Source organism: Nonomuraea sp. NPDC048901, assembly GCF_040649695.1.
GTDB lineage: Bacteria > Actinomycetota > Actinomycetes > Streptosporangiales > Streptosporangiaceae > Nonomuraea.
Genome location: NZ_JBEZFW010000014.1, coordinates 1 through 57,671 on the forward strand (window position 1 = coordinate 1; position 57,671 = coordinate 57,671).

Annotated in this window: 54 protein-coding genes, 3 tRNA genes and 1 riboswitch (1 of these 58 running past the window's edge); of the genes, 35 read left to right on the forward strand and 22 right to left on the reverse strand. The window is 67.9% G+C overall.

Annotated elements, in window-relative coordinates:
- Positions 1-343: 343 nt before the first annotated feature.
- The 6 genes from AB0C30_RS38795 to AB0C30_RS38820 form a co-directional block, all read right to left on the reverse strand.
- A complete protein-coding gene (locus AB0C30_RS38795; RefSeq protein WP_357953432.1) occupies positions 344-2,908 on the reverse strand; it encodes a valine--tRNA ligase in 2,565 nt (854 codons plus the stop codon).
- A gap of 82 nt (positions 2,909-2,990) precedes the next feature.
- Positions 2,991-4,274, reverse strand: coding sequence for an ATP-dependent Clp protease ATP-binding subunit ClpX (gene clpX / locus AB0C30_RS38800; RefSeq protein WP_225292608.1), 1,284 nt, complete (start codon positions 4,272-4,274; stop codon positions 2,991-2,993).
- Positions 4,275-4,448: 174 nt separating this feature from the next.
- Positions 4,449-5,072: an ATP-dependent Clp protease proteolytic subunit gene (locus AB0C30_RS38805; protein WP_214637437.1), complete on the reverse strand. Its 624-nt coding sequence runs from the start codon at positions 5,070-5,072 to the stop codon at positions 4,449-4,451.
- Positions 5,073-5,082: 10 nt separating this feature from the next.
- A complete protein-coding gene (locus tag AB0C30_RS38810; RefSeq protein ID WP_357953434.1) occupies positions 5,083-5,715 on the reverse strand; it encodes an ATP-dependent Clp protease proteolytic subunit in 633 nt (210 codons plus the stop codon).
- A gap of 174 nt (positions 5,716-5,889) precedes the next feature.
- Positions 5,890-7,275, reverse strand: a complete 1,386-nt coding sequence (gene tig / locus AB0C30_RS38815; protein ID WP_357953436.1) for a trigger factor — start codon at positions 7,273-7,275, stop codon at positions 5,890-5,892.
- Between the two features lie 169 nt (positions 7,276-7,444).
- Positions 7,445-8,311, reverse strand: a complete 867-nt coding sequence (locus AB0C30_RS38820; RefSeq protein WP_225292604.1) for a helix-turn-helix transcriptional regulator — start codon at positions 8,309-8,311, stop codon at positions 7,445-7,447.
- Positions 8,312-8,559: 248 nt separating this feature from the next.
- Here AB0C30_RS38820 and AB0C30_RS38825 point away from each other — a divergent pair, with 248 nt between their 5' ends.
- Positions 8,560-9,021, forward strand: coding sequence for an ATP-binding protein (locus AB0C30_RS38825; protein ID WP_357953438.1), 462 nt, complete (start codon positions 8,560-8,562; stop codon positions 9,019-9,021).
- A 146-nt stretch (positions 9,022-9,167) separates the two neighbouring features.
- Positions 9,168-10,001: a M48 family metalloprotease gene (locus tag AB0C30_RS38830; protein WP_357953440.1), complete on the forward strand. Its 834-nt coding sequence runs from the start codon at positions 9,168-9,170 to the stop codon at positions 9,999-10,001.
- 6 nt (positions 10,002-10,007) lie between these two features.
- Here the strand turns inward: AB0C30_RS38830 and AB0C30_RS38835 are convergent, their stop codons facing one another.
- The 3 genes from AB0C30_RS38835 to AB0C30_RS38845 are packed head-to-tail and all read right to left on the reverse strand — an operon-like array spanning position 10,008 to position 12,645.
- Entirely contained in the window at positions 10,008-11,378 is a 1,371-nt protein-coding gene (locus tag AB0C30_RS38835; RefSeq protein ID WP_357953442.1) for a M1 family metallopeptidase, read from the reverse strand.
- Positions 11,379-11,419: 41 nt separating this feature from the next.
- On the reverse strand, positions 11,420-12,160 hold the full coding sequence (locus AB0C30_RS38840) for a hypothetical protein (protein WP_357953444.1): 741 nt from the start codon (positions 12,158-12,160) through the stop codon (positions 11,420-11,422).
- Positions 12,157-12,645 carry a SigE family RNA polymerase sigma factor gene (locus AB0C30_RS38845; RefSeq protein ID WP_357953446.1) on the reverse strand — a complete coding sequence of 163 codons (489 nt, stop codon included), beginning with the start codon at positions 12,643-12,645 and terminating at the stop codon, positions 12,157-12,159. The genes AB0C30_RS38840 and AB0C30_RS38845 overlap by 4 nt, the downstream gene beginning before the upstream one ends.
- Before the next feature lie 103 nt (positions 12,646-12,748).
- On the opposite strand from AB0C30_RS38845, the gene AB0C30_RS38850 reads away from it, so the two are divergent.
- A complete protein-coding gene (locus AB0C30_RS38850) occupies positions 12,749-13,348 on the forward strand; it encodes a hypothetical protein (protein WP_357953447.1) in 600 nt (199 codons plus the stop codon).
- Between the two features lie 28 nt (positions 13,349-13,376).
- On the opposite strand, the gene AB0C30_RS38855 is transcribed toward AB0C30_RS38850, so the two are convergent.
- Together AB0C30_RS38855 and AB0C30_RS38860 are read right to left on the reverse strand one after the other, a co-directional pair.
- A complete protein-coding gene (locus tag AB0C30_RS38855) occupies positions 13,377-14,297 on the reverse strand; it encodes a transglutaminase-like domain-containing protein (RefSeq protein ID WP_357953449.1) in 921 nt (306 codons plus the stop codon).
- A gap of 1,002 nt (positions 14,298-15,299) precedes the next feature.
- On the reverse strand, positions 15,300-15,899 hold the full coding sequence (locus AB0C30_RS38860; protein ID WP_357953450.1) for a hypothetical protein: 600 nt from the start codon (positions 15,897-15,899) through the stop codon (positions 15,300-15,302).
- Between the two features lie 73 nt (positions 15,900-15,972).
- Here AB0C30_RS38860 and AB0C30_RS38865 point away from each other — a divergent pair, with 73 nt between their 5' ends.
- Positions 15,973-16,533, forward strand: coding sequence for a hypothetical protein (locus AB0C30_RS38865; protein WP_357953452.1), 561 nt, complete (start codon positions 15,973-15,975; stop codon positions 16,531-16,533).
- 173 nt (positions 16,534-16,706) lie between these two features.
- Here AB0C30_RS38865 and AB0C30_RS38870 read toward each other — a convergent pair.
- Positions 16,707-16,844 (reverse strand) — tRNA-Pro (locus AB0C30_RS38870).
- 1,179 nt (positions 16,845-18,023) lie between these two features.
- Here AB0C30_RS38870 and AB0C30_RS38875 point away from each other — a divergent pair.
- Together AB0C30_RS38875 and AB0C30_RS38880 are read left to right on the forward strand one after the other, a co-directional pair.
- Positions 18,024-19,187 (forward strand): site-specific integrase, encoded by a 1,164-nt coding sequence (locus AB0C30_RS38875; RefSeq protein WP_357953454.1) that lies wholly within the window; start codon positions 18,024-18,026, stop codon positions 19,185-19,187.
- A gap of 90 nt (positions 19,188-19,277) precedes the next feature.
- Positions 19,278-19,868 (forward strand): hypothetical protein, encoded by a 591-nt coding sequence (locus AB0C30_RS38880; RefSeq protein ID WP_357953456.1) that lies wholly within the window; start codon positions 19,278-19,280, stop codon positions 19,866-19,868.
- A gap of 42 nt (positions 19,869-19,910) precedes the next feature.
- On the opposite strand, the gene AB0C30_RS38885 is transcribed toward AB0C30_RS38880, so the two are convergent.
- A tRNA-Pro gene (locus AB0C30_RS38885) sits at positions 19,911-19,987 on the reverse strand.
- Between the two features lie 89 nt (positions 19,988-20,076).
- On the opposite strand from AB0C30_RS38885, the gene AB0C30_RS38890 reads away from it, so the two are divergent.
- Positions 20,077-20,147: transfer RNA gene (locus AB0C30_RS38890), tRNA-Gly, on the forward strand.
- Here AB0C30_RS38890 and AB0C30_RS38895 read toward each other — a convergent pair.
- Entirely contained in the window at positions 20,102-20,602 is a 501-nt protein-coding gene (locus AB0C30_RS38895; RefSeq protein WP_357953935.1) for a tyrosine-type recombinase/integrase, read from the reverse strand. The genes AB0C30_RS38890 and AB0C30_RS38895 overlap by 46 nt on opposite strands.
- Before the next feature lie 704 nt (positions 20,603-21,306).
- Complete coding sequence (locus tag AB0C30_RS38900) at positions 21,307-21,915, reverse strand: hypothetical protein (protein WP_357953458.1); 609 nt, start codon at positions 21,913-21,915, stop codon at positions 21,307-21,309.
- 162 nt (positions 21,916-22,077) lie between these two features.
- Between AB0C30_RS38900 and AB0C30_RS38905 the strand changes: the two genes are divergently transcribed.
- The 15 genes from AB0C30_RS38905 (at position 22,078) to AB0C30_RS38975 (ending at position 33,750) form a co-directional block, all read left to right on the forward strand.
- Positions 22,078-22,326: a hypothetical protein gene (locus AB0C30_RS38905; RefSeq protein WP_357953459.1), complete on the forward strand. Its 249-nt coding sequence runs from the start codon at positions 22,078-22,080 to the stop codon at positions 22,324-22,326.
- Positions 22,327-22,555: 229 nt separating this feature from the next.
- Positions 22,556-23,191, forward strand: coding sequence for a uridine kinase (locus AB0C30_RS38910; RefSeq protein ID WP_357953461.1), 636 nt, complete (start codon positions 22,556-22,558; stop codon positions 23,189-23,191).
- A 136-nt stretch (positions 23,192-23,327) separates the two neighbouring features.
- Complete coding sequence (locus tag AB0C30_RS38915; RefSeq protein ID WP_357953937.1) at positions 23,328-23,600, forward strand: pyridoxal-phosphate dependent enzyme; 273 nt, start codon at positions 23,328-23,330, stop codon at positions 23,598-23,600.
- Entirely contained in the window at positions 23,498-24,379 is an 882-nt protein-coding gene (locus tag AB0C30_RS38920; protein ID WP_357953463.1) for a TrpB-like pyridoxal phosphate-dependent enzyme, read from the forward strand. Before AB0C30_RS38915 ends, AB0C30_RS38920 begins: the two co-directional genes overlap by 103 nt.
- 255 nt (positions 24,380-24,634) lie before the next feature.
- Positions 24,635-25,414: a DeoR/GlpR family DNA-binding transcription regulator gene (locus tag AB0C30_RS38925; protein WP_357644708.1), complete on the forward strand. Its 780-nt coding sequence runs from the start codon at positions 24,635-24,637 to the stop codon at positions 25,412-25,414.
- Positions 25,411-26,481, forward strand: coding sequence for a galactose-1-phosphate uridylyltransferase (gene galT / locus AB0C30_RS38930; protein ID WP_357953464.1), 1,071 nt, complete (start codon positions 25,411-25,413; stop codon positions 26,479-26,481). The genes AB0C30_RS38925 and galT overlap by 4 nt, the downstream gene beginning before the upstream one ends.
- Positions 26,482-26,550: 69 nt before the next feature.
- Positions 26,551-26,691, forward strand: a riboswitch (cyclic di-AMP (ydaO/yuaA leader).
- Positions 26,692-26,696: 5 nt separating this feature from the next.
- Entirely contained in the window at positions 26,697-27,659 is a 963-nt protein-coding gene (locus AB0C30_RS38935; protein WP_357953466.1) for a hypothetical protein, read from the forward strand.
- A gap of 218 nt (positions 27,660-27,877) precedes the next feature.
- Entirely contained in the window at positions 27,878-28,174 is a 297-nt protein-coding gene (locus AB0C30_RS38940; protein WP_357953468.1) for a hypothetical protein, read from the forward strand.
- 29 nt (positions 28,175-28,203) lie between these two features.
- Positions 28,204-28,767, forward strand: a complete 564-nt coding sequence (locus tag AB0C30_RS38945; protein WP_357953469.1) for a tyrosine-type recombinase/integrase — start codon at positions 28,204-28,206, stop codon at positions 28,765-28,767.
- Positions 28,767-29,105 carry a helix-turn-helix transcriptional regulator gene (locus tag AB0C30_RS38950; RefSeq protein WP_357953471.1) on the forward strand — a complete coding sequence of 113 codons (339 nt, stop codon included), beginning with the start codon at positions 28,767-28,769 and terminating at the stop codon, positions 29,103-29,105. The genes AB0C30_RS38945 and AB0C30_RS38950 overlap by 1 nt, the downstream gene beginning before the upstream one ends.
- A 1,190-nt stretch (positions 29,106-30,295) precedes the next feature.
- On the forward strand, positions 30,296-30,892 hold the full coding sequence (locus AB0C30_RS38955; protein WP_357953473.1) for a hypothetical protein: 597 nt from the start codon (positions 30,296-30,298) through the stop codon (positions 30,890-30,892).
- A gap of 149 nt (positions 30,893-31,041) precedes the next feature.
- Positions 31,042-31,407, forward strand: coding sequence for a hypothetical protein (locus AB0C30_RS38960; protein WP_357953475.1), 366 nt, complete (start codon positions 31,042-31,044; stop codon positions 31,405-31,407).
- Between the two features lie 69 nt (positions 31,408-31,476).
- Positions 31,477-32,784: a DUF2716 domain-containing protein gene (locus tag AB0C30_RS38965; RefSeq protein WP_357953476.1), complete on the forward strand. Its 1,308-nt coding sequence runs from the start codon at positions 31,477-31,479 to the stop codon at positions 32,782-32,784.
- Between the two features lie 205 nt (positions 32,785-32,989).
- On the forward strand, positions 32,990-33,466 hold the full coding sequence (locus AB0C30_RS38970; protein ID WP_357953478.1) for a hypothetical protein: 477 nt from the start codon (positions 32,990-32,992) through the stop codon (positions 33,464-33,466).
- A gap of 89 nt (positions 33,467-33,555) precedes the next feature.
- Positions 33,556-33,750, forward strand: coding sequence for a hypothetical protein (locus tag AB0C30_RS38975; RefSeq protein ID WP_357953479.1), 195 nt, complete (start codon positions 33,556-33,558; stop codon positions 33,748-33,750).
- A 120-nt stretch (positions 33,751-33,870) separates the two neighbouring features.
- On the opposite strand, the gene AB0C30_RS38980 is transcribed toward AB0C30_RS38975, so the two are convergent.
- From AB0C30_RS38980 to AB0C30_RS38990, 3 genes are all read right to left on the reverse strand, one after another.
- Complete coding sequence (locus AB0C30_RS38980) at positions 33,871-34,653, reverse strand: MerR family transcriptional regulator (protein ID WP_357953481.1); 783 nt, start codon at positions 34,651-34,653, stop codon at positions 33,871-33,873.
- 165 nt (positions 34,654-34,818) lie between these two features.
- The gene (locus AB0C30_RS38985; protein ID WP_357953483.1) at positions 34,819-36,372 is read right to left on the reverse strand and encodes a serine hydrolase domain-containing protein; all 1,554 of its coding nucleotides are present in this window, start codon (positions 36,370-36,372) and stop codon (positions 34,819-34,821) included.
- Between the two features lie 211 nt (positions 36,373-36,583).
- A complete protein-coding gene (locus tag AB0C30_RS38990) occupies positions 36,584-37,888 on the reverse strand; it encodes a site-2 protease family protein (RefSeq protein WP_357953485.1) in 1,305 nt (434 codons plus the stop codon).
- A gap of 147 nt (positions 37,889-38,035) precedes the next feature.
- Between AB0C30_RS38990 and AB0C30_RS38995 the strand changes: the two genes are divergently transcribed.
- Positions 38,036-38,644 (forward strand): response regulator transcription factor, encoded by a 609-nt coding sequence (locus AB0C30_RS38995; protein ID WP_357953486.1) that lies wholly within the window; start codon positions 38,036-38,038, stop codon positions 38,642-38,644.
- Positions 38,645-38,779: 135 nt separating this feature from the next.
- Here AB0C30_RS38995 and AB0C30_RS39000 read toward each other — a convergent pair whose 3' ends face one another.
- Positions 38,780-39,895: a PP2C family protein-serine/threonine phosphatase gene (locus tag AB0C30_RS39000; RefSeq protein WP_357953488.1), complete on the reverse strand. Its 1,116-nt coding sequence runs from the start codon at positions 39,893-39,895 to the stop codon at positions 38,780-38,782.
- A gap of 118 nt (positions 39,896-40,013) precedes the next feature.
- Here AB0C30_RS39000 and AB0C30_RS39005 point away from each other — a divergent pair, with 118 nt between their 5' ends.
- Both AB0C30_RS39005 and AB0C30_RS39010 read left to right on the forward strand, forming a co-directional pair.
- Positions 40,014-41,240 carry a GNAT family N-acetyltransferase gene (locus AB0C30_RS39005; protein ID WP_357953490.1) on the forward strand — a complete coding sequence of 409 codons (1,227 nt, stop codon included), beginning with the start codon at positions 40,014-40,016 and terminating at the stop codon, positions 41,238-41,240.
- Between the two features lie 45 nt (positions 41,241-41,285).
- The gene (locus AB0C30_RS39010) at positions 41,286-41,432 is read left to right on the forward strand and encodes a hypothetical protein (protein ID WP_357953492.1); all 147 of its coding nucleotides are present in this window, start codon (positions 41,286-41,288) and stop codon (positions 41,430-41,432) included.
- Here AB0C30_RS39010 and AB0C30_RS39015 read toward each other — a convergent pair.
- The gene (locus AB0C30_RS39015; protein WP_225292568.1) at positions 41,429-41,896 is read right to left on the reverse strand and encodes a ribose-5-phosphate isomerase; all 468 of its coding nucleotides are present in this window, start codon (positions 41,894-41,896) and stop codon (positions 41,429-41,431) included. The two genes, AB0C30_RS39010 and AB0C30_RS39015, sit on opposite strands and share 4 nt — an antisense overlap.
- 113 nt (positions 41,897-42,009) lie before the next feature.
- Between AB0C30_RS39015 and def the strand changes: the two genes are divergently transcribed.
- Positions 42,010-42,495, forward strand: coding sequence for a peptide deformylase (gene def, locus AB0C30_RS39020; RefSeq protein WP_357953494.1), 486 nt, complete (start codon positions 42,010-42,012; stop codon positions 42,493-42,495).
- Between the two features lie 51 nt (positions 42,496-42,546).
- Complete coding sequence (locus tag AB0C30_RS39025) at positions 42,547-43,248, forward strand: SDR family oxidoreductase (RefSeq protein WP_357953496.1); 702 nt, start codon at positions 42,547-42,549, stop codon at positions 43,246-43,248.
- A 46-nt stretch (positions 43,249-43,294) separates the two neighbouring features.
- Here AB0C30_RS39025 and AB0C30_RS39030 read toward each other — a convergent pair whose 3' ends face one another.
- Positions 43,295-44,698, reverse strand: a complete 1,404-nt coding sequence (locus tag AB0C30_RS39030) for an aldehyde dehydrogenase family protein (RefSeq protein ID WP_357953498.1) — start codon at positions 44,696-44,698, stop codon at positions 43,295-43,297.
- A 154-nt stretch (positions 44,699-44,852) separates the two neighbouring features.
- Positions 44,853-45,356, reverse strand: coding sequence for a disulfide bond formation protein DsbA (locus AB0C30_RS39035; RefSeq protein ID WP_357953500.1), 504 nt, complete (start codon positions 45,354-45,356; stop codon positions 44,853-44,855).
- A gap of 220 nt (positions 45,357-45,576) precedes the next feature.
- On the opposite strand from AB0C30_RS39035, the gene pepN reads away from it, so the two are divergent.
- From pepN to AB0C30_RS39075, 8 genes are all read left to right on the forward strand, one after another.
- Complete coding sequence (pepN, locus tag AB0C30_RS39040) at positions 45,577-48,135, forward strand: aminopeptidase N (protein ID WP_357953502.1); 2,559 nt, start codon at positions 45,577-45,579, stop codon at positions 48,133-48,135.
- A gap of 131 nt (positions 48,136-48,266) precedes the next feature.
- Positions 48,267-49,502 (forward strand): ROK family transcriptional regulator, encoded by a 1,236-nt coding sequence (locus AB0C30_RS39045; RefSeq protein WP_357953504.1) that lies wholly within the window; start codon positions 48,267-48,269, stop codon positions 49,500-49,502.
- Between the two features lie 23 nt (positions 49,503-49,525).
- On the forward strand, positions 49,526-50,455 hold the full coding sequence (locus AB0C30_RS39050) for a sugar ABC transporter permease (RefSeq protein WP_357953506.1): 930 nt from the start codon (positions 49,526-49,528) through the stop codon (positions 50,453-50,455).
- On the forward strand, positions 50,448-51,254 hold the full coding sequence (locus AB0C30_RS39055; RefSeq protein WP_357953508.1) for a carbohydrate ABC transporter permease: 807 nt from the start codon (positions 50,448-50,450) through the stop codon (positions 51,252-51,254). The genes AB0C30_RS39050 and AB0C30_RS39055 overlap by 8 nt, the downstream gene beginning before the upstream one ends.
- A gap of 27 nt (positions 51,255-51,281) precedes the next feature.
- The gene (locus AB0C30_RS39060; RefSeq protein WP_357953511.1) at positions 51,282-52,544 is read left to right on the forward strand and encodes a sugar ABC transporter substrate-binding protein; all 1,263 of its coding nucleotides are present in this window, start codon (positions 51,282-51,284) and stop codon (positions 52,542-52,544) included.
- A gap of 9 nt (positions 52,545-52,553) precedes the next feature.
- A complete protein-coding gene (locus AB0C30_RS39065) occupies positions 52,554-53,699 on the forward strand; it encodes a glycoside hydrolase family 15 protein (protein WP_357953513.1) in 1,146 nt (381 codons plus the stop codon).
- Positions 53,696-55,957 (forward strand): TIM-barrel domain-containing protein, encoded by a 2,262-nt coding sequence (locus tag AB0C30_RS39070; RefSeq protein WP_357953515.1) that lies wholly within the window; start codon positions 53,696-53,698, stop codon positions 55,955-55,957. The genes AB0C30_RS39065 and AB0C30_RS39070 overlap by 4 nt, the downstream gene beginning before the upstream one ends.
- Positions 55,958-55,970: 13 nt before the next feature.
- Positions 55,971-57,671, forward strand: partial view of a TIM-barrel domain-containing protein gene (locus AB0C30_RS39075; protein ID WP_357953517.1) — the 5' portion only. The gene runs 1,572 nt beyond the window's last position; only the first 1,701 of its 3,273 coding nucleotides appear in the window; it begins with the start codon at positions 55,971-55,973; its stop codon lies off the right edge, out of view.

Genomic DNA, 57,671 nt, shown 5'->3' on the forward strand with positions numbered 1-57,671 from the left:
TGACGGGGTTGTGCATCATGCACTGGCTTTTAACACACTGTTGAGTTCTCAAGAAACGGACGCGTACTCCCCAACCTGCGAGAGGCGCACATTTCCTCTTGCCCAGTTTATCAGATCCGCGCGATCCTTGTCAAATCGGCCAATCCGGTACGTTCCGGGCAACCCTGCTAACTTACCTGAAGTTCTGACTCATGTCCAATCACATGTGGACACAGCCTGAAGTTCGGGAGAGATCACTGGGTTTTGCCGGGCTAACTTGCCCTGCGTTGAAGACTCTAGCAGTCCTGGTGCGGGAGAAGACCCAACTTCGGTAACGAATAGGTCTTCCCCCGGTGTGTCTCGCTCAAACACCCAAGCCGGCGAGCTGCGCCTCGAGCCGCACGATGTCGGCCGCCGACTGCTCGGCACGCCCTCTGACCTTGGCGACGACATCTTCGGGCGCCTTGGCCATGAACTGCTCGTTGCCGAGCTTGGCCGCGACCTGAGCCGCCTCCTTGCGCGCGACCGCCAGATCCTTCTCCAGCCGCTTGCGTTCGGCCGCCACGTCGATGGCGCCGGCGGTGTCGATCTCCACGGTCACCCCGCCCACAGTGAAGCGGGCAGTGGCGGAAAAGGCGTCAGACGGCTCCGTGAGCCGCAGGAGTGAGCGGATGGCCCCTTCCTGCCCCGCGAGAGCCGTGCCGGTCAGTCCGAGCCGCGCGGCCACCTTCTGACCGGGCTTCAGCCCCTGATCCGAACGGAACCTGCGCACCTCCGTCACCAGCTCCTGCAGAGCGACGATCTCCGCCTCGGCCGCCGGATCGATCCGGGCGGCATCGACCTGTGGCCATGCTGCCACGGCGACCGACTCGCCGCCCGTGACGGCTCGCCACAGCTCCTCGGTCACGAACGGCACCAGCGGGTGCATCAGCCGCAGCAGTGTGTCGAGCACGTGACCCAGCACGAGCCGCGTGTGCTCCAGCCCCTCACCGAGTTGGATCTTGGCCAGCTCCAGGTACCAGTCGCAGACCTCGTCCCACGCGAAGTGGTAGAGCAGGTCGGACGCCTTGGCGAACTCGAACTCCTCGAAGGCCGCGTCGGCCGTGGAGATCACGCTCTGGAGCCGGGACAGGATCCACCGGTCGGCCGCCGTCAGGTCCAGGCCGTCGAGGGAGCCGGTGGTCGCGCCGTTCATCAGCGCGAAGCGGGTGGCGTTCCAGATCTTGTTGCAGAAGTTACGCGAGCCGCCCGCCCACTCCTCGCTCACCGCGACGTCGGCGCCGGGGTTGGCGCCGCGCAGCAGCGTGAAGCGCGTGGCGTCGGCGCCGAAGCGCTCGATCCAGTCGAGCGGGTCGACCACGTTGCCGAACGACTTGGACATCTTCTTGCCGTATTGGTCACGGACCATGCCGTGCAGCGCCACCACGCGGAAAGGCGGCTCGCCGTCCATGGCGTACAGGCCGAACATCATCATGCGCGCGACCCAGAAGAACAGGATGTCGTAGCCGGTGACCAGCACGGAGGTCGGGTAGAAGCGCGCGAGCTCCGGTGTCGCGTCCGGCCAGCCGAGCGTGGAGAACGGCCACAGGCCCGAGGAGAACCAGGTGTCGAGCACGTCGGCGTCCTGGACGTAGCCGGCGGGCGGATCCTGGTCGGGGCCCACGCACACGACCTCGCCGGCCGGGCCGTACCAGACCGGGATGCGATGCCCCCACCACAGCTGGCGCGAGATGCACCAGTCGTGCATGTCGTCCACCCAGTCGAAGTAGCGCTTGGCCAGCTCGGGCGGGTGGATGCGGGTGCGCCCGTCGCGCACCGCGTCGCCGGCGGCCTTGGCCAGCGGCGAGACGTTGACGAACCACTGCAGCGACAGCCTCGGCTCGACCACCGTCTTGCAGCGCGAGCAGTGGCCGACCGAGTGGACGTAGGGGCGCTTCTCGGCGACGATCCTGCCCTCGGCGCGCAGCGCGGCGACCACGGCGGGTCGCGCCTCGAACCGGTCGAGCCCCTCGAACGGTCCGTGCGCGGTGATCACGCCGCGCTCGTCCATGATGGTCAGCGACGGCAGCGAATGCCGCCGACCGATCTCGAAGTCGTTGGGGTCGTGGGCCGGCGTCACCTTGACCGCGCCGGTGCCGAAGGCCGGATCGACGTGCTCGTCGGCGACCACGGGGATCTGTCGGCCGGTGAGCGGCACCTCGACGAGCGTGCCGATCAGATGGGCATAGCGCTCGTCGGAGGGGTGCACGGCCACGGCGGTGTCGCCGAGCATGGTCTCCGCGCGGGTGGTCGCCACCACGATCTCGTCGGAGTAGCGGATGGAGACGAGCTCGCCGTCGTCCTCGCTGTGTTCGACCTCGATGTCGGACAGCGCGGTGAGGCAGCGGGGGCACCAGTTGATGATGCGTTCGGCCCGGTAGATCAGGCCGTCGTCGAAGAGCCGCTTGAAGATGGTCTGGACGGCCCGCGAGAGGCCGGTGTCCATGGTGAAGCGTTCGCGCTCCCAGTCGACACCGTCGCCGAGCTTGCGCATCTGGCCGAGGATCCGGCCGCCGGACTCCTCCTTCCACTGCCAGACACGCTCCACGAACGCCTCACGCCCGAGGTCGTGGCGCGACAGGCCCTCCTTGGCCAGCTCGCGCTCGACGACGTTCTGGGTGGCGATGCCGGCGTGGTCCATGCCGGGCAGCCACAGCGTCTCGCGGCCCTGCATGCGGGCCCTGCGGGTGAGCGCGTCCTGGATGGAGTGGTCGAGCGCGTGCCCGATGTGCAGGACGCCGGTCACGTTGGGCGGGGGGAGGACGATGCTGTACGGCTCGCGCGGGCTGCCCGGGTCTGCGTGGAAATAGCCTTCGGATACCCAGCGCTCGTAGCTCCGGGTCTCGACGTCGGCCGGGGTGTACTGGGTGGGCAGCTCTGGCGTTGTCACAGTGACCAATTCTAGGGAGGTGGTGGAAAGCGAAACGCCCCAGGGAGTTTGTCTCCGCGGGGCGCTTGCCGTAAGGGAAGGATCAGGCGGACTTTTCCCGCGGCGTGCGCTGCTGTTTCGCGGCGAGCTGGTCGCGGGGTACGAGCGTCGGGATGGCGTGTTCGAGCACCGACTCGCGGGTGATGACCACGCGGGCCACGTCCTGGCGCGACGGCACCTCGTACATCACCGACTGGAGCACCTCTTCGAGGATGGCGCGCAGGCCGCGCGCGCCGGTGCCGCGCAGGATCGCCTGGTCGGCGATGGCCTCGAGCGCGCCGTCGGTGAACTCCAGCTCCACGCCGTCGAGCTCGAGCAGCTTGCGGTATTGCTTGACCAGCGCGTTGCGCGGCTCGGTGAGGATCTGGATGAGCGCCTCGCGGTCGAGGTTGTGCACCGAGGTGATGACCGGCAGACGGCCGACGAACTCGGGGATCATGCCGAACTTCAACAGGTCCTCGGGCATCACGTCGGAGAAGATGTCGGCCATGTCGACTTCTTCCTTCGACCGGATGATGGCGTTGAAGCCGATGCCCTTCTTGCCGATGCGCGACTCGATGATCTTTTCCAGACCGGCGAAGGCACCGCCGCAGATGAACAGCACGTTCGTCGTGTCGATCTGGATGAACTCCTGGTGGGGGTGCTTACGCCCGCCCTGCGGCGGCACGCTCGCGGTCGTGCCCTCCAGGATCTTGAGCAGCGCCTGCTGGACGCCCTCACCGGAGACGTCGCGGGTGATCGACGGGTTTTCGCTCTTGCGAGCGATCTTGTCGACCTCGTCGATGTAGATGATGCCGGTTTCGGCCTTCTTGACGTCGTAGTCGGCCGCCTGGATGAGCTTGAGCAGGATGTTCTCGACGTCCTCGCCGACGTAGCCCGCCTCGGTGAGCGCGGTGGCGTCGGCGATGGCGAAGGGCACGTTGAGCATCTTCGCCAGCGTCTGCGCGAGCAGCGTCTTGCCCGAGCCCGTGGGGCCGAGCAGCAGGATGTTGCTCTTGGCCAGCTCTAGACCGTCGTCTCTACCTCGGTCGCCGGACTGCACCCGCTTGTAGTGGTTGTAGACCGCCACCGAGAGCGCCTTCTTCGCCTTGTCCTGACCGATGACGTAGGCGTCGAGGAACTCGTAGATCTCCCTCGGCTTGGGCAGGTTGTCCCACTTGAGCTCAGAGGACTCCGAGAGCTCCTCTTCGATGATCTCGTTGCAGAGATCGATGCACTCATCGCAGATGTAGACGCCTGGACCGGCAATGAGCTTCTTGACTTGCTTCTGGCTCTTCCCGCAGAAAGAGCACTTCAGCAGGTCTCCCCCGTCGCCGATGCGTGCCACCCCAGATACTCCTTTGCGTGGGACCGCCCTGCTCCCGCGATCCGTATCCTCCGGACCGGGTCCGAACCGCTCAGGTTTCGACGTTACCGTCTTCTGGGCCCTCAGTGAGCCCCCTGGCGGCGAGTCGCACCGGAACGTGCCCTATTGGGCAGCGCTCCGGTGCGTCACATCTCATCAGGAAGCGACGGCCTGAGCTCGTTTCTTCCGCGACGGGATGATGTCGTCGATCAGACCATACGCCTTTGCCTCGTCCGCGTTGAGAATTTTGTCGCGTTCGATGTCCTTTCGGACTTCCGCAGGGCGCTTTCCGGAGTGCTTCGCCACGATCTCCTCCAGGAGGGAGCGCATGCGAAGGATCTCGCGGGCCTGGATCTCGATGTCGCTTCCCTGGCCGCCGCCCTCGGTGGACGGCTGGTGGATGAGCACCCTGGCGTTGGGAAGCGCGAACCGCTTGCCGGGAGTCCCGCCGGCCAGCAGCACGGCCGCGGCGGAGGCGGCCTGCCCCAGGCAGACGGTCTGGATCTCCGGCCGGACGAACTGCATCGTGTCGTAAATCGCCGTCATGGCGGTGAAGGAGCCACCCGGCGAGTTGATGTAGATGCTGATGTCACGGTCGGGATCGAGCGACTCCAGCGTCAGCAGCTGAGCCATCACGTCGTTGGCCGACGCGTCGTCGATCTGCACTCCGAGGAAGATGATGCGGTCCTCGAAGAGCTTGTTGTACGGATTCATCTCCTTCACGCCATAGGACGTGCGTTCGACGAAGGAGGGGAGAACGTACCGGCTTTCGATGTTCACTTCAACTCCCCTAGGAGACGGCGCCTTGCGAGGGCACCTGCCTCGCGCTGCGCACGACGTGGTCGATGAAGCCGTAGTCCTTGGCCTCTTCGGCCGTGAACCAGCGGTCTCGATCGGAGTCGGACTCGATCTGGTCGAGCGACTGGCCCGTGTGGTGCGCGATCCGCTCGGCCAGAGTCTTCTTCACATAGAGCATCTGCTCCGCCTGGATGGCGATGTCCGCGGCGGTGCCGCCGATGCCACCGGACGGCTGGTGCATCATGATGCGCGCGTGGGGCAGCGCGTAGCGCTTGCCTCTCGCGCCCGCCGACAGCAGGAACTGCCCCATGGAGGCGGCCAGCCCCATGGCGACCGTGGCCACGTCGTTGGGCACATATTCCATCATGTCGTAGATGGCCATGCCGGCGGTCACCGACCCGCCAGGCGAGTTGATGTAGAGCCAGATGTCACGGTCGGGATCGTCGGCCGCGAGCAGCAACAGCTCGGCACAGATGCGGTTGGCGATCTCGTCGTTGACCTCCTGCCCCAGCACGATGATGCGCTCGCGCAGCAGGCGCTGGTAAAGCTGGTCCTCAAGCCGGAAGGACGAGCCGTTCTCACGGCCTCGCGACTCAGGCTGATAGAAGGTCGGCGGGCTGGTCACAGCGTCACCTTCCGATGCGTCGTAATCGATTGGCTTTGCTTGTGACCCTAACGCGCGGGGCACACAGCTCATGCCCGGTCTGCCTACTGTTCGCTGACGGCGCAGGTAAGGCCGCCCAGAGCAGCGCGAAGCCCCCGAACCGTCCGGATCGGGGGCTTGGTGCCGTTTCTGGGGCTAGGCGTCGGCCTTCTCCTCGGCCGCCGGCTCGTCGGCCGGCTCCTCGGTGGGCTCCTCGCCGTTGATCTCGGTGTAGATGGCCTTGAGGTCGACCTCGTTGCCGTCGGTGTCGACCACCTTGGCGGCGTCGCCGATGACGGACTTGGCCTTGTCACGGACGATCTCGACCATCGCCAGCGTCAGCTGGTCGTTGTCGGCCAGGTGCTGGGCCAGCTGGTTGGGCTGGACGCCCATCTCCATGGCGCGGCGGACGACGAAGTTGGTCAGCTCCTGCTCGGAGACGCCCAGGTCCTCGCTCTTGACGATCTTGTCGAGGACGAACCCGACCTTGATGGCCTTGGCGGAGCTGCTGTCGAACTCGGCGAAGCGCTCCTCCTCGGTCGTCTGGTAGAGGCGGAAGAAGGCGTCGCGGCTGAGCCCGCTCTCGGCGATCTGGTGCTCGAGGTTGTGCTTGCGGGCGTCGACCTCGGCCTTGAGCGCGCTGTCGGGGATCGGCATCTCGATCTTGTCGAGCAGCGAGTCGAGGGCCTTCTCGCGGGCCTGGACGACCTGGTCGACCAGCTTGTTGCGGCGGGCCTGCTCGCGGATGCTGTCCTTCAGCTCGGCGAGCGTGTCGAACTCGCTGGCCAGCTGGGCGAACTCGTCGTCCAGCTCGGGCAGGACCTTCTCCTTGACCGTCTTGACGTTGATGATGACGTCGGCTTCCTCACCGGCGTTCTCACCGCCGACCAGCTCGGTCTTGAAGGTCTTCTCGTCGCCCGCGGACATGCCCGCGAGGGCGTCGTCGAGACCCTGCAGCACGGAGCCGGCGCCGACCTCGTAGGAGACCTCGTTGGCCTGCTGCTCCTCGATGTTGGCACCGTCGATCTCGGCGCGCAGGTCCATGACGACGAAGTCGCCGGCGGCGGCCGCGCGCTCGACGCCGGTCAGCGTGGCGAAGCGCTGGCGCAGCGCGTCGAGCTGGGCGTCGATGTCCGCGTCGGCGACCTCGGCGGAGTCGACCGTGACCTCGGTGCCCGCGTATTCGGGGACCTCGAAGGCGGGCCGGACGTCGACTTCGGCGGTGAACTCGACCTGCTCGCCATCCTCGATCTTGGTGATCTCGATGTCGGGCTGGCTGACCGGGAAGAGGTCGACCTCGTCGACGGCCTGACCGTACAGCTTGGGCACCGCGTCGTTGAGGGTCTCCTCCAGCACCACCGCGCGGCCGAAGCGCTGCTCGATGATGCGGGCCGGAACCTTGCCAGGGCGGAACCCGGGGACGCGCACCTGCTGCGCGACCTTCTTGTACGCCGCATCCAGGCTCGGGCGCAGCTCTTCGAACGGCACCTCGACAGTGAGCTTCACCCTGGTCGGGCTGAGCTCCTCGACAGCGGTCTTCACGGGGTGGTCTCCTTGATCAAGCTTCGAGTGATCGCGGGCGCGTCCAGATTTGGTACGGCTCACGCGCCGCGCCCACATGAGCGGCGCTGGGCATGCTCCGCCTTGGCGGGATCCAAGCGCCGTTCGCCAGTCTAGGGTAGATGCGTACCCAACAACGACGTGACGACCCTCAGAACTCCTCGGCGATCACCCGCAGGAGCTCGATGGTCTCGTCCGGCGTCGTGCTGACGGCGCAGAGCCGCTCCATCACCTCGGTGTAGCGGTCGACGTCCTCGCGTTTGTCCAGGTAGAGGGCGCTGGCGAGTTGCTCGACGTACACCACGTCCGGCAGGTCGTGGTCGGGGAAGCGCAGGACGCTGAACGCGCCGCCCTCGGCGCTGTGGCCCCCGAAGCTGAACGGCATGACCTGGATGGTGATGTTGGGCTGGCGCATCAGGTCGATGAGGTGTTCGAGCTGGGCCCGCATCACCTCGGCGCCGCCGATGGGGCGGCGCAGCGCGGCCTCGTCGATGACCGCCCAGAAGACCGGGCCGTCGGGCCGGTCGAACATGCGCTGGCGTTCGAGCCGGAGGTCCACCCTGCGGGCGATCTCCTCCGCGCCGATGCCTGCCGAGCCGGCCGTGACGACCGCCCGGGCGTATTCCTTGGTCTGTAACAACCCCGGCACGAACTGGACCTCGTAGGTCCTGATCCTGGCCGCGGCCTCTTCGAGCCCGACGTAGGCCTGGAACCACGTGGGCAGGATGTCGTTGAACCGGTGCCACCATCCGGGCTCGTTCGCCGTGGCCACCAGGTCGAGTACGGCTGCGCGCGCCTGGGTGTCCACCACCCCGTAAAGGGTCAGCAAATCAGCCACGTCGCGCTCCTTGAAGCCGACGCGTCCCAGCTCCATGCGGCTGATCTTGGATTCGGAGCCCCTGATGAGGTGGCCTGCCTCCTCGCGGGTGACGCCCTTCCCCTCCCTGAGCCTGCGCAGCTGGGAGCCCAGGAGGATGCGCAGCGCCGTAGGGCCGGAACCCGGCTGGTTCTGCGTCACTCTGCCTCCTATCAAGGTCCGCACACACAGTGACACCACATTGCCGGGTATGACAAGGTCTCAACCTGGTGTCCGATTCGGATACCCCTACCCGTAGCCGCTCATGCTGCTGCACATTGCACATGCACGTGCATTTGGGTCTTGCAGCGGCCGGGGATCGTGATCCATGATGGCCTAGTGCATATTGGGCCAAACATGCACGAACCCAGGAACAATCGGGAGGTATCGGCGGGATGGTGGAGGACCCTTTGGCCACTGCCGATTGCCTGCAGATCACCCGTGAAGTGGGGTTCGACAGCCTGTTGAGCTCGGGCAAGCCGTACACGACCTCGTGTCCGCTGCCCTTCCAGGCCGACTCCGTGAAGACCGCCAGGGACGTGACCCGTTCCACGTTACGCGGCTGGGGCCTGCCGGAGTTGGGCGACGACGCCGCCCTGGTCGTGTCCGAGCTGGTGACGAACGCGGTCAGGTACGCGATGTACGCGCGTGGCCGGCGAGAGATCCAGCTGCTGCTGATGCGGGTCGTCCCCCACGTGCTGCTGGCCGTGGCCGACCCGAGCGACAAGATTCCCACGCCCAAGGAGCCCGACTTCATCTCCGAGAACGGGCGTGGCCTTTACATCGTCGAGACCTACAGCCAATGCTGGGGCTGGGACCCGCTGGCTCGTGGCGGCAAAGCCGTGTGGGCCCTCTTCCGTACTGACTCCTGATTTATTACTCTTTCTTGGAGTGAAGGGGAGTACCTCCGAACACGCCTGATCGTCATGACGGCCCGCGCGGCCCGGTCAGGTGGGCCCTGTGTGGCGAGGGAGACCTTCCGGCCCATCGTCGTCGGCTGGAGGTTCCGAAGGTGCGCATGCTCATCCCCATGGCCCTGCTCGCGGCCATCTACTCGGCCGTTCTGGCCGGTCTGGTGCTGCTCGGGATTCCGGTCGTGTACGTCGCCCTCGGGGCGGCCCTCATTCTGCTCGTGCAGTGGTGGTACACCGAGGTACTGGCGCGGCGCATGACCCGGGCCCGGTACGTCACGGCCGAGCAGGAGCCCGAGCTGCACGCCGTACTCGATCGGCTCTGTGCGCTGAGCGACGTGGCCAAGCCGCGGCTGGCGATCAGCCCCTCCCCCGCTCCGAACGCCTACACGGTCGGCCGCTCGCGGCGCAGCGCGACGATCATCGTCACCGAAGGGCTGCGCGCCCGTCTGGAGGCCGACGAGCTGACGGCGGTGCTCGCCCACGAGATCGCGCACATCCAGCACCGGGACGTGGCGGTGATGACGCTGGCGAGCTCGTTCGCGATCGCGCTGGCGGCGTTCGCCAAGGGCACAGGGCGGGCGGCGGTGGAGGCTCCGGGGTTGTTCTTCGAGGAGTTCCCCTTCGGGCTGTTCGTCGGGCTGGCGATCCTGACGGGCGGGGCCGCCGCGGGGCTGGCCAGTTACCTCGCGCACCTGCCGCTGCGCTGGCTCAGCCGCTCCAGGGAGCTGGCCGCCGACCGCGCCGCCGCCGACCTGCTCGGCCAGCCGGGGCTGCTCGCCTCGGCGCTGCTCAAGGTGCACGCGGAGGACGGCATCCCGCTGACCGACCTGCGGCGCGGGGTGCCGGCGTTGGGGCTGGTGGCCTGCCGTACGAAGAAGGGCTCCCTGATGGCCACGCACCCGCACGTGCACGTACGGGTGCGGCGGCTCATGGGGTAGTCCCTCTTACTGGGCGGTCGGTGTGGTCGGCGAGTCGAGCCAGTCGTCGACCAGGGCGGTGAAGTCGTCCCCCGTCCGTTCGTTCAGCCACTTCACGAACGACGCCCGGTCCTGCGTGGTCCCCTTGTGCTCCTGCACCCAGGCACGCAGGGTCGCGAAGAACCGCTCGTCCCCGAGCCGCTTGCGGATCTCGTGCAGCATCACCGCGGGACCGTAGTACACGTTGCTCGCCCCGAACGCGCTCGCCTGGTAATGCCCGGGCGGCCCGAACTGGTTGCGCAGCCTCCCGTCGAGCGCCCGGGCGTCGCGGAGGTAGCTCTCCAGCTTCGAGCCGCCGTGGTCGGCGTACCACGCCCACTCGAAGTACATCGCGAAGCCCTCGTTCAGCCAGACGTCACGCCAGGTCCGGGGCGTGACCGCGTCGCCGAACCACTGGTGCGCCATCTCGTGCGCCACCACATTGGCGGTGAGGAACTCGGGGGCCAGCGTCACCATCTGCTGGGTCTCCATCCCGGAGTCGCTGGTGACGACCACCCCCGCGCTGTTGAAGGGGTAGGGACCGAGCCGCTTCTCCAGCCAGCGCAGGATCGCCGGCGTCTGCCGTACGACGGGCAGGTACTCCTTCCGGTCACCCCGGCGCAGCCAGTACGTGATCGGGATCCCGCGCGGCCCCTTGGCGTCGAAGCGCTGGTAGCGATCGACGGCGAGCAGCGTGACGTAACTGGCCACCGACTCGGTCGACCGCCAGAGGTAGGTGTTCCCCTTACGGCCTTCGAAGCGTCCGTGCGCCACCGCGGCCCACCCGCGCGGCACTGTGACCGCCACGTCGTAGCGGGCTTCGTCGGACGGGTGGTCGTTCACGGGGAACCAGGTGAAGGCCCCGTACGGCTCCTGCAGCGCCCACGCCGACCCGTCGGCGGCCGAGCGCAAGCCGAGCTTGCTCGTGTCCGACCGGTACTGCCCCGTGCGTACAGGCTTGGGAACACCGTGATAGCGGACGGACACCTCGACCCGCTCGTCCGCCGCCATCACCAGTGGAATGACCAGGTGGTCACCCGGGTGCCGGGCCTTGACCGTCTTCCCGGCGACCGTCACCCCGTCCACGCGCAACGCGCGGCCGAAGTCGAGCGAGATCTTGTCTATCTTCTTGACGGCTCTGACGGTGAGCCGGGCCGTACCGGTGAGCAGGCGCTTGGACGGCTTCCAGTCCAGCTTCAGCCCGTAGTGGAGAACGTCGATCGCGGGGTTGCCGTAGGCGGGGTAGACCGGGTCCGCCACCGGCTCCGAGAGCCCCTTGTCGGGTGCGCCCGGCACGGCTACCGCCGCGGTGAGTAAGAGGGAAATGATCGAATGCACCGCGCCACGGTAGTACGTCATGCTTTATGGCGATATAGAACTCCTGGTAAGCGTCATTTCCCTCAGCTCTTGTCGTAGACCCCGGCGGACCACGTTCCGGGCCTGGCTCCCAGGTCGGCGGCCAATTCCAGGGCGACGTCGTACCTGATCAGCTCCTGGGCCGCGTACCTGCCGTTGCAGGTCCCCTTCCGCTTGTCGGGCACGGCGCAGCCGTCCAGTGACGCCTGCCCGATGAGCTCGGTGGGAGGGAAGACCCATACGCGGATGGACTGGCTCCCGTTCAACCATCCGGAGGGGAGCGACCGCCGGTTGTAGGTGTGCCGGGCCGTGCCGCCCTGGCACCGGCTGACCTGTCCCGCGCGGCTGCCCCTGACGGCCGTGACCACCCACGACCGCGGGTTCGCACAGATGACGGCCACGGTGGTGGCGTGGCTGGTCGGCTTGATCTGGAGGTCATGTCCGGTCGCGGACATCGAGTTCATCACAGCCGCGACCCTGGTCAGGCCGTCCAGAGTGGCCGGCGGATCGGGCACGCGCGCCGGTAGCGCGGAGGCCGCGCTCGACGGGCCGGCCGACGCGACGAACTGGGCCGCCGGTACGGGCGCCGGGGCCGTCACCGCCCCCGGCAGCACCCACACCACGGCGGTCGCGGCGGCCCCCGCCAGCACCGCGCCCACGCTCCACCGGGCGAACCGGCCGCGCCTGCCTCTCCGTACGATCTCGGCCACGTCCATGTCCCCTCCGGGTCCGTACGTCGTACGTTCGACGAGCAGCTCGCGCAGGTCGTCTTCGGTATGGTTCATTGCTCCACCTCCATCAGCTGGATCGTCGGATGCACCCGCAGCCGCGTCAGCGCCCGCCCGAGCTGGGTCTTCACCGTGCCCAGAGAGCAGCCGAGCACGTCGGCGCACTGCGGCAGCGTCAGGTCCTCGAAGTAGTGCAGGACGATGACCGCCCGCTGACGGTCCGACAGCCCTCTGATCGCCGTCCAGAGCGCGTCCTTCTCACTGAGCTCGCGGGCGAAGTCGCCGCGGGCGCTCGTGTCGGGGAGCGACTCCGTGGGCACCTCGCCGCGCCATCGTCTGCGCCACCAGGAGGCGTGCGTGTTGGTCAGGATGCGGTAGACGTACGGGTCGGGGTCGCCCTTGATGCGGCGCCACGCCTGCCATGCCCTGGCCAGGGTGGTCTGCACCAGGTCATCGGCTGTACTCCAGTCGCCGGTGAGCACGTAGGCGATCCGGCGCAGCCGGCCCGACCGAGCTGTCACATACTCCGCGAATCCATCCATCACCGGTCATTACTCTCTGGGGGCCTGAACCGGATGACAGCCGCGACACGGATTCCGACATTTCGTTGCCGTCCATGCGCGGGATGACTGGATACTGGCGGTCATGGTCATCGTCGACGTCGTCTTGGAAACCTACGACGCGGTGGACTTCACGGCCTGGCCGATCGCAGAGCCGTCGAGTGACCGTCTGCTCGCTCTCTCCGGCCAGATGTCCCCCGCCGAAGTCGGAACGGCCATGGCCGTCATCTTCAGCTACAACCACATCCCAGTCGTCCACGCCGCCGGCATGACCGACGCCCACCTGGAACAGCATCTTGCCGAAAGGCAAGTTCTCATCGCTCCGGGTGGGCTGCGTTTCCGCGACACCACCACGAATGTCAACGTCTCGCCCGGGTGCTGCTTCGGCTTGGAGAACTGGCGCGACTGGTGGAGCGTAGTCCACGGGCAAGAGACCTGGCTCGGCCACGACCCCACGCCACAGGTCACCCACAATGGCCAGATTCTCCAACTCCGGCAAGACGATCAGGGCGTCCCCATCGAGATCACTCGCAGCGAGCTCTCAGACCTGCTCGCCACGGCACAACAGCGACTCACCGGATTCCTCGACCTCGCCCAGCGATGGGCCACCGCCGCCGCCCCAGGGTTGGCTGACCGGCTCATCTCTGCCCTCGACGAACATTTGTCGATCACTGTGGCGGAGTAGGACTGCGGACGGCATGGCGCGCCCGGCGTCACACATCCGCAAAGACCTCCTCGCGGAGGGTCACGTCGCGCGGTCCGTTGAACGGCGCCAGCGACAGCACCGTTGCCGGGGTCCGCAGCCTCTCGTTCTCCACGAACGCCTTCCGCACCTCACCGAACGGCACATCGTCGGCCGTCAGCGCCGCGATGTGGTCGTACAGTTCCCTGTCGGCTTCCGTGATCCCATGGTCGATGTCGGCTATCGCGCCCCAGACGTCCCATAACAGCGTCTCCATCTTGTTCAACGCTGCGATGTCGAGCAGCAGATTCCCGGCCACGAAGCCCTCCCCGGACATGATCCGGCCCGGAAAGTGGAGCCCAAAGGCTCGTGGATCCGCCTCACCCGTACGAAGCATCCGCCAGGCTCTGCCTGCGACGAGAAAGCGGTCGCGCGGGATGTCCAGGGGGTCGATGTCCACCCGGAGCGGCTCAGCGATCATTACGTCGGCGAGTTGCGGATCAGACAAACACCAGCCACGCTCATCGTCCCAGTACTCCGTAACCATGTGGTCCACATGGAAGCCTGCGGGGCCGAGATAGGCGGCAAAGCCGGACCGTAGACGCGCGGGTATCCCCACGTGACGCAGGAACGAGCAGTACAGCAGCGCGAAATCCCGGCAGACCCCAACGAACCGGTCATCAGGCTCGCGACGCCGCGCCAAGGGCTCATCGTTCCGTCCGACGATGATCGCCAGAATGTCGTCGGCATAGCGCGTCTCGGCATCATTGTGGAGCCGATCCCTCGGGATGTCGTACCGGAAGCGGTCGCCCTCCCATCGATGGATCATGAGACCGCGGACAATGCTTGCGAGCCGGGCCAGATCCATCGGCAGGTCGGCATAGAGCGTGGCCAGCCCGCCTGGCGTGGAAAAGCCGCTTTGAGCGACGTAGAAGGCCGCGACGTCTGGCAAATGGCAAGCGGACGGCGTCAGAGGTCTTGAGGCATTAGACAAGCGCTGCTCCAGAGGAGAGGTCCGCGATCCGCCGTGGGCTCCTGGGGCTTGGCGAGGTCCGGAGGGGACTACTCAGAGCGCCGGTCGTGCGCCTCGATCGCGCGGACCTCCCGCCTACCGCCTCTTACACCCACCGGTTCGGCCGAAGCCTCGGGCGCCCTCGTGCGCCTGTTGTCGGGATGTGCGGAGCGTAACACTGCGGGATGCGAGGGTTCATGCCTATTTACGGCACAGGGTCTGCGGTCGATGTACGGCGGAGCGGTCGAGGCGAACCGACTAGGAGAGGCCGCACGCCCGCGCCGCCGCCCCATCGGGCGGCGGCTTTGACGACATATAGGAGGATCGATCGAATGCGCGCTCGATCGTGGGTTGAGCTGTTGGAACAGACGTCAGCGGGGCCCTGGCGTACGCCCACGTCCATGATCGTCCGCGCTGCTTGTCACTCACTCCCCGGGCCAACTCGGGCGCGAGGTTGTCTCTCGGTGCCGCCTGGAGCGAAAGGCCGGGAAGCTTGATGTCGGGCGATCTCCAAAATGGAGAGCCCACGCGTCTACGGGTTGCTGATGACGGGTGCGGGGCTACGAAAATTGGTAGATCTTCTACACATACTTCCCGTTATGCGATATTTCCGACACAGTCCTTGACCTGGTCTTTTACTCTCGACGGAGCCCCCAGCTACCTCTTTAGAGGCACTTGACCTGCGGAAACGGCGAGGTACTCTCGCCCTACCACAAGCTTCCGGTTTAGCCACATCAGTCCATAGTCATCACTTCTGTCAGGATCTGTATGGGTAAATCCGGCCTCGTCCCGGAGGTCCCACGACTCCATGACGCACCAAACTGCCCCGACCGCTCCACAGGCAGCCGATGACCACGCGGGCCAGCCGGCGGGCCAGCGCTCTCAGCAACCGCCTACGGATGCCGGAGGCCGCCAGGATTCTCACGAGAACCGTCAGGGCACTCAGGTGAAGCCGACCGGCCCAGCGAGCCCCGACGAAGACGGCACCAGCCGAAACGGCTCCCACCACGAGGGCGTCAACCCGTCGCCGAGCGCGACCCGCCCCACACCTGAACCGACCCGCGCCTCGGACACGCCGCCATCCGCGACCGCACCGACGCCCTCCTCAGACACACCCACCTCGGCATCCGACGCATCTTCAACCACGGCTACTCCACGGCCAACTTCAGATGCACCGACTGCCACCCCCACCTCCGATACGCCTTCCTCCACGCCCACCGCCACCGCGTCGGACTCGTCCTCCCCCGCTGCCACCCCTACATCGTCAGGCTCACCGTCATCCACCCCCACCTTTACGCCGTCGGATTCATCGTCAGTCACCCCCACCCCCACCCCCACAACATCCGGCTCGCCCTCGCCCTCGGATACCGCCACGACGTCGGACTCGCCGTCAGCCACAGCCACCTCCGAAGCCGAGCCGGCCGCCACCTCCGCTGAGGCGACGACCACGACTTCGTCCTCGCCCATGCCAACCACGAGCTCCACAACCGAGCCCGCCATTGCGGAGGACACCCCAGCCACGCCGACGTCGTCCAGCACCATGGCTCAAAGAGCACTCCCCACACACGTCAACGCCGCGGTCACCGACCCGCTGCCGAGCTTGTCCACTCCAACGATGATCACCTCGGCCGTGGTGGTCGTGGCGGCCCTGCTGGCTGTGCTCACCGTGCTTGTGGCCAAGGCCCGCCACAGGACGCGCTTGGCCACCGCCGGATACGTGGAACCCATCCCATCCATGTCCACCCCCCACCACAGCACCGCCGAGGCCGACGAGGGCGACCAGTGGAGGCGGCAACTCCTGGAAGCCATCGAGGCCGCCGCCGCTGACCGACGGGAAAATGTCCTACCCGACGCACGCTACGGACAGGAGAACCCGCGACCCGAGAACAGTTCGCCGGTACTCGGCTCCGCCACGGACCCTCAGGAGACCGCCGCCTGGACTCCAGCATTCGAGCCCCTCAATCCCCCCGGCCCCCTGGAGTCGCTCTTCAGCTCCGAACCAAGCAATAGCGTCGTCAACCTCCCGGAGACCTCCCCGTTCGACCCCTTCGCCCCGGCGGAGAGCGACCCTGACTCGGAGTACCACGGACGCAGGCGGCGCAGCGAACATCCCGCCACCGATGAGGGTGCCGACGAAGAGACCCCGCCGGGAGACACCGGTCAGTCCACCCCGTAGCCGGTGGCGACGACACCCCGCCGGGACACCGCGTCCCGGCTGCGGGTCCAGGGCCTTGCGATCAGCCGTTCCATGCCCAGCGCGATATGTCCGTAGATAGACCCCGAACCCTGGCCGGCGCGGGACGGTAGTCACGCAGAAGGCCACCTCTGAGTTCGAGGTGGCCTTTGAGCTGGTCGGGGCGACAGGATTTGAACCTGCGACTTCTCTCCCAAATCAGATCGAACTCATATTCTATATGTGCCAGCCGTTAGGTAGACACACTTTCAGCGTCCGCTGGAGTCCGTCCGTGTGCGCGGCCGTCCGCCCCGATTGTCAAGCAGAACGACAAGCAGATAGGCGCTTCGCGCGCCCTTCCACGAACCGCGCTTCGCACGGGAGAAGCGCTGCAACATGTTGCAGCCGTCATCGCGCGCAGCGCGCAGGGAGGGCGCGCGTAGTGCCTTTTGCTCCTCCCCTGACTCCAGGGGCTATGGAGAGGACGTGATGGAGGCGACTGCAGGCTGCGGAGCCTCGCCGGGTTCCTTCGCCTCACCCTTGGCGAACATCGCCCAGCCGACGAGCACTGCGAGCATCACAGCGCCTCCTGCGAGGAGCGTCCCGCGCACGCTCCGGGTGTGTGGCCGAACCCATGTGCGTCCGCCGCCCGGCCGCTTCCGATAGTGCCCTTTGACGTGGCTCTTCTTCTTGGCCGCCATGCCTGGACAGTATGAATTCGCGGACAGGTCGCATAGCGAGGGCGCGGTGACGGTTCACTGACGGCAATGCCAGGTGGAAGGGGCTTGCGAAGTCGGACCGTCACCGGACGACGCGCCAGGTGATCTAGAAGTCATCGGTGGCCTTGGCACGCAGCTTGGAGCCGCGTGCGTAGCGCCTCTTGCTCCTCCTGAGAGCGTCGCAGGGCGCCTAAGGCAAGAAGCTTGACGTTCATGATGTGCGGACGAACATGGTCTTGTTAGGGAGCTTCTCGGCGCGCAGGGACAACGGGGACACCCGACGTGGTGGCGTGTCCCTCAAAATCGGCCGTTTTTGTGCTGGTCAGAAGCAGTTCAGGGACACCGGGGACAGCGGGGACATCTAGACAGCGGAGTCGATGACATGGACTCAAGCTCCGAATGTAAGAAGCGGAACGTCATAGAGACTCGGCTGTCGGGGCCTCGTCATGGACGGTGAGACCACCTCGACTACGAGCATTTCCGTAAGGAACTGCACGCGAGCTGACAGCAGGTGGCTCGTGTGGCCTACTGCGGACCGCTCTTTGAGCCCTAGCGTGGTGTGGATGTGCGGCAGGATGCCGCCGGTCTCGGTGTCCGCTGCGATGGTCCCGCATCCCATGGCTTCAGCGTTGGTCAGGTGGACCTCGGACCAGATCGGAGCGTCGGGGTCTTCAAGCTTCTCGCACGTGCCTACGATCTCCGCCTCAGGGAAGCCCGCGAGGAACATGGGGATGTAGCCCTGACGGATGCCGTTCTCGCGGCAGAAGTCGGAGAGTGCCGAGAAAGCAGCCTGATGACCAAACGCCGCAGCAAAGGCGACGGCGGGTTGCACTGGGACGCCCGCCGCCAGCGCTGGATCGCCACACTGACAGTCGGCTACACCCCCGCCGGAAGCGCATCGTCAAGACAGGCAGCGGAAAGGCTAAGACTGAAGCCAAGAACAAGCTCAAAGAGATCGTCCGAGACTACGAAGACGGCCTAACCACCGTACCGGGCGACTACACCGTAGAGCAGGCCGTCATGGACTGGCTGACCTACGGGCTCAGCGGGCGCGCACAGAGCACGGTGGACCTGTACGCCACCGAGTGCCAGAAGCACATCATTCCCGCACTGGGCAAGCGGAAGCTCCGCGAGCTTCGTACGGAAGACGTGGACAAGTGGCTCGCCGCCAGGGCCAAGACCCTCAGCACCCGGACGTTGCAGATCATTCGGTCCCGCCTGAGTCGAGCCGTCAAGCGGGCGATGGCCCGCGACAGGGTCAAGCGGAACGTCGTGGAACTATGTGGCGTCACCGCGGGCAAGGAAGGCCGACAGTCCAAGGCGATGACGTACGCCCAAGCGGACGCGGTCCTCAGAGCCGCTGAGGGGACCGGCATGCATGCCTACATCGTCCTCTCACTCCTCACCGGGGCGCGGACAGAGGAGCTGAGAGCTCTCATCTGGGATCACGTGGACCTGACAGGGCTCCCGAACGCGGACCCGCCCGTACCGCCGTATATGGCCGTATGGCGTTCCGTACGGGCGGGCGGGGACACCAAAACCCGGAAGTCCCGGCGCACGCTGGCACTGCCCAAGAGGTGCGTTGATGTACTCAGAGGGCTCCAGGGCATCCAGAGAAAGGCACAGGGCGACTCGTGGAAGACAAGCGGCCTGGTATTCGCGTCCACGGCCGGAACCGAGCTGGACGCGGCCAACGTACGCCGCGCGCTCCGCAACGTCATCAAGGATGCCGACGGGCTGAATCCGAAGGAGTGGACGCCCCGAGAGCTGCGGCACAGCTTCGTGTCCCTGCTCTCCGACAACGGGCTACCGCTCGAAGAGATCTCCCGGCTGGTCGGTCACAGCAGCACAGCGACGACCGAAGCCGTTTACCGGAAGCAGATCCGTCCGGTAGTCCAATCGGGGGCCGTAGCTATGGATCACATTTTCAGGCTTTGACGGGTATGGGGACACGCGCCTCGTGTGTGGCCCCATACCAGAGCCAGCCATTCCGACCGCAGGTCCCGCGCCCATGCCTAACATTGGCACATGCCAGCAGGACAAGTCTCTGTATGGGTTCCGATTGCTGTTGCAGTACTCGGCATCCTGGGCGTGCTAGCAGGACAGTTTCTAAGCTTCCGGCGGGAAGATCGCCGGTGGCAGCGAGAGGTGGAGCGCGAAGAGCTCCGGTGGAACCGTGACCAGGAGCGCGACGTAGAGGCCCACTGGCGGGATGAACGCTTTGAGGCATACGTCCGACTCACGCAAGTCCTCGGACGTTGGGAACCCCTTCTCTATGAGGAGGTGGAGAACATGCTTCGAGGGAACCCCGTGAGCGAGGAAAACCTAGAAGCGATGTCGCCGATGGAACGTGAGGCTGACGAAGTCATGGCGCGAGTATCGTTACTTGGATCAAGCAAAGTTTACAACACGTGCATGGAAGTTGTGGACTTCTACCGATTTACCATGTATGAACTGCGCGCACGCAAGCTTGTTCCCGGCAACCAGCATCCCCAAGACGTCGTCGTGGACAGCTACCACGAAGTCGTGGACACGGTTCGTGGTGATCTAGGTCTCGGTCCGCGTCATGGTAAAGCTCCGGCTTCCGAACCACGTCTGACGCCACAGTCAAGCAGTTAGACAAGCAGAAGGCCCCTCCCACACCAGGAGGGGCCTTTGAGCTGGTCGGGGCGACAGGATTTGAACCTGCGACTTCTTGCTCCCAAAGCAAGCGCGCTACCAAGCTGCGCCACGCCCCGTCTCGCCGGGTACGCACGCGCTCCGTGACTCCGGTACGCTTACGCCCTGACGACCGGATGAAGTCTAGACCAGACTTCGACCGGTTCGCGCGGACGTAGCTCAATGGTAGAGCCCTAGTCTTCCAAACTAGCTACGCGGGTTCGATTCCCGTCGTCCGCTCTCACGGCGAAAGGCCAGGTCAGCCCCATGAGGCGACCTGGCCTTTGCGATCTCCGCCACTTCTTCTCGATCTTCCGTGCCTGTCGCGTGCCCGATGCCTTCTTTCCGTGCTCCTTCAGCGCCTTGCCGAGCGCCTGCGCGATGGCCTGGTCACGGTCCTGTGTCGCGTGCTGGTAGATCAGCGCCGCTCGGGTGGAGGAGTGCCCCATCCGGGTCATCAGCTTGCGGAGGCTCGCGTCTGTGGACGCGGCGAGGGTGTTTCGCGCGTGCCGGAGGTCATGGAGGTGAAGGTCGGGCAGCTTCACCGTGATCTGGACTTTGTTCCAGATGCGCCGGAAGGCCGAGCGGCGCAGCCGGCCACCCTTCGGGCCGCGTGCTGCGCGTGCGGTCTGGGGACCGTTCTCGCGTGCGGTCCGCCACTCGGGCCGCAATCGGGATGCGCTACCTTCCTCCACTATTCCGGTCCCGGCACCATTGCCCTACGATCAGCCGCTGTGACGACCTTATTTGACGTGCTCCTCGTCGCTCTCCCTCTGACCGCTCTCGGCAACGCCATATGGCGCGCTGGCATGAATCCTGGCGCCGTAGTTACGACCTTCCGAACCGGCTTCCTCGGCGCTGGCGTGGCTTTGTTTCTTCTTGCCCTGGTCAGCTCATCTGGCTTGTTCGGTAATTCCTTCGCCGCCAGCGATGAAACCCTCGATATTACGGTGAAGGTGGGATTCGGGATGATGCTCGGAGCGCTCGTTTGCGCAGTCACCGAACGGCGAAAGGACACCCATGCCTCCGGCGGGGGCGCTCGGCTCCGGGATGATCGCGACCATCGGTGACCGGTGGATGAGTGGCTGAGGTGAGGCCTGACGCTCCTATGTGCAACCGATGCGTGCATTACGCACGACTTCGGTCATAGGTACCGTGTCGGAGTGAGTCAGAGTGGGGCACAGGCGGCGGCGTTCTTTCGCGATGTCGCATCCCACCGCACAGTGTGGACAGTGCAGGACGGTAACGGCAAAAGGCCAGGTCATCCAGTACGGGGAGCCTGGCCTTTGCGATCTTCGTTCTGCTTCGCCCGTTGTGCGCCCGATCGGCCACGAGCACTTGTGCGATGACCCGGTCGCGCTCCTGCGACCGGCCGCCACGTCCAGGCAGACGGGAAGCGTCAGGCAGGGGGCAGGGACGAGGGGCCGTGGGAAGACCGCGCGAGGCGGTCTTGGACCTGACGCCGGCGGTGAGCGGGGATGTGGTGGGCGTTCATCGACCGTTGCAACAGAGCGGAATCGAATCCGTGCGTGCCCATGTGGTCGAGGAGCGGGTCGTATCGATCAGCCCGATCTCGTAGGAGCTCCGTGACCAACCGGAGCTCCAGCCGGACTACCGGCACCTGGTGAGAGCCGCAGGCGACCAGGACGTAATGCTGCCATGGGCCGCTGCCCACACATTCCCAACCGTCCGAATCGACTTGCCGCTCGACGGTGCTGAGCTCCACTTCGACGCCATTCACCTCGAACCTGGTGAAGTATTGGGAAGATTCGGGGAGCCATGAGGCGGCATTCAGGCAGGGGAACGAGGAGAGCGCCGCGGCGAACGTTTCTACGTCTTCTCGGCTGGCGAGCAGGATGTCGATGTCCCCAGCGCGGAGTGGGACGCCTTGCAGGAGTGCGGCGCTTGTGCCGCACACGCGATATGCCGGGTTGGCGTTCGCAGCTCCGAGCGCCTCGAGCGCCATGTCTAATGCCGTGGTTATATCCGCCAAAGTCAGTGAGCGCATAGAGATCAACGTAGCCATCATGCGAGTGCGCGCGTCAGGCCTCCCGCGCACGCGGTCCGTGCCAGACGATCTTGTGGTGGTTTCGGCTGATATCGCACTTCGTGAGTCAAGCTCGGTTACGCTCTTGATCTCGGTACCGGGCGTGCCCGATAGGGAGGCCGCATGGCGGACAAAGGGATCACGACGATAGGCCGGTGCTACGGCTGCAAGCGCACCTTCGGCTACGACCCGGAACGCGTCACGATGTTCCTGGTCGACCTCGACACCTCAGCTCCCGCAGGTACACAGCGTGAGCCCACGCCGGAAGCCCTGGCTCGGTCGCGGCGGGAACCTGTGTGCCCCGATTGCGTGCGCCGAGGGCGGCACGCCAGGCAGGACGACGGGCCCACCTGGCCACGCGGCACCGCCTGAAGGCCACTCGTGGTCACGCGGCACCGCCTGAGCGGCCCCCAACCACCGCCTGGGCGGTCCCGGGCCCACCTGAGCGGTCCCGCAACCGCCCGAGTGGCCCCGGAGAGGGCCCCAGCGGTCCCGGCGCCACCTGAGCGGTCGCGGGACGAGCGCTTGGGCTTGGGTTGAGTTGCGGAGTGAGCGCTCAGGCTCGGGTTGAGTCGCGAGGTGAGCGCGTAGGCTCTGGGTGATGCGTGCGCGAGCGATCTCCCGAGAGGCCCTGGTCGAGGAGCTGGCCGAGCGGATCGCGGGCCTGCCGCGCGACTCCTACGCGCGGGTCGCCGTCGACGGAGCCCCGCCCGCCCATCCCGAACGGCTGGCGGACGAGCTGGTCGCGCCGCTCAGGACGCGGGGCAGGGCCGTGTTGCGGGTGTCCGCCGCCGACTTCCTGCGGCCCGCGTCCCTCAGGCTCGAGTACGGCCGGACGGACCCCGACGCCTTCTACGACGACTGGCTCGACACCGGCGGGTTGACCCGCGAGGTGCTCGGGCCGCTGGGGCCCCAGGGGACCGGCAAGGTGCTGCCGGCGCTCTGGGACAGCCGGGCCGACCGGGCGTACCGCCTGCCGTACCAGACGCTGCCTCAGGGGGCTGTGCTGCTGCTCGACGGGACGCTGCTGCTGGGCCGCGGGCTGCCGTTCGAGGTGAGTGCGCATCTGTGGCTGTCCGAGGGGGCGCTGGGGCGCATGACCGGGGAGGACGAGCGGTGGCGGCTGCCCGCCTACGCGCGCTACGAGCGGGAGGCCGATCCGCTGCGGACCGCCGATGTGGCCGTACGCGCGGACCATCCCGGACGAATGGCCATCCTGATTGAGGACGGGCGGTAACCGGCGCAGACTGAGGTCATGAGCTCCAGCATTCCCAGTCGCTGGTACAACGTCGTGCCCGATCTGCCGGCGCCGCCGCCTCCGCCGCTGCATCCGGGCGCGCCGGCTGGAGAAGGCGCTCGGCACGCCCGCGCGGATCTACTACAAGTACGAGGGCGTCTCCCCCGCCGGGTCGCACAAGCCGAACACCGCCGTCCCCCAGGCGTACTACAACGCCCGCGAAGGCGTACGGCTGCTCACCACGGAGACCGGAGCGGGACAGTGGGGGTCGGCGCTGGCGTTCGCGTGTGCGCAGTTCGATCTGGAGTGCCAGATCTGGATGGTCCGCGCCTCCTACGACCAGAAGCCTATCGGCGCTCGCTCATGCAGGTGTACGGCGCGACGGTGTACCCCGGCCCCTCGACCGTGACCGGGGCGGGCAGCAAGGTGCTGGCCGACGACCCCGGCTCGCCCGGCAGCCTCGGCATCGCGATCAGCGAGGCGGTCGAGGTGGCCGGCGCGAACCCGGACGCCCGTTACGCGCTCGGCTCGGTACTGAACCACGTGCTCATGCACCAGACCGTCATCGGCGAGGAGGCGCTGGCCCAGCTGGCGGAGATGCCGGACCTGATCATCGGCTGCACCGGAGGCGGCTCGAACTTCGCCGGGCTCACCTTCCCCTTCCTGCGCGAGAAGCTGGCCGGGAATCTCGACGTCACGCTGCGCGCCGTGGAGCCCGAGGCGTGCCCGTCGTTCACGCGGGGCGTCTACGCCTACGACTTCGGCGACGCGGCGGGCTTCACTCCGCTGCTCAAGATGCACACGCTCGGCCACGGGTTCGTGCCCGACCCGATCCACGCGGGCGGGCTGCGTTACCACGGCATGTCGCCGTTGCTGTCGCACATGTACGAGCTGGGCCTGTTCGAGGCGGTCACCAAGTCACAGACCGAGTGCTTCGAGGCTGGTGTGCGCTTCGCCCGTACCGAGGGCATCGTCCCGGCGCCCGAGCCGACGCACGCGCTGGCCGAGACCATCGCCGAGGCGCTGCGGTGCAGGGAGAGCGGTGAGGAGAAGGTGATCCTGACCGCGCTGTGCGGGCACGGCCACTTCGATCTGGCCGCCTATGACCGCTACCTGTCGGGGCGCATGGAGGACTACCCGCTCCCGCAGGAGCGCATCGACGAGGCCCTGCACGGTCTCCCGAGCTGAGCCGTCGCACCGGCCGGGGTGAAGGAGCTCACCGCGGCCGGCCGGCCGTCAGTTCGCGTTCGGGCGCTTGCCGTGGTTGGCCTTCTTCTTCTTGCGCGCCTTGGTCTTGCGAGATCGCTTCGCCATGGATACCTCCAGTGATCGGTCCGCTTCCCAACGTCTCGCGCTGTGGTCTACCGCACAACCCGTACGACCTAACATTCCCCAACAAAGCCGTGTCATAATTTGGTGGAATCTGTTGGAAGGAGCGGGGGCGTGCTCGCACAGCAGCGCCAGCAGGCGATTCTCGAACGCGTGCGCAGCAGCGGCGGCGTTCGGGTGGCCGACCTCGTTCGCGAGCTCGGCGTCTCCGACATGACGGTCCGCCGCGACCTCGAGGTGCTCGCCGAGCGCGGGCTGCTGGAGAAGGTGCACGGCGGCGCGACCGCGCTGGGTCCCGGCTCGACCGAGGAGCCGGGCTTCACCGCCAAGTCCGCCCGCCAGCAGCAGGAGAAGGAGGCTATCGCGCGCCGCGCCGCCCAGTTCGTCCGGCCCGGCACCGCGGTCGCCCTGTCAGCCGGGACCACCACCTGGGCCCTGGCCCACCACCTCATCTCGGTGCCCGAGCTCACGGTCATCACCAATTCGATCCCGGTGGCCGACGTCTTCCACCGCAACCCGCGCGCCGACCGCACGGTCGTGCTGACCGGCGGCGTACGCACGCCGTCCGACGCCCTCGTCGGCCCGGTCGCGGTGGCCGCGATCCGGCGGCTGCACGTGGACACGCTGTTCCTCGGCGTGCACGGGATGAGCGTGCGGGCCGGGTTCACCACGCCCAACCTGCTGGAGTCGGAGACCGACAGGGAGCTGGTGCACGCGGCGCACCGGCTGGTCATCCCGGCCGACCACACCAAGTGGAACACGGTCGGCATCAGCACGATCGCCGATCTGACCGAGGCAGACGCGGTCATCAGCGACTCGGGACTACCTGAGGAAGCACGCATGGAGCTGGGCGAACGCGCCGGCGAACTGATCATCGCGGAGGACTCGCAGTGAAACGCACCATCACCCACCTGGCCGACGGCCGAGAGCTGATCTACTTCGACCGGCGCGACGACGCCGACCGGAGCGCGATCGACCGGCGAGCGCTCGACCCCAGGCCGATGGCGTCGGAGCTGCGCTACGACCCGCTCACCGAGGAGTGGATCGCGATGGCGGGGCACCGCCAGACGCGTACGTTCCTGCCTCCGGCCAATGAGTGCCCGCTGTGCCCGTCGTCCGAGACGAGGACTTCGGAGATCCCGGCGTACGACTATGACGTGGCGGTGTTCGAGAACCGCTTCCCCTCGTTTTCCGGAAATTTCGGGACTTACGGGGATGTCGGGGGGTTGAGTGAGGTCCGGCCGGGGGTGGGGCGGTGTGAGGTGGTGTGCTTCACCTCTGAGCATTCGTCGTCGTTCTCGCGGCTCTCCGACGAGCAGGTGGGCCTGGTCATGGAGGCGTGGGCCGACCGTACGGCCGAGCTGTCCGCGATCGAGGGCGTCGAGCAGGTGTTCTGCTTCGAGAACCGGGGCGAGGAGATCGGCATCACGCTGCCGCACCCGCACGGGCAGATCTACGCCTACCCGTACGTGACCCCGCGGACCAAACTCCAGCTCGGCGCGGCCGCCCGGCACCGGGGCGGCAACCTCTTCGCCGACGTGCTGGCGGCCGAGCGGGCCGCCGGGGTGCGCGTGGTGGCGGCCAACGAGTTGTGGACGGCGTTCGTGCCGGCCGCCGCCCGCTGGCCGTTCGAGGTGCACGTGTATCCGCACCGGCAGGTGCCGGACCTGGCCGCGCTGTCGGAGGAGGAACGCGCCGCCTTCGCCCCGCTTTACACCTCTGTGCTGCGAGCGCTCGACGGGCTGTTCGGCGTCGCCATGCCGTACATCTCAGCCTGGCACCAGGCGCCGGTGCGGCAGGATCGTGACCTGGCTTATCTGCACCTGGAGCTGTTCAGCATCAGACGGGCGCCCGGGAAGCTCAAGTATCTGGCGGGCTCGGAGTCGGCTATGGGCGCGTTCGTCAACGATGTCCTGCCGGAGGAAGCCGCACGCATGCTTAAATCACAGGTAGATCTCTAATTGGTTGCCGCTTGGAGTCGCATGACCTTGGTTTTACCACTAATATCCCTTTTCAGCGCCGACCGAAACGGTCGGTGCTGGCCTAATCCCGGGTGCGTGGCCCGGGAGCCGGGGACCCATCGCGTCTTGGGGTGAATCCACTCAGGTGGTAAGGCGGCATCTCCCTGCCCGAACCCGTCAGCTAACCCGGCCGGCATAGGGAGAGGAAACCCTTCGTGGCGGCTGCGTCCCCCTCGAGTCTCGCCATCGCTCTCATCACCACCGCTTCCATGGCCTTCGGCGCCTTCACGGCCACGCCCGCCGCTGCCGCCCCCAAGCCCAGCGAGGCCCAGCTCCGCGCGGAGCTGAAGCAGCTGGACAAGAAGGTCGACAAGCTCATCGAGACCTACAACCTCAAGCGCGTCGAACTCGCCAAGGCCAAACAGGATTCGGAAACGACCAAGAAACGGCTGGCCACGGCGGAGGCCCAGCTCATCACCGCCCAGAAACGCGTCACCGAACTCGCGCGCCTGCAGTACCAGAACGGCACCGGCGCGCTGCCGAACCTCACCCTCCCGACCGATGCCTCCAGCGCGGCGTTGCTGGACCACCTCGCGGCCGAGCAACAGGCGGTCGTGCAGGGCGTGGCCACCGCTCGGGACGAGAAGAAGGCGGCCGCGGACCAGGCGGCCGCCCTCGAGGCGAAGATCCGCGAGGACGCCGCCAATGTCGCCAAGCAACGCGACGACGCGCAGGGCGTCATCAAGGACATCCAGAAGAAGCTGAAAGGCCTCATCCCGTTCGGCCCCGGCCGCCGCTCGGACGGCAGCTGGGCGCCCGAACTGCCCTCAGGCACCGACAACATCACCGCCCGGATGCGGGTGATCCGCGGGCTGATCCAGAAGGACTTCGCGCTGCCGTACGAGGTGGGCTGCTTCCGCTCGGGCGGCGGCGGCGAGCACCCGCTGGGGCGCGCGTGCGACTTCATGATGAGCACCGGCGGCAGCATGCCCAGCGCGGCCAACCAGGCACTCGGCGACCGCGTGGCGGCCTGGGCGCTGGAGAACAAGGACAAGCTCGGGGTCAAGTACGTGATCTGGAAGCAGCGCATCAACCAGGGCTCGGGGTGGAGCTCGATGTCCGACCGCGGCAGCATCACCCAGAACCACTTCGACCACGTGCACATCTCGATGTTCTAGAAAGGGGACGAATAGCATCTGATGAGCTATTCGCGCTCTTGAAGAAGGCGTTTTGGCCGGTCGTCGGTCTGCGAGGGTGGCGTCCTCCAAGGTCGTTCTGTGCGTTGGTGCGTGGCCAACTGCCTGCCACTTTCCGGGTTCGCCGGACGGTATCTCGCATCAGATGCGAGCATGTCGCATCTGATGCGAGGTGGTGTTTGGGGTGAAACGGGTCTCAGTTGCCGGGGGACATTGAGGATTGGGCGACGGAGTTGTTGTCGTCGCCGGGCCCGCTGGCGCGGTCGACCGTCCGGACCTATCTGAACCAGATCGCGATGTTCTGCGACTATCTCACCGACGCCCGCTACGGGTGGGCCGACCAGTGCGTGGAGTACTTCGGGACGCATCCGTCCCAGGTCTGCCATGAGGACAACATGCCGTCCCACTCCTCGCCCTATGAGGGACGGCCGGAGGTACGGGCGCTGACCCGCAGGAGCTGCAGGACTTCTTCGACTACGCCGACGAGCAGGTGCTGAGGGCGCGTGCCTCGGGCCGGAAGGGATGGTTGCCGGCGTTCCGGGACGCCACCTTGTTCAAGGTGATCTACGCGTGGGGACTACGGCGGCGGGAGGCAGAGAATCTGGATCTCGCTGACTTCTCCCGGAACCCCAAGGCACCGGAGTTCGGACGCTACGGCGCGTGCTTTGTGAGGTTCGGGAAGGCGGTGAAGGGATCGCCTCCCCGGCGGCGGACGGTCCTGACGGTCTGGGACTGGTCGGTCGAGGCTGTTGCCGAGTACGTGGAGGAGGTCCGGCCGCTGTTCGGGGTCGGCAAGCGGCAGTTGCTCTGGCCCTCGGAACGCGGAGGACGAATCACGGGACGGCACATCACGCGCAGGTTCGCCGAGTATCGGGACGCACTAGGTCTGGAGGAGGTGCTGCATCCGCACTGCCTGCGGCACTCTTACATCACGCATCTGATCGAGGACGGCGCCGATCCGTTCTTCGTGCAGCGGCAGGTCGGGCACGCGTGGGGGTCGACGACTGCCATCTACACCCATGCCGGGTCGGACTTCATGAACAATGCCCTGCGAGAGGTGCTGGACGCCGGACTGAGGGGAACCGAGTGATGCAGACGATCCGTTACCGGTGGCATCTGCGGGAGCTGATGGCCCGCCGCGGCATGTTCAACACCACCGACCTGGCCCCGCATCTGGCCGAACGCGGCATCGAGATGTCGGCCTCCCAGGTCCACAGACTGGTGACCGGCACCCCGGAGCGGCTCAACCTGCAGGTGTTCGCCGCGCTCTGCGACATCCTGGACGCCAGCCCCGCCGAGTTGTTCGAGCCGGTTGTGGTGGAGCGGGCTCGCCGCAAGACCGCCGAAGAGTCCGGCCCGGCCCCGGCCGTCTCGCCGGGCGAGGTCCGTCGGCCACATCGGGCCCGAATTCTGCCCGACGAGCCATGAGCCGACGCCTAGGCCGATGCGCCGACTGCGGTCGTGATGGCCAGATCGGCGGGCGCCGTCCGGACGGCGCTCAGGTCTGCGGCAGCTGCTATCGCGCCTACAAGCCTAAGCATCGCTGCGATGCGTGCGGTGACTGCGGTTCCCCGCGGTCAAGGCAGGCGGACGCTCTGGTAGCGGCAAGACCCTCTGCTCGATCTGCTATCGGGCCACCCGGCCCAAGCGCCTATGTGATGGTTGCGGCCGGCTCCGCATCATCAACGCCGGCAGGGCGGATCACGGTGAGCCTGCACTCTGCGTCACCTGCTACCCGCGAACCCAGGCCAAGATAACCTGCTCCGACTGCGGCGAACTGGCGCCGCCCGTCGTGGTTCCGGGCGGCCGCAGCGACACCAACCGCGTCCTCTGCTCCCGCTGCTATGCACGTCCTCGTCGCCCCTGCGGGGTCTGCGGACGATCCCGCCGGGTCGCGCTGAAAGCCACTGACATCAGCCCTGACATCTGCCCTACGTGCTATCAGGCACCCGAGGTGTCCTGCGCGATCTGTGGTCGGCGCGACCGTGGTCGGCACACCGGCATCGGTGATGCTCCGGCGTGCTTCGGTTGCATGCTCGCCGATCGCGTGGACGTCCTGCTCACGGGGCCTGACGGGAGCATCGCAGGGACACTGATGCCGCTGCGCGAGGCCATTCTCGCGACGAACAACGCCCAGGCTGCCCTCTCCAACTTAGGCCGCAGCCGAGCCCATAACGTCCTAGCGGAGATCGCCACCGGACGCGCCTCGCTCACCCATGCCACCCTGGACCAGCACGGCTCCAGCCGATCGATCGATCACCTGCGCGCGCTGCTCGTCGCCGCCCATGCCCTCCCCGCCCGCGACGAGCACCTAGTCCGGCTGGAAGCCTTCGCCCGCACTATTGCGGCCTCTGCTCACCCTGACGACAGGACGATCATTGCTCTGTTCGCGCACCCATCTGCTGCGACGCCTCCGCAGACACCTCAACGGCTCCGCGCTCCAGCCTGGAGCGGCCTACCGGGCACGCGCCGAACTCGCCGCCAGCAGTCGCTTCCTCGCCCACTTGCGCCGCCGAGGCCGCACCCTGGCCACCTGTCGACAGATCGACTTGGACGCCTGGCTTGCCAGTCCTCGGCTCGCGAACAGCACTCGCAGTTTCTGGTCTTGGGCCATCAAGATGAGAAACCTGCCGCCCCTGGACATCCCCATCAGGATCAACACCGAGCCGTCCCAGTTCACCCCGGACGACCACCGATGGGCGCAGGCACGACGCCTGCTGACCGAAGACACTCTCCCGACCGCCGACCGGGTCGCCGGCCTCTTGGTCCTGCTGTTCGCTCAGCAGGTCAGCCGAATCGCCCGACTCACACGCAGCCACATCCACCATCGCGACGACGGACTCACCGAGCTCAGCCTCGGCGCCACGAACGTCGTTCTTCCCGGTCCGCTCGCAGACCTGATCAACCAACTTCCCACCCCGCGCAGCGATGGCACCGCTCGCCACCTCCACGATGGAACCTGGCTATTCCCCGGCCGTCGCCCCGGCCAGCCCCTCCACCCCACCACCTTGTCCCGCCGCCTAGCCCAGCTCGGCATCGACGCCCGCCCCGACCGCAACAGCGCCCTGCTCGATTACGCCCGTCAGCTCCCTCCACCCGTGATCGGCAGACTCCTCGGTCTCGCGCCAGGAACCGTCGACCGGTGGGCAACGATCTCCGGTGGGCGATGGGCCCGCTACAGCAACATGGCTAGTCGCACGCCCGATCGGACATGACGGGCTGCAAGAAGTCCAAGAACCGGCGCTGGCTCCTGTCGTGAACAGCCAGGCCGTCGAGAGCCAGGATCTGAATTACCCCAGCTCGTGGACATAGGTTCCTTGACTCCTGCAGGATTCAAACCCGATCACTCGAGGAGGTAACCCTCATGCGTGAAGAGATCATCAAGACAGGCGACCTCGATGACGCCCTGTCGATGCTGGCCGACGAAGCTCCTCACGCCGAGTTCTTGGAGGCGATGACGCAGGTCCTAGGCGATGACTACGAGGTTCAGCTGGATGAGAAGGCCGCCTTGGCCTATATCGCAGGCCCTGCCTGGTGGGAGTCCTACACCCAGCCGGATGAGGGAGAGTGTGACACCTACACAGTCGAGCGCCTGCTTCCCAGCGAACTGCTGGCCACAAAACTCATCGCCGACGCGATCAGTCACGCGTCCATGCGGCCTGATCTGCACGATGCTCTGCTTCAAGAGGTAGCCCGAGTCCAGACGGCCGCAGCACGAGAAGGGTCATAGGGCTATCACCGGTAGAGGCGTGCCAGCTGCGGCATATGGGCTGATCAGGACTGAGTAGAGGTGGATGACGTGGCCGAAGTGCCTGAGATGCTGCTGTCTGTCTTTGAAAGCCAGTTACGAGGCCTGGTTCCGCAGGACTTGCCATGGGGAGCCGTCGTCGAGCGGGACGGGTCGCTGGTTCGCACCCACTATGGCACCCACGGAACCGTCGCCCACACCGGTCCAGCCGGCGACGACCTGGCGGAGTTGATCCGTCGACAGCAGGACCTCTTCGCCGCGCGCCACGAGCCAATCGAGTGGAAGGTTTACGCTCACGACTCCCCGCTGCTCGGCGAATCGCTGCGGGCCGCGGGGTTCGTCCCGGGGCCGGAGCGCTCCCTTCTCGTGGTTGACATCGCGGACGTTCCGTCGCCCGAAGTCCTCCGGCCGGGCATGAGGGTACGGCACCCTCTCTCCGGAGAACGTGAGCGACTGCTCCGTAAGGCCGTGGCCGCACCCGAGCAACGACGGCCGCTCTCCGAGATGGAGGCCGACGGGACGGCCCGCGGGGCGGGATCGGAGATGGAGATCCTGGTGCTGGAGTACGACGGGCGAATCCTGGACACGCTCTGGATAGAACGCGTGGGCGGCACCGACTTCGCAGCCATCGGAGGCATCACCGGCCCCCGCCGCGAACTGCTCCAAGCCGCGGCCGCCTGGGCCGAATGGCGTGGTCTACGCGTGTTCCGGCCCCGTACGCCGCGATATCTCGTAGCCGAAGCGCCCGACTCGCTGGTGCCCGCTTACGTCACCACGGGCTTTCATGAGATCGCCCAGGTGAGCACCTACCGCTGGGCGCCCGCAGGCGAGCCGGCCACTGACCGTGCCACGAAGCAACTCCTGTCCGACCCCGAGCACGACGAGATCTGGAAGCGGTTCGAGACCCGATTCGAGGTGACCTATGAGACCGCCGATCGCGGCATCATCGAACCTCCAGACTCCGTCACCTGGCACCTCCCCGCCGTCGAGCGCTCGAACGATCCCTTGCTGACCCAGGTGGAGGAGGTCATCAAGCGCGGCATACGCGCCAGCGCTCAGCCTGGAGATCGGCTCTACTGTCTCAAGTGGCACACCAGCGGGTCCCGCATGGATCCGCACCGTGCCGGTGAGGCAGGTCAACCACGCTGGGCAAGTTACGCCTACCTCGTCGATGAACACGTCATCCAGGTCACCGAAGACCTCAGAATGGGCACGTTCGGCAACTGGCGTGAAGCCTCCCTGTGTGTCTTCGGCGAGGAGCTCCTGGCGCACGTGGACGAAGAACTGACCGCGCTTCTCGGCACCGTCCTGCGACGCGGCGGGCGCCCGGTCGGCAACGTCTGGAGCTTCGGTCCCTGACGACATGCCGGCCAGGTGGATTCAACCCGACATGGGCTGATCGGGACCGCTGCCATTCATACACTCTGAAAAAGACTCTCCGCCACTAGGTGCCCGGGCACCTTCTCGCATCTGGTGTGAGGGGGTGTTCGGGGTGACGTAGGTCGCGGCGTACCTGGTGCTCACCGGACGCTGAAGGGGCGTCTGGTCGTGACACCATGGCGCCATGGCTCGATGGATACGCCTCTATCACCCTGCGGAAGACACCTGGTTCTACTACGAACTTGATGACCAGGAATGGGCCGTCCGACAGATCGATCTTCAAGGCCCTGACCAGTGCCCCACCGCAGCGGCAGCCCTCGACGAAGTGTTCCGGCTTCGCGATCAGCACGGGTTGGCCGAGCTTCAGGCCTACGAGCATCGTTTCGGCGTTCTCGCCGAAGGCAGCCTCGAAGGCTGGCAGGACGCCGATCAAGCCGCCGAGATCACCCGCCAGGAGTTCGAGGCGATCTGGATCCAGGCCAGACAGCACCTCGCCCGGCCCGGGCTGAACGAGCCCACGGCGACGAACTCCGCCGCACTCGCACACGCACTGAATGACCCCGCCGGGCCACCGTTACGCCCGACATCGGCAAGTCCCTGCACGTCGCCGAACTCTCCGGCCCCGGCTCGGCGCACGAGCCCGCCGGCCGGGACCTGCTGATCCGCTACGGGTTCGATGACGCCCGCGCTCGCTTCGCGGCCACTCACGCGTCCTGGGCAGACACCGACATCACCCTCGAAGACCTGCTGGTGAGCCTCGCCGACAAGATCTGGAAGAACAAGCGCGTCCCGGACCTCGAAGACCTCATCGTGACCCACCTGGCCCAGGCGACCGGCCGGCAGCCGTGGGAGGAATACGCCGCCCTCGACGAACTCCTCACCCACATCGGCGACACCGCTGACCATAGGCTGACCTTCCAGGCCGCTTACCCGATCCACAGCTGAGACTGAGTCACGCTCGGCTTTCGGACCGACCTAAGAATTCCCACACTCTGAATAAGACCCTCCGCCAGCGGCGGCTCTTCCCTTATGGCCGCCGAACCGTCGGTCGCAGGAGCAGGTCAGTCAGTGGGTGCCTGGTCTGGGGATGTGGACGCCGGCGGCGCGGAGCTTGGTCTCGACGAGCGCGATCCCATGGGCCGTGGCCGATCCCTGCTCTTCGCCGTAGTGGGCGATCAGGTGGTATCGGGCCGCGGCGTCGGTGCGGGCTTGCAGGCCGGTCACGATCTTCAGGTGTGCGGGGTTGGCGAGGAAGTGGTCGGCAATGGCAGTGGCGAGTTCGGCCAGGCGCGGGTCGTCCGGCTGCCATGCCGTGGCTTCGGTGGCGCGCTTGATCAACGCGACGAAGCGGGGGTCGTCGAGGGCGTGCTCGACATGGGTGAGGAAGTCGTCGAAGCCCTCGGGAACCAGGGCCCTGGCCAGCACCCAGCCCTCCCTGGTGGCCGCCACCTCCTCCGTGGGGAGGCCGAGGCCGGACATCCGCTCCAGCAGCGCCACGGCGCGGTCGGGCAGCAGAGCCCGGTCTCCGTCGGCGAGCCGGTGCAGCATGTCACGGCGCGCGATCAGCTCCTCGATCCGTTCGGTGACCTGCCGCTCGACGTCGGCGAGCGCGGCGGCGAACTGGGCGGCGTCGGCATCGAGCAGGGGCCCGACTTCGGCCAGCGGCACCCCGGCGACGGCCAGCGTCCGGACCTGCACCAGCCGCAACAGCTCGGCCGATCCGTACCTGCGGTAGCCGGAGCTGTCGCGTTCCGGCTCCTTGACCAGGCCGAGCTTGTGGTAGTGGCGCACCGTCTTCATTGTGACGCCGACGAATGCCGCTGCCTGCCCGATCGTGACTCCGTTCATCTGCGCAATCCTGCCTTGTGCTCGAGCTCGGCGACTAGGCGGATCACAGCCGAGCATGTGGACAGGCCACGCCGAGGTCGACGAGCTCGGCGTGGCCCCGTTCGGGTTTCTCCCTGATGCACGACCGGAAGGGGGTGCCTCTGGAGGCGTGCGGGTCACAGGTGTTCAGTCCGACGGCTGAGCCGGATCGGCCTGCTCGCCGCAGAACACCTCGTTGACGAGCCGTTGCTGGGCGTTCTGGACCTTTGTTGCTATGGACAGGTCGGCGTCGTCCACCCAGTTCAGTACGGCGGTCAGGGTCTTGCTGCCGTCGGGCGTGCTGTACATCAGCGTCATGGAGCCGACCGTGCCGCCGTTGTGGGTGATGACGGTGCCGCCGCAATCCGTTTTCTGGACGAACACTCCCAGCCCGTAGTCCATGTTCGGGAGGCCGGTGGCGTGCGGGGTGCACATCTCGGCCAGCAGCGGGGCCGGCAGGAGCTTGCCGCCTACCAGCGCGGAGATGAACGTGGCCAGGTCCTGGCTGGTCGAGATCATGTCACCGCCGGTGGAGACCCAGGAGGGGTTGTGGCGGGTGATGTCGATCGTCTTCTGCCGGCCGGCTTCCTCGTAGCGGTAGTAGACGTGGGCGTGCGGCTCAGGGAGCTCCGGCGAGGCGTCCGGCACCACCGTGCCCGACAGCCCGAGCGGCCCCAGGATCAGCCGCTGCATCTCCTCGGCCAGCGAGCGGCCGGTGACCTTCTCGATCAGCAGCCGGGCCAGCACATAGTTGGTGTTGGAATAGCTCCAGCCCGTCCCCGGCTCGAACCGGGCCGGCTTGGACAGCGCCCGACATACCAGCTCCTCGGGCCGGTAGGTGTGGAACCGGTTGTCCACCCACTCCTTGCCCGTGGTGCCGTAGGGCACGGGGATCCCGTGCACGATCGACCCGTCCTCGTATACCTCGCCGGTGAAGTTGAACAGCCCGCTGGTGTGCTGCAACAGCATCCGCACCGTGATCCGCTCGTCCAAGACGAACTCGGGCAGGTAGTCCGCCGCCGGGGCGTCCAGCTCGATCTTGCCCTCGGCCACCAGTTGCAGCACCAGGGTCGCGGTGAAGGTCTTGGTGTTGCTGCCGATCCGGGCATGCCCGTTGACCGGCGGCTTGGCGGTCCCGCCCAGCTCGGCCACCCCGGCGCTACCGGCCCACTCGCCCCGCTCATCGTGTACGCGCAGCGACACTGCGAGGAAGCCGGACTCGACGATCTCCTCGATTGCCTTCCGCAGCTCCGGGCGATCCTGCCCGGCAGCCGCACCGTTGTCGGCAGTGGCTACCCTTGCGGCGTCGAGGGCTGCGGTGATCTTGCGGGCCATCTCGACCGCGGCAGGGCTCGGCTGGTCCTGGTGAATCTGGGCGGTTTCGACAGCGATGAGAACGGTACCGCGGAAGTTGTCGGCCTCGGCCGGGTCCTGCTTCCTCAGCAGGCTCATGGCCTCGGTCAGGGCCGGCAGCACGCGGTCGGCGATCTCGGCCACGGACTTGCCGGCCAGGTCCTTGCCCTTGGGGTAGTCGGCGAGCACGTGTCCGATCAGACCGGTGGCCGAGCCCAGCGCGATACCGCCGTTGGCGGCGATCTTGTGGGGCTTGCCGGCGGCGCCGGCGGCGGCCATCAGCGACACGGCGCCGTACGCGGCAGTCCGCAGGGTGCTCTTGTCCTGGTCGGAAAGGGTGATCGTCATGGTGGTTCGATCCTTCGAGAGTGTTACGTCCGGGGCGGCGTCGTGCCGCTGCGCCGAGCTTCCACCCTGACCCAAGGTCAACCTCAACCGTGATCTAGCTCACAGCAACGTTGAGAGGGCAGCCCGCCGACCAGTGGGGACGCCGAGATCGACGTGGCGCGGGTGTTCTCGAAGGCATTGGAGAAGTTCGTGAAGGGGTGCTCTGCGACGGTCAGCCGGTGAGCGTGAGCGGGTTGATCAGGTCGGCGTAGACGAGCAGGCCGGCCATGATGATCATGACGAAGGCCAGGGCGTAGGTGAGCGGCAGCACCTTGGCGATGTCCACGTACGCGGGCTCGGGACGCCGCGTGACACGGGCGAAGGCGCGCTTGAGGCCCTCCCAGAGGCCGCCCGCGATGTGGCCGCCGTCGAGCGGCAGCAGCGGGATCAGGTTGAACATGCCGATCGCCAGGTTGAACCCGGCCAGCAGATTCACCAGGAAAGCGACCTTCTTCTCGCCCGACAGGTCAGAGGAGAGGATCTCACCACCCATGCGTCCGGCGCCCACGACGCCGACCGGGCCCTCGGGGTCGCGCTTGTCGCCGGAGAACGCGGCGTGCCACACGCCGACCATCTTCTGCGGCAGGTTCAGCAGCGAGTCGGCGACCCGGCCGGTGAGCTGGCCCATGTAGCCGATCACGACGCCGAGGCTCTGCTGCTCCATGACCTCGGTGGGCATGACGCCGAGGAAGCCGACGTTCTTGTCGATCTTCGTCGGGTCGGCTGGCGACGGCCGGTCCTGGGAGATGAGCGTCACGTTGAGGGTCATCGGCTTGCCATCGCGGACGATGCCGACGGCGACGGGGCCGGCGCCGTGCGAGCGGATCAAGCGGGTGGCGTCGTCCCAGGAGGCGATCTTCTGGCCGCCGAAGGAGACGAGCCGATCGCCGGGCTTCATGCCGGCCTTGGCGGCGGGCGTCGGCTGGTCGGAGGCGCGGCAGTCGGTGCGCTGCTCGCTGATCGGGATCACGCAGGTGTTGGTCTGCGGGGACACCACCGGGGTCAGCGCGGGCAGGCCGATGCCGACGAGCAGGACCGAGAAGAGGATGAAGGCCAGCACGAAGTTCATGAACGGGCCACCGGACATGATGATGACCTTCTGCCACCACTTCTTCCGGTAAAAGACCCGCTCCTCGTCGCCCGGCCGCACCTCTTCCTGCGCCGCGTCGCGGGCGGTCTCGATGAGCCCCTGGAACGGGCCGGTGGAGGAACCCCTGAGCTTGGTGGGATCGTCGCCGGGCCGTGGCGGCAGCATGCCGATCATGCGAATGTAGCCGCCCAGCGGGATCCACTTGATGCCGTACTCGGTCTCACCTCGCCGGATGGACCAGGCGGTCGAGCCGAAGCCGACCATGTACTGGGGCACCCTGACACCGAAGATCTTGGCGGGCACGAAGTGGCCGAGCTCGTGCAACGCGACAGACGCCATCAGCCCGATCAGGAAGACTACGATCCCCGCGAGGTAAAGCCAGTTCATCTAGTCCCGCTCCAGGGCAGACAGAAGGTCCCGACAGCCCCAGAGTAGTCGAAGTCATCACACCTCGATGGCTTGCGCACCCTTTGCCACAGCGCCACATTCCGTTGACAGTACGCGATCGGGCGATCACTCTGGGGGATGACGGAGGTGGGAGCCTTGATCCGGATTCTGGTCGCCGAGCATCTGCCGCTGGTCCGGCGCGGTTTGGTGGCATCGCTCGACGCGGAGCCCGACCTGCGGGTGGTCGCCGAGGTGGGAGACGCGGACGGCGTCCTGCCCGCGGCGGCCGCGTGCGCGCCCGACACGGCGATCGTCGATCTGGACCTGCCCGGCGGAGGCGGCCTGTTCCCGGCGGCGCGACTGCGCGAGCGGGGCTGTCACGTACTCATCCTGTCGGCGCAGCCCAATCCCGGCCAGGTGCGCAGGGCGTTCGCCACGCACGCGCTCGGGTTCATGAGCCTCGACGTAGCGCCTGAGCAGCTCGCCGAAAGCCTGCGACTGGTCGCCGCCGGACGCCGCGCGGTCGACTCCGACCTGGCGATCGCCGCCCTCCAGTCGGTCGCCAATCCGCTGACCAGGCGCGAACTCGACGTGCTGCGGATCGCGGCGGGCGGGGCCCGGTCGACGGAGATCGCCGACCAGCTCTTCCTGTCGGTGGGCACCGTACGCAACCATCTGTCGCGCATCATGTGCAAGACCGGGGCCCGCAACCGCCTCGACGCGGTACGCATCGCGAGCGACTCAGGCTGGCTCTGAGAGCCGGAGGCGAAGACCGGATCCCGGTGAAGCCGCGCCGCTCCGCCGGGACCCGGAGTGGTGAACTCTTCGAGGATCTCAAAGTCGATCAAGCGCTGCCAGTGACCTTGTTCACGCCTTGACCCGTGTGATTCGTCACGGACGCCAGATGAGCACCAGCGCGCAGTCGTCGTTGTGGCCCGACGCCATGGCGTTGACCAGGGCCCGCGCGCCGTCACGGAAACCCGAGGGCAGCAGCCGCTCCGCCTCGCCGAGCAGCTTGTCGAGCCCGGCGTCGATGTCGCGCCCCGGCTGTTCGATCAGCCCGTCGGTGTAGAGCAGCAGCGCGTCGCCCTTGCGCAGGGTGCCGCTGTCGGGCTCGCAGTGCAGGTCGGGGACCACGCCGAGGACGACGCCCTTGGCCGTGGCGACCTGCCAGTTGCCCGTGCCCGCGTCGAACTTGACCACCGGCGGGTGGCCGGCCGAGGTGATCGTGTAGTCGCCCGTCGCCAGGTCGAGGCGTACGTGGACGGCCGTCACGAACCCCTCGTCGCCGCGCTGGCGGTGCAGGTAGGTGTTGCAGGCCGGCAGGAACTCGACGCCCGAGCCGAGCAGCCCGCCGAACGTGCCGGACAGCAGCAGCGCCCTGGTGCCCGCGTCGACGCCCTTGCCCGACACGTCGACCAGCGCGATCTCCACTTTGTCCTCGTCGCGCATGGAGACCAGGAAGTCGCCGCCGAAGGAGGAGCCGCCGGCCTGCTTGAGCACGACCTTGCCGCCCCAGTCCTTGGGCAGCGCGGGCAGCTCGCCCTGGCTCCTGAGCCGGTCGCGCAGCTCCAGCAGCATGGCGTCGCCGCGCAGCCCCTGCACGCCGAGCTTGCCCCGGGTGCGGGCCATCAGCACCGCCAGCACCGTGGTGAAGCCGATCGTCACCATGAGCCCGAGGCCGATCTGACCGACCCCGAGGGTGCCGGCGATGTAACCGAGCGAGATGATCACCGCGACGAGCAGCTTGATCAGGCTGTTCAGCCGCAGCTGCAGGCCGCCCACCAGAAGGATGAGGATGAGCAGCGAGGGCGAGAACCACTCGGTCGAGATCTGCGCGGCCAGCAGCCCGATGACGAGCGTGAGCATCGTCAACGTGACCAGCAGGTTGCGGTCTCGGGCCAAGGAGCCTCTCCTGAGGAACCGGACGACGGACACCAGAAATGGCACCCGCACCAGGAGCGCGCGGAGCCGTGGCGGTATCTGCAGCGCCGAACGGGAACTCATGATGCGCCTGACTGTAGCGCTCTGGCCTCCCTTTGGGCAGCCCACTTGACCAAGGCCTTGATCATTAAGCACGTATATTGGGTGGCCCCTCCCCTTTGCCCGCTCCTACCGTGGACGGATGACGTATCCGATCCGTCCGGTGGACGAGGCCGAGTGGCCGAAGTTCGCCGACGTGCTCTCCGAAGGCTTCAACTGGACGCCGCATCCCCAGGAATTCGAACGAGCCAAGGCGCAGACCGAGTTCGATCGGACGCTCGCCGCGTTCGACGGCGATGTCATGGCCGGTGTCACCGCCGTCTTCTCCTTCACCATGACGGTCCCCGGCGCGCAGATACCCGTCGCGGGAGTAACGGCCGTCAGTGTGCTCCCCTCCCACCGCCGTCGCGGCGTCCTGTCGAGCCTGATGCGCAGGCAGCTGTCCGACGTGCGCGATCGGGGCGAGTCCGTCGCCGCCCTGTACGCCTCGGAGTCCGTCATCTACGGCAGGTTCGGGTACGGCAGGGCGTCGACCGAGATGGGATTCAGCGTCGCCAAGCACGGCTCGGCGTTCGTGGCGAACGCCCCCACGGACCCCGCGCTGCGCCTCAGGGTGGCCAAGCCGGCCGAGGCCCGAGCCGAGTTCGAGCGGCTGTTCGCCTCCGTCGTGACCGCCCGTCCCGGGCGCTATCTCCGTAACAAGCACTTCTGGGATGGTCTACTGGCCGACGAGGAGTTCGACCGGCATGGAGACGGGGCTCTCCGCTCGGTGATCGCCGAGGACGACCGGGGCGTACGCGGTTACGCGTTGTTCAGGGTCAAGGCGAGCTGGGACGACAACGGCGTGCCCAACGGCCTGCTGAAGCTGGCGGAGCTGGAGGCGGCCGACCCCGCCGCCCGCGCGCTGCTGTGGCGCAGCGTGCTCGACCGCGACCTGATCTCCCGGGTGGAGGGCAGCCGGCCGGTGGACGACGCGCTCCTCGCGCTGCTCGCCGACCCACGGCAGCTCCGGGCGAGCTGCACCGACGAGCTGTGGGTACGCCTCGTGGAGGTGGACCGGGCGCTGACCTCGCGGGCGTACTCGTCGGCCGTCGACGTGGTGATCGAGGTCGAGGACGACGTGTGCCCGTGGAACGCCCGCCGCTGGCGGCTCAGCGCCGACACCTCCGGCGCGGAGTGCAAGCCGGTGGAGGACGAGCCCGACATGTCGCTGCGGGTCTCCTCGCTCGGCTCGGCGTACATGGGCGACGGCCTGCTCTCGGCGCAGCTCGACGCGGGGCTCCTGCGCGAGCACTCGGCGGGTTCGGTGCGCAGGCTCGACGCCGCCATGGCGTGGAGCCCGAAGCCGTGGGGCGGACTGTCCTTCTGACGCCGTCCCATCCGACACAGGCCCCTCTGACGTAGGCTCGCGGGCATGGCACTGCAGAGCTTGCAGATCACCGCGATCACCGCGATGCGGGCCCGCGACGTGTCGCGGCCCTCGAAGGAGCAGCAGGAGGCCGCCGACAGGCGGCCCCTGCGTGACGAGATGCCCAGACGCGAGCCCAAGCGGCGGGCTTAGGGCAGAGAGGGCAGCTGGCCGATCGTCTCGTAGGTCGCCACCTGCGCGATGCGGCGGGCGTGCCGCTCCGAGCCGGAGAACTGCGTGGCGAGGAAGGTCTCCACGAAGCCGGTCGCCTCGTCGTCGGAGTGCATGCGCGCGCCGATGGAGACGATGTTGGCGTTGTTGTGCTCGCGGGCGAGCCTGGCCGTCTCCTGGCTCCAGGCCAGGGCGGCCCGGATGCCGCGCACCTTGTTGGCGGCCATCTGCTCGCCGTTGCCCGACCCCCCGATGACGACGCCCAGGCTGCCCGGATCGCCGGCGACGCCCTCGGCGGCCCGCAGGCAGAACGCCGGATAGTCGTCCTCGGCGTCATAGACGAACGGACCGCAGTCGGTCACCTCGTGCCCGTTGTCCTTGAGCCAGGACACAAGGTGGTTCTTGAACTCATAGCCGGCATGGTCGGCACCGATATAGACACGCACGCGCCCAGTCTTCCACAGCGCCGCACACGGGCCTCGCACCAGCGCGTCGGCTGGCTAGAGTAAGGACCTCATCGGTTATCCAGCCCTTACGGAAGTTACGGAAGTAGAGCATCATGCGCGAGATCCGCGTCCTCGGCGATCCTGTGCTGCGTACACCCGCCGAGCCCGTCGAAGGCTTCGACCGCGAGCTGCGCCGCCTCATCGACGAGATGTTCGAGGCGATGTACGCGGTGGACGGCGTCGGACTGGCCGGGCCGCAGATCGGCGTGCCTAGGCGGCTGTTCGTCTATGACATCAACCGCCGCAAAGGTCACATGATCAATCCCGTGCTGACCGTGGACGATCCCGAAGAGGTGCTGGACGAGGAGGGCTGCCTGTCGGTGCCTGACCGGCAGACGGGCACGCCGATCTACGCCCCGGTGGCGCGGGCGGCGGGGGTGACCGTCGAGGGGTTCGACCGGCTCGGCCGCCCGCAGCGCGTCAAGGCACGCGGCTCACTGGCCCGCTGCTTCCAGCACGAGACCGAGCACCTCGACGGGCGGCTGTACGTCGACCGGCTGCCGAAGCCGGAGGCGCGCAAGATCATGCTCAGAACGTAGGTTGGCGGTATGAGTGAATCTTCGGGACAAGTTTTTTCGGGGAAAGGCGCGTTGGTCACAGGTGGCTCCCGGGGCATCGGCCGGGCCATCGTCGAACGGCTGACCGCCGACGGCGCCGAAGTGGTCTTCACCTATCGCGGCAACGCGGAGTTGGCCAAGGAGGTGGCCACGGCGACCGGAGCGCATGCCGTACAAGCCGATCAGGCGAGCAGGGCGGATCTCGACCGGCTGTTCGCCACGGCCGAGGAGCTGTTGCCGGGGCTCGACATCCTGGTCGCCAACGCGGCGGAGACCGGGCAGGGGCTCATCGCCGACATCACGGACGAGTCCTACGAGCGGGTGTTCACGGTCAACGCGCGTTCGGTGTTCCTGGCCATCCAGTGGGCCGGGCGGGTGATGCGCGACGGCGGGCGGATCATCAACATCTCCACGCTCAACACGCGCGTGCCCGGCCCGGGGATCTCCCTCTACGCGGGGAGCAAGGCGGCCGTCGAGCAGTTCACCAAGGTCGCGGCGCGTGAGCTGGGCGGGCGCGGCATCACGGCCAACATCGTCTCGCCCGGCGCGACCGACACCGACATGCTGCACGGCAGCAATCCGCCGGAGGCGCTCGAACAGATCCCCGCGATGACCGCGCTGCGACGGCTGGGGCAGCCGGACGACATCGCGGCCGTGGTGGCGTTCCTGGCCGGACCCGACGGGCGGTGGATCACCGGCCAGAACCTGCTGGCGGCCGGCGGGCTGCTCCTCTGAGCCGCGACGGCTTCCGCGGTGCGACGACTGCGGAGCCGCGACGGCTTCAGAGCTGCAGCGACTTGACCTCGAGGAACTCCTCCAGCCCGTGCTCGCCCAGTTCGCGGCCGATGCCTGACTGCTTGTAGCCGCCGAACGGTGCGAGCGGATTGAACGCGCCGCCGTTGATCGCGACCTGCCCGGTGCGCAGCCTGCGCGCCACCGCGACGGCGCGCTCCTGGGTGCCCGCCCACACCGCGCCGGCCAGGCCGTAGGGGGTGTCGTCGGCGATGCGGACGGCCTGGTCCTCGCTGGTGTAGGGGATGATCGACAGGACCGGGCCGAAGATCTCCTCCTGCTCGATCGTCATGCCCGGCTCGACCGCGGCGAAGACGGTCGGCTCGACGTAGTAGCCGCGCGGGTGCGGGCGTTCGGTGCCCCCGGTCACCAGCCTGGCGCCCTCTTCCTGGCCCCGGTTGATGTAGTGGATCACGCGGTCGCGCTGGGCCTCGGAGACGAGCGGGCCGATGCGGGTGGCCTCGTCGAACGGGTCGCCCACGGTGTAGCGGCGCGCCGCGTCGACGGCGAGGTGGACCGCGTCGTCGTACTGGTCGCGGTGGACGATCATGCGGGTCCACGCTGAGCAGGTCTGGCCGGCGTTGATGAAGCAGTTGGCGACGCCGACCTTGACGGCGGCGCCCAGGTCGGCGTCGGGCAGGATCAGGTTGGCGGACTTGCCGCCGAGCTCCAGCGCCACCCGCTTGACCGATTCGACCGCCAGCGACGCCACCCGGCGGCCGGCGGCCGTCGAGCCGGTGAAGGAGATCATGTCGACCTGCGGGTGCGCGGCCATGGCCTCGCCCACCACCGGTCCGCGCCCGCTGACCAGGTTGAACACGCCGGCGGGCAGGCCCACCTCGTGGAAGATCTCGGTCAGCGCGTACGCCGCCAGCGGCGCCACCTCGGACGGCTTGAGCACGACCGTACATCCGGCGGCCAGAGCCGGGGCGACCTTGCAGACGATCTGGTGCAGCGGGTAGTTCCACGGGGTGATGGCGGCGACCACGCCGACCGGCTCCTTGAGCACCAGCGAGTTGCCGACGCGCGACTCGCGCGGATGGCTCTCGGCCAGCCGGGCGTAGCCGGCCAGTACGCCCGCGGGCATCAGCGTCTGCACCTTGAGCGCGAAGCCCAGGGGTGAGCCCATGTCGGTCGCGATGGTCTTGGCGATGTCGCCGGCGCGCTCGGTCAGCAGCTCGGCGGCGGCGGCCAGCAGCTTGCCGCGCTCGGCGGCGGAAGTGGCGGACCAGGAGGGGAAGGCGCTCCGGGCGGCGCGTACGGCCGCCTCGACGTCGTCGGGGGCGCCGGCCGGCACCCGGTCGATGATCTGCTCAGTGGCCGGGTTGACGACCTCGATGGGCTCGCCGGAGACCGAAGCGGTCCAGACACCGCCGATGTACAGCTGACGCATAGCCCCCATCCTTGCGCGCCGGCCGTCGCTGAGCGAGGGCGTGGCGCCTCGTTCGGCTGCATCTTTCAGAAGGGTGCTGCTCTTTCAGAAGAGTACGGCCGGACACACCGGATAGGCGCGGATTGCGCCGCTACAAGTCACTGCGAGGTGAAAGTCAGTCGAAGCTCGGCCGCCGGGTACGCGAGCGCTTGAGCTCGAAGAAGTCGTCGAACTCGGTGACCAGCAGCACGCCGTCCCAGAGCCGGCCCGCGTCCTCGCCCCGGGGGATGGTGGTGACCACCGGGCCGAAGAAAGCGTTGGAGCCGACGCGGATGACGGGGGTGCCGACCTCCTGGCCGACCAGGGTGATGCCCTCGTTGTGCGACTTGCGGATGGCGTCGTCGTACTCGGTCGATTCCATGGCCTCGGCGGCCAGGCCCTTGTCGAGACCCACGGCCTCGAGCGACTCCTCGGCGATCAGGCGCAGGGTATCGATGTCTCGGCCCCGGCCCTCGTTGTGCAGGCGGGTGCCGAACTCGGTGTAGAGGCGGCCGATGTACTCCTCGCCGAAGCGGTCGGCGGCGGTGGCGATGACCCTGATGAGCTTCGCGCCCCGGGCGGACGACGCACGGTATTCGTCGGAGACGTCCTTGTCCTCGTTGAGGACCTGCAGGCTCATGATGCGCCAGCGAGGCTCGATCGGTCGAACCTTCTCGACTTCGAGCAGCCATCGTGACGTCACCCAGGCAAATGGGCAGAAAGGATCGAACCAAAGGTCTACGGGGGTCGTGTCAGTCACGAGGGCCATAACCTGGGGTGTCGATGTCCTATTCCCCGCGTGGCAGGATACCGACAAACCTCCATAAAGTGGCGAAAAGAAGTGCGAAAAGGAGTGGAACTTGGCAGGCAACCTGACCCGGGACGAGGCTCGCGAGCGCGCCCGGCTGTTGAAGGTCGAGTCGTATGAGGTCGCACTCGATCTGACCGAGGGAGACGAGCGCTTCGAGAGTGTCACGACCGTCCGGTTCAGCAGCAGCCGCCCGGGCTCGGCCACGTTCATCGATCTCCACGGCGCGCACGTTCGCAAGGTCACGCTCAACGGGGCCGACCTCGACGTCTCCACCTACGACGCGGAGAAGGGGCGCTTCCCGCTCCCCTCGCTGGCCGAGTCCAACGAGCTGCGCGTCGACGCCGACTGCGTCTACATGCGCAGCGGCGAGGGGCTGCACCGCTTCGTCGACCCGGTGGACCAGAAGGTCTACCTGCACAGCCAGTTCGAGACGGCCGACGCGCACCGCATGTACGCCTGTTTCGACCAGCCCGACCTCAAGGCCAGCTTCCAGCTGACGGCGCTGGCCCCGGCCGACTGGGAGGTCGTCTCCAACGCGGCCGCCTCCTCGGTCGAGTACCTGCCCGAGCAGGCCGGCAAGCACGGCATGGTGCAGGCGGCCAGGCGCTGGCTGTTCCCCGCCACGCCCGTCATGTCGACCTACATCACCGCGCTGGTGGCCGGGCCGTACCACAAGGTGACCTCCGAGCACGACGGCATCCCGCTGGGCATCTACTGCCGCGCCTCGCTCGCCGAGCACCTCGACGCCGACAACATCCTGGAGGTCACCCGGCAGGGCTTCGACTTCTTCCACAAGGTGTTCGGCGTCCGCTACCCGTTCGGCAAGTACGACCAGCTGTTCGTGCCGGAGTTCAACGCGGGCGCGATGGAGAACGCCGGCTGCGTGACCTTCCTGGAGGACTACGTCTTCCGGTCCAGGGTCACCGACGCCGTCGTCGAGCGGCGCGCCGAGACGATCCTGCACGAGATGGCGCACATGTGGTTCGGCGACCTCGTGACCATGCGCTGGTGGGACGACCTGTGGCTGAACGAGTCGTTCGCCACCTACATGTCGGTGCTCGCCCAGGCCGAGGCGACCCGCTGGGGCAAGGGCGCCTGGACGACGTTCGCGAACGTGGAGAAGTCCTGGGCCTACCGCCAGGACCAGCTGCCGTCCACGCACCCGATCGCCGCGGACATCCCCGACATGCAGGCGGTCGAGGTCAACTTCGACGGCATCACGTACGCCAAGGGCGCCTCGGTGCTCAAGCAGCTGGTCGCGTACGTCGGGCTGGACAACTTCCTGGCCGGGGTGCGCGACTACTTCGGCGAGCACGCCTGGGGCAACACCGAGCTGAAGGATCTGCTCGGGGCGCTGGAGCGGACCTCGGGGCGCGACCTGTCGTCGTGGTCCAAGGAGTGGCTGGAGACCGCCTGGGTCAACACGCTGCGCCCGTCGTTCACGGTCGCCGACGGCCGCTTCGAGACCTTCGAGGTGCTGCAGGAGGCGCCGGCCGACTACCCGACGCTGCGCTCGCACCGGGTCGCGGTCGGCCTCTACTCGCTGGCCGACGGTGTGCTGACGCGTACCAAGCGGGTCGAGCTGGACGTGGTGGGCGCCAAGACGAGCGTCGCGGAGCTGGTCGGGGAGGAGCAGCCCGACCTGGTCCTGGTCAACGACGACGACCTGACCTACGCCAAGATCCGGCTGGACGAGCGGTCGCTGCGTACCCTGGTCGACGGCGGCATCGCCGGCTTCACCGAGTCGCTGCCCCGGGCCCTGTGCTGGTCGGCCGCGTGGGACATGACCCGCGACGGCGAGATGTCCACCCGCGACTACGTCAAGCTGGTCGTCTCGGGCGTCGGCACGGTCAAGGACATCACGGTCCTGCAGGCCGTGCTCCGGCAGGCGCGGATGGCCATTCAGCAGTACGCCGACCCGGCGTGGCGGGCCGAGGGCCTGTCGCTGCTGGCCACCGAGCTGCGCACGCTGCTCGCCACGGCGGAGCCGGGCTCGGACCACCAGCTCGCCTTCCTGCAGGCGTTCGCGCCCACGGCGACCTCCGAGGCCGACCTGGCGATCATCGCCGGCATCCTGGACGGCTCGGCCGTACCCGAGGGGCTGACCGTCGACACCGACCTGCGCTGGACGCTCGTCCACGCGCTGGTGGTGGGCGGCCGGCTGGACGGCGCCGACATCGACGCCGAGCTGGCGCGTGACGCCACCGCCACCGGCGAGCGCTCCGCGGCGCTGTGCCGGGCGGCCATCCCGACGGCCGAGGGCAAGGCCGCCGCGTGGGCCTCGATCGTGGGTGGCAAGCTGGCCAACCACATCGCCCGTACGACGGTCAACGGCTTCCAGGATCCGCACCACCCGGAGCTGCTGGCCCCCTACCGGGAGAAGTACTTCGCGGAGATCGGCCGGATCTACCGGGAGTGGACGTTCGACCAGGCGCAGACGTTCACGGTCGGCTGCTTCCCCGCGCTGCTCATCGAGCCGGAGACGGTGCGGGCGGCGGAGTCCTACCTGGAGAAGGAGCAGCCGCCGCAGGCGCTGCGCCGGATGATCCTGGAGGGCGCTGACGGCGTCAGCCGGGCGCTGCGCAACCGCGCGAAGGACGCGTCCTAGCGAACAGCTCTTGAGAAGGGGTCTCCGGCGACGGAGGCCCCTTTTCGCGTTCCCGGACCCTTGACAGCGGCGTGCTGCGGCTTCATATTTTCACCACTAACTTTATTTCTAAAGAAAGTCGTTCTCATCACATGGCAGGCACTGATCGCGGTGATCTCACGAGGACGGCGATCCTCGCGCTCCTCGGCACCGTCGGGCCGCTGAGCCGCACCGAGCTGGCGCGCGAGCTGGACCTGAGCCCGGCGACCGTCACGCAGCTCACGCGCGAGCTCATGGGTTACGGGATGCTGGAGGAGCTCGACCTCAAGCCGTCGCGCGGCGGGCGGCCGGCCCAGCGGCTCGGGCTGGTGGGCAGCGCGGGGCGCGCGCTCGGCGTGAAGGTGACGGCCGACCATCTCGTGCTGGTCGACGTGCGGCTCGACGGCGAGGTGCTGGGGGCCTGGGAGTGCGCGTTCGACCCGTCGTCTCCTGAGGCGCTGGACCGGCTGGCCGACGCCGTCGAGGCGGTGGTCTCGGGCAGCGGGCGCGGGCTGACGGCGCGTACGTCCGCCTCGGCCGACCACGGGCAGGCGCCGCCGCTGCTCGGGATCGGTGTCGGGGTGCCCGGCAGCGTGGAGGACCAGGCGGTCGGTACGGTCAACGCGCCGACCCTGGGGTGGCAGGCCATGCCGGTGGGCGAGCGGCTGCGGCGGCGGCTCAAGCTGCCCGTGCTGGTGGAGAACGACGTGAACGCGCTGGCGGCGGCCGAGCGGCTCTACGGCCGGGGGCGTACCCACCGAGACTTCCTGGTGCTGACCATCGGGCGCGGCGTCGGCGCGGCGATCGTGGCCGACGGGCGGGTCTACCGGGGCGCCAGGGGCGGGGCCGGGGAGTTCGGGCACGTGCCCGTCGATCCGGCGGGGCCGGTGTGCGGGTGCGGGGCGCGTGGGTGCCTGGAGGCGTACGTCGGCTCGGCGGGACTGCTGGCGGCGGCCCGCGCCAAGAACGGCGGCTCGGCCGGTCTTACCGGGCTGGGCGCGGCCGGGGCGGCGGGCGATCCGGCGGCGCGGGAGGTGTTCGCCGAGGCGGGGGCCGTGCTCGGGCGGGCCGCGGCGGGGCTGATCAACGTGGTCGATCCCGAGGTCGTGGTGGTGCTCGGCGAGGGGACGGCCGACTGGCCGCTCTGGCAGGTGGGCTTCGACCCGGCCGTCAGGGCGCAGCTGTACCCGGGGCGCAGGGACATCTCGATCGAGGTGGAGAGCTGGGACGACACCAGCTGGGCCCAGGGCGCGGCGGCCCTCGTACTGGCCACCCCCTTCGACGCCGCCGGGGCCGCCGGGGAGCAGGGCCGCCTGGTCCGGGCCCGCCTGATCGGGACGACGCCATGAGCCAGTTACAGAGGAGCGAGCGCATGACCCTCACCGCCGTCCGGCCGCAGGCCGGGGGCACGCAGGAGCGGCGGGCGCCGCGGCGGCGCTGGCGGTACGCCGGGACCGTGGCCGTGTTCCTGCTGCCCAGCCTGATCCCGCTGACGCTCTACACGCTGATCCCGATGGTCGCCTCGTTCTGGACGAGCCTCCACGAATGGGACCTCATCACCGAGATGCGCTGGGTCGGCCTCGGCAACTACATCGAACTGCTCGGCGACGCCGGGACCCGGGCCGCGTTCCTGCACACGCTGTACTTCATCGCCGGTTACCTGCCGCTCGTCTACCTGGGCGGGCTGGGGCTGGCGCTGCTGCTGAACCGGGCGATGCCGGGACGCGGGCTGCTGCGCGGCGTCTACTTCCTGCCCGTCATCACTAGCTGGGTCGTCGTGGCGCTGATGTGGAAGTGGCTGCTCAACCCGGCCAGCGGGGTCGTCAACTGGGCGCTGGGGCTGTTCGGTGTCAGCGGGCCCGGCTGGTGGACCGATCCCGACTGGGCGATGCCGTCGATCATCTTCGCCTCGGCCTGGAAGGACCTGGGCTTCGTGATGATCATCCTGCTGGCGGGGCTGCAGGCCATCCCGAAGGAGTTCCAGGAGGCCGCCATGGTCGACGGGGCGAGCGCCGTGCGCCGGTTCAGGCACATCACGCTGCCGCTGCTGTCGCCGTCGTCGTTCTTCGTGGTGGTGATCTCGCTGATCAACGGCTTCCAGGTCTTCGACCAGGTGAAGATCATGACGGGTGGCGGGCCGGGCGGCGCGACGCAGGTCGTCGTGTCGCAGATCTACGACCTCACTTTCCGGTACGGCCGGGCGGGCGCGGCCTCGGCGCTGTCGTGGCTGCTGTTCGCCCTGGTGCTGCTCGTGACGATCGTGCAGATCCGGGGACAGCGGCGGTGGGTGACTTATGGGTAAGGCGATCCGCTATCTGCTGGTGGGCCTCGGCTCGGTGGTGATGCTGTTCCCGTTCGCCTGGGCGGTGATCACGTCGATCACGCCGAGCGACGCGGTGCTGGCCGTACCGCCGGACTTCACGCCCGACAACGCGAGCCTCGACGCCTACGGCAAGCTGCTCGACACACTGCCCTTCTGGCGGATCGTGGCCAACAGCGCCTGGATCGGGGCGGCCTCCACCACGCTGCAACTCCTCACCAGCGCGATGGCCGCCTACGCCTTCGCCAGGCTGCCGTTCCCAGGGCGGAGCGCGCTGTTCGCCGTCTACCTGGCGACGCTGATGATGCCGCTGCCCGTGCTGGTGGTGCCGCTGTTCATCGAGATGCGCACCTTCAACCTGGTCGACACGTACTTCGCGCTGCTGGCGCCGACGATCGCCTCGGCGTTCGGGGTGTTCTTGCTGCGGCAGGCCATCAACCAGGTGCCGAGGGAGTTCGACGAGGCGGCCGTGCTGGACGGCGCCGGACATTTCCGGATTTTTGTGTACGTGGTGCTGCCGCTGATCAGGCCGGCCCTGGCGACGTTCGCCATCTTCGGCTTCATGGCCAGCTGGAACAGCTACCTCTGGCCGCTGATCATCATCAAGTCGCCCGAGTTCATGACGCTGCCGCTGGGCCTGGCCACGCTGCACGGCCAGTTCACCACCGAGTGGGACGTGGTCATGGCGGGCTCGGTGATCAGCGTGGTGCCGATCCTCATCCTCTACGTCTTCGCGCAGAAGCACGTCATCGCCAGTGTCGCGCAGAGCGGGCTCAAGTAGTTGTGCACAAGTAAAGGAAGTCCCCCCATGTCACAGAAAATCCGGGTTGCTGCCTCCCTGGCAGCGGCCGCGCTGCTCGCCACCGCCTGCTCCCAGGGCTCGGCGACGAAGGCCCCGTCCGGCGAGGGCGGCAAGGTGACACTGCGTTACTTCACATTCTCGGCCGCGCCCGACCACGTGAAGGACCTGGACAAGATCGAGAAGGCCTTCGAGAAGGAGAACCCGAAGGTCGACGTGGTGGTGGAGACCGCGCCCTTCGACGAGTACTTCACCAAGCTCCAGACCAGCATCGCCGGCGGCACCGCGCCCGACACCTTCGAGCTCAACTACGAGAACTTCGTGACCTACGCCAGCGCGGGCTCCCTGCTCGACCTCGACACGGTGAAGGGCGACGGCGACCCGTCGGTGTACGCCAAGGAGTCGCTCGAGGCGTTCAAGCGCGACGGCAAGCAGTACGCGCTGCCCGCCTCGTTCTCCACGGTCGTGCTCTTCTACAACAAGGACCTGTTCGACAAGGCCGGAGTGGCCCCGCCGACGGCCGACTGGACCTGGGCCGACGAGCAGGCCGCCGCCGCGAAGCTGACCGACAAGAAGAAGGGCGTGTTCGGCGACTTCCAGCCGGTGCAGTTCTTCGAGTTCTACAAGACGCTCAAGCAGGCGGGCGGCGAGTTCCTGTCGGCCGACGGCAAGAAGTCGGCGTTCAACAGCCCGGCCGGGGTCAAGGCGGCGCGGTGGCTGGTCTCCAAGGTCGGCAAGACGATGCCGACCGAGGCGGAGATCGGCGGCACCGCCGACTACGACACGAACCTCTTCAAGTCCGGCAAGCTCGCCATGTGGCACAACGGCATCTGGCAGTTCGCCGGGCTGAAGGACGCCGCCTTCACCTGGGACGTGGTCGTCGAGCCCGGTGACAGCGCCAAAGCCAGCGCCGTCTTCCACAACGCCGTCGCCGCCTCCTCCGGCACCAAGCACGGCAAGGAGGCCTGGGCCTGGGCCCGGTTCCTGTCGTCGTCGAACACCGCGGCGACCACCCGCGTCGAGTCGTCGTGGGAGCTGCCGCCGGTCGCCGACCAGGCGGTGCTGTCCGGCTATCTCAAGGACCCCAAGCCCGCCAACCGCCAGGCGGTGTTCGACTCGCTGAAGTCGATCGCGCTGCCGCCGGTCATCAAGCGCCAGCAGGAGATGCAGGACGCCGTGACCAAGCAGCTGACCGAGGCCGCCGCCGGGCGCAAGCCGGTGGAGGAGGCGCTCAAGACCGCCGCCGCCGACGTAGACGCCCTGCTGTCTTAGGAGAGTTCGTTGTCCCTTGTCTCGCACAGCCTCGACCTGATCCAGCGGCTCCAGTCCCCCACCGGCGCCTACCCGGCCTCGCCCACCTTCTCCGCTTATCGCGGCTACTCGTGGCTGCGTGATGGGGCGTTCATCGCCGAGGGGGTGAGCAGGCACGGCGACGCCGCCGGCGCGGACGCCTTCCACACCTGGTGCGCCCGGGTGATCGGCGACCGGGCGGGACAGGTCGACTCGCTCGTCTCGCGCGCGGGACGCGGTGAACCGGTCTCGCCCGCCGAGATGCTGCCGACGCGGTTCACACTCGACGGTGTGGACGGGGACGTCGACTGGTGGGACTTCCAGCTCGACGGGTACGGCACGTGGCTGTGGGCGCTGCGCGAGCACTCCTTCCGGCACGGCCGGGCGGTCTCGGGTGTGGAGAAGGGGGTGCGGACGGCGGCCCGGTATCTCACCTCGTTCTGGGACATGCCGTGTTACGACTGGTGGGAGGAGCATGTCGAGCAGCGGCACGTGGCGACGCTGGGCGCGGTGCACGCCGGGCTGCGGGCGGCCGTCGGGCTGGGTGTGCTGAGCGGGGCCGAGTCAGAGGCGGCGGGGCGGGCGGTGGAGGGGATCGCGGCCCTGGTGGCCGCCGAGGGCGTCTCGGGCTCCGCCGCTCAGAAGTCCGGATATCTCACGAAATGGCTGGGCAGCGAGGCCGTGGACGCCAGTCTGCTCGCGTGCGTCGAGCCGTTCGGGCTCTACGCGGCCGATCACCCGGTCGGCGCGGCGACGGTGGCCGAAGTGGAGCGGCAGCTCGCCGTCGACGGCGGCGTGTACCGCTACCGGGCCGACACCTTCTACGGCGGCGGGCGCTGGGTGCTGCTGGCCGGGTTCCTCGGCTGGAACCACGCGCGGGCCGGGCGGCGTGCGGAGGCCCGGCGGTATCTGGACTGGATGGCGGCCCAGGCGACCGCCGAGGGTGACCTGCCCGAGCAGGTGTCCGACCTGCTGCTGGCGCCCGACCGGCTCCAGGAGTGGCGGGACCGATGGGGCGCCGTGGCCACGCCGCTGCTGTGGTCGCACGGGATGTACCTGATCCTCGCCGACGAGCTGAACAAGCTGGACGAGCTGGACGAGCAGGGCGGGCTTGACGAGCAGGGGGTGCGGGCATGATCCGGCATCGGCCGTACGGGTCCGGGCACCCGTACGCCACGACCGAGGACCAGCGCGTGCCCGCCTGGCCGATGGACGGCGAGGCGGTGGAGCTGCGGGTGCGGGCCTCGGCCAAGGTCGTCTCGGTGGTGTGCGAGTGGGCCACCGACGGGAAGGCGCCCGTCGACCTGCCGCTGGCCAGGTCGGGTGCCGCACCGGACCCGGACATGGCGGAAACAGTGGAGGCGGCGGAGGCCGCGGAGGCAGCCGAGGCGGAGACCGTTGACGGCGGGCATCTGGCCGCGGCGCAAGCCAGGGCGGCGCGGGCCGCCGCCGGATCATGGGTGGCGCGCTCACCCGTGTTGCGCGCCGGACACCGGTACGCCTACCGGTTCCGGGCCGCGCTGGACGGTGGCGGGAGCCGTACCAGCAGGTGGTTCGAGGTGACGGCGGCGGCGTGGGGCCGGAGCGGCGGGAAGCTCGTCGTGCGCGGCGCCGACCGGGTGGTGCCGGGGAGCGTGCGGTGGCTGGTCGGCGGCGACGGGGCGCGGCGGGTGCGGTTCGAGCTGGCGCTGGCCGACGGCGAGCACGTGGTGGGGTTCGGCGAGCGGTTCGACGCGGTGGACCAGCGCGGGCGGCGGCTGGACGCGGTGGTGTTCGAGCAGTACAAGGCGCAAGGGGCGCACGGCAGGACGTACCTGCCGATGCCGTTCGCGCTCGTGGTCGGCGGGGCGGCGAGCTGGGGGTTCCACGTCGAGACCTCCAGGCGGACCTGGTACGACGTCGGCGCGTCCACCCCGGACCGGCTGGTCGTGGAGGCGGAGGTGGGGCCGGACGGCGAGCCCTCGGTCCGGCTCTATGACGGCGCGACCCCGGCCGACGTGCTGCGGGACTTCCTGGACGAGGTGGGGCGGCCGACGGAGCTGCCCTCGTGGGTGTTCCGGCTGTGGGCCAGCGGCAACGAGTGGAACACGCAGGAACGCGTGATGGCCGAGATGAACCGGCACCGCGAGCACGACATCCCGGTCGGGGCGCTGGTCATCGAGGCGTGGAGTGACGAGACGACGTTCACGGCGTTCCGAGGGGCCGAATACGAGCCGTCGGAGGAGCCGCACCGGCTGGCGGACTACGTCTTCCCGCCGGACGGGCCGTGGCCGGACCCCAAGGGCATGGTGGACGAGCTGCACCAGCGGGACGTCAAGGTGCTGCTCTGGCAGATCCCGCTGCAGAAGATGCGCCCGCACCCCCGGCACCAGGCGGCCGTGGACGCCCGGCAGCTGGTCGAGCGCGGCTACGGGGTCAGGGAGGCCGACGGCCGGCCGTACCGGAACCGGGGCTGGTGGTTCCCGCTGGCGCTCATGCCCGACCTGTCCTCGCCCGAGGTCCGCGACTGGTGGACGGCCAAGCGCGCCTACCTGGTGGATGAGGTGGGCGTGGACGGGTTCAAGACCGACGGCGGCGAGCATGCGTGGGGCCACGACCTGCGCTACGCCGACGGGCGCAGGGGTGACGACGGCAACGGCCTGTTCCCCGTGCATTACGCGCGTGCCTTCGGCGAGCTGCTGGAGCGCTACGGCAAGGCGCCGGTGACGTTCAGCCGGGCCGGGTTCGCCGGATCCCAGCCGCACGGCGTGTTCTGGGCCGGGGACGAGGACTCGACCTGGGCGGCGTTTCAGTCGTCCATCAGGGCCGGGATCACCGCCTCGGCCTGCGGGATCGTCTACTGGGGCTGGGACCTGGCCGGGTTCTCCGGTGACCTGCCCGATGCCGAGCTCTATCTGCGGGCGGCCGGGGCGGCGGCGTTCATGCCGATCATGCAGTACCACTCGGAGTTCAACCACCACCGCCTGCCCCTCAGGGACCGCACGCCGTGGAACGTGGCCGAGCGGACCGGCGACGACCGGGTGCTGCCCGTCTTCAGGCGGCTGGCCAAGGTGCGCGAGCGGCTCGTGCCGTACCTGGCCGGGCAGGCCCGTCAGGCGGTCGGCGGCGGGGCGCCGCTGATGCGCGGGCTGTTCTTCGACCACCCGGACGACCCGCGCGTCTGGGAGCGTCCGCTGCAGTACAAGCTGGGCGATGCGCTGCTGGTGGCCCCGGTGACGGCGCCCGGGGTCGCGGAGCAGGCGGTCTACCTGCCCGCAGGCGACTGGGTCGATGTCTGGACCGGCCGCGCCCATCGCGGCGGGCGCGAGGTCACGCTGCCCGCGCCGCTCGACCGTCCGCCGGTCCTCTGCGCGGCGGAGCACTGGCCTCATCTCTCACCCGTGTTCGCCACCTGATAGGAGCTCCCCCGTGATCCGGTTACGGTCGGGCGTCATCGTCGCGGTGATCGCCCTGCTGGCCTCCCTCGTGACCTTCCCCGCGTACGCGCTCGACGGCATCTTTCACAACCCGACCGGGATCGACGACCTCTACTCCAGCGAGCCGACCGAACGCGCTCCCCGTGACCCGATGGCCGGGGACGCCGTCCAGATCAACGCCACCACCTGGCCCATCGAGTCCGGCCAGACCGTCTGGGTGACCTGGACCAAGAACGGGACCGCCCAGACCCCGATCGGCGCCGCCTGGGACCACAACAACGGCAACAACAGCTACTGGAAGATCAACCTGGGCACCTTCGCCCGAGGCGACAAGATCTCCTACACGGTCAACGCGGACGTGAACGGGGGCGGGCAGAAGAGCACGGGCCCGTTCGCGTTCACGGTCACCTCGTGGAGCACGGTGACGAACGTGACCGGCTACACCAACAACAGCACGTCGGTAGATGTCACGACTGGTGACAGCGCGGGGAGCTTCACGCCGAAGATCCGCTTCGCCTTCCCGGCGCTCGACCGCTTCCGCACGCAGATCGCCCCCAGCGGCCAGGGTCTGAACATTTCCGGAGTGTCCGGCTATACGGTGACGGATTCCGCGAGCACCCTCACCCTCTCCACCACGAGCCTGGTGCTGAAGATCCAGAAGTCGCCCTACCGCCTGTCGGTCTACAAGGGCGACGGGACGACGCTGATCACCCGGCAGTACGACCCCGCCACGTTCAGGAACATCGGCTGGGCCAGCGACGGCGCCACCACGGTCACCAAGATCGAGGACCACTTCATGTCGCCGTCGGGCGAGCGGTTCGAGGGCTTCGGCGAGCGCTATGACCGCCTCGACCAGCGCGGCACCGACGTGCACAACTACGTCTACAACCAGTATCGCGACCAGGGCAGCACCCGGCGCACCTACCTGAGCGTGCCGTTCTTCCTGAACTCGGCCGGTTACGGGGTCTACCTCCCCAGCACCCGCTACGCGATCTTCAACCTCAACACCCACCTCGCCGACCTGGCCGGGTTCACCGTCGACACGAGCGGCGCGCTCGACTCGACGCTGGACTACCACTTCTTCGCCGGCACCCCCGCGGAGATCGTGGACGACTACACCGCGGTCAGCGGCCGGCCGCAGCTGCCGCCCAAGTGGGCGTTCGGCGTGTGGATGTCGGCCAACGAGTGGAACACCCAGGCCGAGGTGGAGAGCGAGCTGGACAAGGTCGGGACGTACAAGATCCCGCACACGGCGATGGTGCTGGAGCAGTGGAGCGACGAGGCCACGTTCTACCTGTGGCACGGCGCCACGTACACGCCCAGCGCCGGCAGCGGGAAGCTCGCCTACGGCGACCTGACGTTCCCGGCGGGCGGCGAATGGCAGAACCCGAAGGCCATGGTCGCCAACGCCCACGGCAAGGGGATCAAGATGATCCTCTGGCAGATCCCGGTCTTCAAGGAGAACTTCGACACCAATCCCCCGACCGCGCCGCAGCAGCATCTCAACGATAAGAGCTACGCCCAGGCGCAGGGCTTTGTCGCGAAAAATCCGTCCAACGCGCCGTATCGGATTCCGACCGGACAGTGGTTCGGCGACAGCATGGTCCCCGACTTCACCAGTACGGCGGCGACCACCTGGTGGATGAGCAAGCGCGACTACCTGATCAACGAGGTCGCCATCGACGGCTTCAAG

Coding starts and splice junctions, on each gene's coding strand:
- AB0C30_RS39010 (WP_357953492.1), top strand. CDS start 41,286: ATGGCACTGCAGAGCTTGCAGATCACCGCGATCACCGCGATGCGGGCC.
- AB0C30_RS38980 (WP_357953481.1), bottom strand. CDS start 34,653: ATGAACGGAGTCACGATCGGGCAGGCAGCGGCATTCGTCGGCGTCACA.
- AB0C30_RS39005 (WP_357953490.1), top strand. CDS start 40,014: ATGACGTATCCGATCCGTCCGGTGGACGAGGCCGAGTGGCCGAAGTTC.
- AB0C30_RS39055 (WP_357953508.1), top strand. CDS start 50,448: ATGGGTAAGGCGATCCGCTATCTGCTGGTGGGCCTCGGCTCGGTGGTG.
- AB0C30_RS39030 (WP_357953498.1), bottom strand. CDS start 44,698: ATGCGTCAGCTGTACATCGGCGGTGTCTGGACCGCTTCGGTCTCCGGC.
- AB0C30_RS39000 (WP_357953488.1), bottom strand. CDS start 39,895: ATGAGTTCCCGTTCGGCGCTGCAGATACCGCCACGGCTCCGCGCGCTC.
- AB0C30_RS38865 (WP_357953452.1), top strand. CDS start 15,973: ATGATCACCTCGGCCGTGGTGGTCGTGGCGGCCCTGCTGGCTGTGCTC.
- AB0C30_RS39045 (WP_357953504.1), top strand. CDS start 48,267: ATGGCAGGCACTGATCGCGGTGATCTCACGAGGACGGCGATCCTCGCG.
- AB0C30_RS38835 (WP_357953442.1), bottom strand. CDS start 11,378: ATGACGTACTACCGTGGCGCGGTGCATTCGATCATTTCCCTCTTACTC.
- AB0C30_RS38905 (WP_357953459.1), top strand. CDS start 22,078: ATGGCGGACAAAGGGATCACGACGATAGGCCGGTGCTACGGCTGCAAG.
- AB0C30_RS38845 (WP_357953446.1), bottom strand. CDS start 12,645: ATGGATGGATTCGCGGAGTATGTGACAGCTCGGTCGGGCCGGCTGCGC.
- AB0C30_RS38990 (WP_357953485.1), bottom strand. CDS start 37,888: ATGAACTGGCTTTACCTCGCGGGGATCGTAGTCTTCCTGATCGGGCTG.
- def (WP_357953494.1), top strand. CDS start 42,010: ATGCGCGAGATCCGCGTCCTCGGCGATCCTGTGCTGCGTACACCCGCC.
- AB0C30_RS39070 (WP_357953515.1), top strand. CDS start 53,696: ATGATCCGGCATCGGCCGTACGGGTCCGGGCACCCGTACGCCACGACC.
- AB0C30_RS38960 (WP_357953475.1), top strand. CDS start 31,042: ATGCGTGAAGAGATCATCAAGACAGGCGACCTCGATGACGCCCTGTCG.
- AB0C30_RS39050 (WP_357953506.1), top strand. CDS start 49,526: ATGACCCTCACCGCCGTCCGGCCGCAGGCCGGGGGCACGCAGGAGCGG.
- AB0C30_RS38840 (WP_357953444.1), bottom strand. CDS start 12,160: ATGAACCATACCGAAGACGACCTGCGCGAGCTGCTCGTCGAACGTACG.
- AB0C30_RS38985 (WP_357953483.1), bottom strand. CDS start 36,372: ATGACGATCACCCTTTCCGACCAGGACAAGAGCACCCTGCGGACTGCC.
- AB0C30_RS38970 (WP_357953478.1), top strand. CDS start 32,990: ATGGCTCGATGGATACGCCTCTATCACCCTGCGGAAGACACCTGGTTC.
- AB0C30_RS38950 (WP_357953471.1), top strand. CDS start 28,767: ATGCAGACGATCCGTTACCGGTGGCATCTGCGGGAGCTGATGGCCCGC.
- AB0C30_RS38860 (WP_357953450.1), bottom strand. CDS start 15,899: ATGGTGCTGGACGACGTCGGCGTGGCTGGGGTGTCCTCCGCAATGGCG.
- AB0C30_RS38900 (WP_357953458.1), bottom strand. CDS start 21,915: ATGCGCTCACTGACTTTGGCGGATATAACCACGGCATTAGACATGGCG.
- AB0C30_RS38910 (WP_357953461.1), top strand. CDS start 22,556: ATGCGTGCGCGAGCGATCTCCCGAGAGGCCCTGGTCGAGGAGCTGGCC.
- AB0C30_RS38955 (WP_357953473.1), top strand. CDS start 30,296: ATGAGAAACCTGCCGCCCCTGGACATCCCCATCAGGATCAACACCGAG.
- AB0C30_RS38880 (WP_357953456.1), top strand. CDS start 19,278: ATGCCAGCAGGACAAGTCTCTGTATGGGTTCCGATTGCTGTTGCAGTA.
- AB0C30_RS38830 (WP_357953440.1), top strand. CDS start 9,168: ATGCTCATCCCCATGGCCCTGCTCGCGGCCATCTACTCGGCCGTTCTG.
- AB0C30_RS38850 (WP_357953447.1), top strand. CDS start 12,749: ATGGTCATCGTCGACGTCGTCTTGGAAACCTACGACGCGGTGGACTTC.
- AB0C30_RS39035 (WP_357953500.1), bottom strand. CDS start 45,356: ATGAGCCTGCAGGTCCTCAACGAGGACAAGGACGTCTCCGACGAATAC.
- AB0C30_RS39060 (WP_357953511.1), top strand. CDS start 51,282: ATGTCACAGAAAATCCGGGTTGCTGCCTCCCTGGCAGCGGCCGCGCTG.